The following is a 57671-nucleotide window of genomic DNA, read 5'->3' as shown; positions in this document are numbered from 1 at the left end:
TCTCTGAATAAACGACGTATGGACGGTCTTTCCCTTCACGCAGTCGCGGTCCTCCAGAAAATCGACAATCGAGAAGATGTCCGCGTTCGGGAAGCACTCGATGATATTTTTCAACACCTTCTCCGCGCCGCCCGAGACCACCAACCAATCGTGAACAATAGCGACTTTCACTTCGACCTCCTGTGAGAGAGCAACCGGGACCTACGTATGCGAGGTCCCGCTTCATTCATCCTTCGCGGCGCCTGCCTGAGGCCGAAAGCCGCACGCCATTCGAACCATGCCGAGCGCCCGTTCGGCGCCTGGCAACAGATTGATCAACTCCAGGCGGATCATGATGCTCATCAGCATCACCGCCAGCGCTGCTTCGCCGATCACCCGGGCAGACGCCATACCCACCGCACCGTATCGAGAAGCAAGAAAAAGGGCCGCCACGAGATTGATCAACCCCGACGCCACACCCGTCACGGCAAGCAGCCTGTCTTTCCTTCGTGGCACGAATACATAGAACGCGATGAATTGGTTAACAGCGGCGAAGGGGAACATCCATGCGAAGATCTGCAATACGTGCGCACTCGGTCCAAACGCAGGCCCCAGGATCAGCGGCAGCACAAATGGCGAAAGCGTGAGTGCGCCACAAAACATCAGTAGTCCATAGCCGATCAACAAGGTGGCGCCCCACCGGGTCGTGACCTGCGCGCCGTCTTTGTCGCCGAGCGCGAGTTGCCGCGATATCGTGGGAATGAACACCTGCGACGCCGGCCCCATCAGACTGAGCCCGATCGTCGCGAAGCGTTCGGCCGCGCCGAAGTAGCCCACCTGAGCGGGCGTGGACAGCAGCGTCAACAGATAAGTCGACGACGCCGTGAGCACGACCGAGCCCGACGAGTAGCAGAACAGCATGGTCGAGCCTCGCACAAGAGGCACGACGCCCGCGAACCTGAGACGCGGCAAGCCCAGTTGCCAGGTCGTCAGGCCGTACGAAATGATCGAAGACGCCACGCCTGCGATCAGCAGGCTCGCCAGCACCCACACGGCGTCACCGGGCCCATTGACGAGATTCAGAACCAGCAAGAGGCTCAGCGCGAAACCGAACACCTCGATCATGATCGGGGTTCGAAAATGCTGACGCCCTTGAAACAGCCAGCCGAGATTCATCGCCGACACGACACCCAGCAGCGTGGCGAGCAGACCAATCACCGGCCGCTCTGACAGGACGGGCGAGCTCATCGTGGCGACGACGCCGATAACACCACCCAGCAAACCCATCAGAACGCGTGCGCTCACATGCAACGAGTAGATGGAGTTGCACTCCGCCGCCGATTGCGCCTTCGACACCTCGCGCATGCCGACGAACGTGAATCCATAGCTGGCGAGCATCCATATCACGTTCATCAGCGACATCGACGCCAATACCCGGCCGTACTCGGTGACGCCAAGAATCCTGCCGTAGAACGGCACGACGATGATGAGATAGACGTATCTCATCAAATACCCGCCGTAGACAAACGCAATAACGTTGGCGCCCGCTCGTCTATCCATATCGCCCCCTTTCTCGCGCGTTCCGGACTTCAGCGCCCAACCGCGCGACGGCGGGCAAGCGGGTTGGAGATATAACGCACGACGAAATCGGACAGCGGTGAGTAAGGCACGAGACACAAACTCGACAGCACGAGCGTGCCGAGTTTCTTCTTCACCCCCCAGAACGGGTTCGCGATGATCGTATGCAAATAGGTGCGGGAGTCTCGCGTCATCCAGCGCCAGCGTGTTGGAAAGGTCGCATGATAGACGCTCGAACAGAACGTGGCCCTTTCGTGAGAAAAGTCGTAAAAGACCGGCGGAAGTTCTATCTGCAAGCGGTTGCGCGCGATATTCCTCAGTATCGCCCAGCGCAAGTTGAAGGTTCTCGGCGCTTTGTTGAGTTGCTCCGAATTGGCGAACGAGATCGTTTCGCCGTGGGCGTTATGCACACGATAGCCGCCGAGCGACTTCGGCACGGTGGCAATAGGTCCCGTCAATGCCGCGCCGTAGATCGCGTAGAAGTCTGCGCCGTAGCGGTTAATACCCTCCTCCGGTATGGGAAAGAAGCGCCTCAGGGCGCTCACACGATAGGCATTGCCCGAGGCCGGCGGAGAGGGGTAAAGCCAGCCGCTGCGCAGCAGCTTTCCGCAGTCGTGCGGTGGTTCGCTGTGGGGTACATGGGTGCCCGTTAGCACGCTGGCGCTGTCCATCACGTCGAGGCGGAATTGCACCTTCGCCCAGTTTCCCCCCGAGAAAAGGCGCATCACTTCGGAGACCGCGCTCGGATAAAGAATGTCGTCGGAATCGAGGAAGATCACATAGTCCGTTTCAAGCACGCCGATCGCATGGTTATACGCGGAGACCTGGCCGCCGTTCGTCTTGAAGATGGATGAAATACGCGTGCCGTACTGTTCAATGATCGCTCGCGAGCCGTCGGTCGAACCGTCGTCGATGACGAGCACCTCCGTTGCCGGATAGTCCTGAGCAAGCGCCGAGTCGATCGCCTCGGCCAGATAGCGCTCGTAGTTGTAATTGCAAATCGCGACAGTAACGTGGTTCATGATTTCTCAACGGTATCCAAAAGTTCGATCAACCGGAGTGCGATGACCGTAAAACTGACGACACACGCGGCAAACACAACACTTCAACTGGATCGGGCGTGCCCTTGCCCGATCGCATGGCTATGCGGCACGACGCACAACGACATACGCGAGGTGCTTCGGCGGATTGTTGCCAGCGCCGTTGACTCGACCCGGCACCTTGAATCGAACCTTCAGCATCTGGTCGTCCCACGTCAGCGCAACGTCGTCGCGGGAGCTCGCCTCGCCGGTTAGTGCGTCGATAAACTCGACCCGGGTAATGCGCGGCGACGACTGCGGCCCAAACCCAGGGAGGCCGACCGTCTGCCAACCCGGCTCAGCCCTGACCTGCATCACGATGTCGCTGCCGGAAAGCAACGCGGCTCCAGCGGCGCCTGGACCGAACTGCAACGGCCTCGACAAGCCGGCAAGCGGTCCATTGACGGTTTGACGCAGCACGACCAGGCTTTGACCGGATACGTTGTAAGTCCGCTCGGGCGGGCCCCGATGCGTCAGACGGTATGGCTCATAGCCATCCCAGTGATAGATCATGGACAGGTACTTGTCCTGGTCGTTCCAGTTCCTGTCCAATGCCCACACGGCGAAGTCGAAGAAATAGCGCGGCAGGTAGTGCGGATCTTTCATGTACTCGTTACCTATTTCCGTTTGCCAGATACCGCGTGCAGGACCGTTCCTCACGTACTGTTCATACAGAGGATCCAGATCGGCGACGGGAAGGTAATGCGTGTCGAGGTAATCGACCCAGTCCAGCATGCGTTCATTCAACACCGGGCTCCTGTACTCCAGCCATCGCTTGAAGTTGGAGAGCCCGCCCTGATCCGGCCAGCCGCCGTACACGACATACGCGCGGTAACCGCGGATAATTCGAGCCGCCGGAATATGAATCCGCTCGACGTAATCCTGCATCGCCCGCTCATAAGGCTTCGCACGCTTCTGGTCCCGACTGAATTCCGGGCCGTGCCAGAACGTCGCCTGCTGCAAGCCGCCGGACAACTTGCCGGCCGCCTCGTTCCAGATCTGGAAATAGCGCAGGTTAAACGGCGGTGTCGAATACTTGCGAACCACCGCGTCGACGTAGCGCGTCCAAGCCTTCTCGTCGACAGGCGCCGAGTTGGAGTCCCCCGGCACGCTCGCATTCCACTTCGGCGTGTACCCGAGCAGCAGCAACGAGCCGATTCCGTTGCGATCGTTTCGAATCAGGACCGACGGCAGATCGCTATCGAATGCGGAGCCGGTCTTGTCGATTCGCATCGCGTCTTCCGGCCCGTGCGACTGGCCAGGTCCCACGGAATCGCGTCCCCAACTGATACCCATCGCACGCCACATCTGAATGTCACCGGCCGATCCGGGCCAGCCATTCGAACCGATCAGGTCGGTAATCCTGCGAGCGGTAGCACGTTGTTTCCGCGCATCGGACACCACCGCGAGCGCGCTCTGCGTTCGCAGCAGAGGTATCGTCGCGCCTGCGAGCGCCGCGAGTATGCGCAGTGCTCGCCGTCTGCCGGCACCGTTTTCGACGCGGTACATTTGCCTGCCCAGAAACATGCGTCAACTCACCGACGCGCGCGGCATCAGGTCCGGCAAGCGGTCGCCGCTGTGTCCGTAGAGAATCTCAAGCACTTTCTGCGCCGAATACTCCCAGCGAAACTCGCGGGCGTGAAGCAAGCCCTTCGTTCGGTGACGCTCCCTGAGTTCCGCGTCGCCCATCATTTGTGAAATCTTTGCGGCGATGTCGTCAGCCGACATCGCGTCGCAATACATCGCAGCATCGCCGCACGCTTCGGGGATCGACGTACGCGACGAGGCAATCACAGGGCAGCCGCAGTACATCGCTTCGAGCGGCGGCAGTCCGAATCCTTCATACAACGACGGGAAAATCAGGCAACCCGCGTTCTCATACAAGGACTTCAACTCGCCATCCGACACGAAACCGGCCCACAGTACCTGCTTCGATAAAGCCGGCTGCCCGTCATCGGCGCTATTGAAGATGCGCGGATTTCTGCCGCCCACAATGACAAACTTGATTTCGGTGAGATGTCCGAGTTTGCCGATCGCCTCCAGCGCGCGCTGCAGATTCTTGCGCGGATCGAGACTGCCGACAATCACACAGTAAGTGTCTTTCGCAAGTCCCAGACGGCTCAATACCGCCGGATTCGACGTGATCCGGTCGAGATGATCCGCGCCAGGCGCCACGACCGTCACGCGCGATTCATCGATTTTCAGGTGATGGCAAATGCGCATCTTCGAGAATGCCGAGACCGTCAGGATCATCGGCCGGGTTCGTGGGAGGCATGCAAAGCAAACCCGGTACCAGAGTCTGAATTTTCTCGAGAAGCCTTGCGGGACATCGTAGATCGCCATGTCATGAACCATCACGACCTGTCCGCGCTTGAACAGCGGATTGGTATTGCACAGACTCAGGAGCGTCATACCCCGCGCGGCAATCGGCAGCGTGATCTGCTCCCAGAGCGTGCCGCGCAGCCACGGAAAACGCCGCTGCGGTGCGAGCAGCGCACCCGGTTCGATCGCGTTTTGCGGCATGAAGACTTCCAGTTCGTCGACAGGCAGAGCGCGCATCTGCATCGCTCTCGTGAGTTCATAGGCGACCCGTTGAACACCGGTGACGGGCTGGGAAGTGAACTTTCCGTTGATTGCAAAGGTCATCGGGTTCTCCGTTTAACGCCGTCACGACACGACGCTGGCTGCCATTTGCTTGAGCCCCGGGGGAGATCAGTGCACTACTTCCGGGTCGCCGGCATCACTGGCGTAATTCGTCGCGTAGCCGTAATTGCGCGTACTTCGCCGCAGCGGGATGCCGTTGAAGACCGCGCCCGCGATGCGTCCCTCGGCGCGCTCCATCTTCTTGACCGTGTCGGCAATCTCCTCCTCGCTCTGCATTCCAGAACGCAAGACGAGCAAGGACGCACCCGCTTCACTCGCAATGATGGAAGCGTCCGTGACCGCGAGAAACGGTGGCGTATCGATGATCACCAGATCGAACTGGCCCGCGAGCCGCTCCAGGACATCCTTGAAGCGCGGTTTCATCAGCAATGCGGCGGGATTCTCCGGGCGCAAGCCGCAGGACAGGAATGTCAGGCCCTCGACACTCGTCTGCCGCAACGCGCTGCGCAAAGGCATTCGTTCCGCGAGCACCTCCGAGAGCCCGCCGCGATTGCTGCCATTGAACAACGACGCGAGATGTCCGCGCCGCATATCAGCGTCGATCAGCACGACGCGTGAGCCGATTTCCGCGTGCAGGATCGCGAGGTTCGCGGCAACAAAGCTCTTTCCCGCGGAAGGCGTCGGCCCGATGACCATCAGGACGTTATTGCGCGCGTGGGCAAGATCGCGCGTCACCGCAGTACGCACGTTGCGAAGCGCCTCGACCGACGTATCGTGCGGAAAACGTGACGCCAGAGCCCGGCTGATGTCGCCGTCCAACAAGGCCGCCGCTCCATGAAACTGGATATCGGGCGCGGCTTTCTGGAATGGCAGGTTGCTTCGCCCTCCCAGACCCGGTAGTGATTTTCGGCCGAAGCCGGCGGACATGCGATCGAGCAATAACTGCTGCTGACTGAACAGGATCTCCCCGAATACGGGCACGCTCATGCGGCGCTCGACGTACTTGGGGTCGGTCACGCCGGTCATCACGTGGCGGCGCATGAAGACCAGCGTGACGCCGGACACGAGCCCAAGTATCAAGGCCCCTGAAAGCACCACGGCGGGCTGGGGTTTGACCGGACGATGGGGCCTGATTGCCCGGTCGACGATATGCGCGCCGCCCGTCGTACTGGCGCGCCGAACCTGCAATTGTTCGGCTTTCTGAACCATCCCTAGATAGATCGTTTCCGCCACCTTCTGCGCGCGGAGCAGATCGACGCTCTCACGCTCGGACGACGGCATGCCGTTGAAATGACCGTTGAATTTCTCTTTCGCATCCTTCAATTGCGCCAGTTGCGTGTCGATGCTCTGTATCCAGCGGCTGCCAACGGTATAACGGTCGAGGAGTTGAGTACGCTGCAGTTGCAGGGTTGCAATCTGCCTGTCGAGGTCGAGGCCGCCCTGGAGATACGCTTGCGCCTCGGCGGTCGGTTGCATCGACTGTGCGGACGAACGGAAGTGCTTGAGATTGTCCTCGGCCTTCTTGAGGTCCACGAGCAGGCGCGGAAGTTCTCCGTTAATGAAGGCGAGCGTGGTCGTGTCATTGAGTTGCCGGCTGGCAACGGCAGAGGCAAGGTATTGCTGGCCCAAAGCATTGGCGACTTCAGTGGCCTTATCGGCGTTTTTATCCGCATACTCTATCTGAAGAAGGCCCGAGTCTTTCACCTTGTCGCTAACCTTGATCAGATCGTCAAACCGCTTGATCGCGTCGAGTTCGTTCCAGCGAATCACCTCGAACTTCGTGCCCGGCCGCGCATCCAGCGTCTTCACGAGCATCGACACGCCATTGTCCATGGCCTGCGTGCCCACAATGCCTTTAACGAGCAACTGATCGGACGGTCCACGCAACTCGTACGCGCCGTCTTCGAGGGCGATCAACGTGAGCTTTTCTTCCTCGAGTTCTCGCGGTACATCCAGCGCGCCAATCTGAACACGCTCTCCGCCCCACGCAAAGGACTTCAATCCAAGCCACGGCGCCGCCGGCCGGCCCGGAGTCGCAAACTTCTCGGCGATGTCGCCCAGAAGCGGGATCTTGTGCGGCTTCACCGAGACGTCGAAGCGGAACCGGTCGATCACTGGATCGAGCACCGAGCGGCTACGCATGACGGCCATTTCAGTCACCGGGGCCGGCGCAGGCGCAGGAAGCATCTCCTGATTCTGCAAGGCCAGACCGAGCGCATTCGGCTCCGGTGGGTCCACGCGCAGGAGGACATCGGCCGAGTAGATCGGTGTCGCGATGAGCAGATATGCCACGGCAAGCGTCAGAACGACCACCGTCGTGACCACGATTTCCCAAATGTGATCGCGCATCAACGTGAGCATCCCACTCACGCTGAGTTGGCCACGTTCGTTGCTGGCACCCGGAGAGAGCGAATTCTGAGGGTAGTAATCCACCGGTTTGATCCTTCCATGTTCGATGGGCAGAGTAATGATTCGATACTGCTCTGCTGCACCACCAGTTCGCGATCTGAATCCGCCGCCGGACGACGTGGGTATTGCATTGCCCGGCAGCACCTCGACGTGACGTACCTCGTTAGATTGGGTCGGAGAGCCGCCTTCCGGCGCGCACGAGCGACGGATGACGGTACTGCGTGATGCATATCATCGGCGTCCTTACTACATAACCTGCAACGCCGCTTCTCCCACCACGATCTCAACGAATTAAAATCCTCAAGATATTCGTGCTACGAAAAGCTATTCTGTAATGAACCCTGAAAAACTGATGTATTGAGACTGTTATAGTCATTGCCCGCCTCTACTTCATAAAACAGGAATAGGGGCTCGCGGCATCGACGATGCCAACCTCCAACTGCACAGGTAGTTCGAGAGGATGCCTTGCGATCCAATGGCTCACGTCTGGCGTGATGGCCTCTTCGCCAATCAGACGCTCGCCCGGCAAGGTCGATCTTCATGTATGAGAACGCCGGATGATCCAACCATATGCCACGATCGCCGCGAGCGCCAGATGCGGCACGATCAACGCAAGCACCGCGCCCTTCCGGGCACGGTGGTACATGATCGCGCGCTACTCCTCTCGCGCAATGCATTCGACCCGACACAAATCCAGCGGTCCAGAGAGGACGGTAATTGGACATATCCTCGCCAAAGCACGGCGATGGCACGTTAAAGCAGGTACTCATATTGCGGAGTCGGAAATCGGCTCATTAGGCCAACAATTTCTCTCTCGATGTTGCGGTGAAGCATAGCCTGCGTAAAAAGCAGCAATTCGCCGTCGGCATAAATTCGGGTGTTAATGGCCGATTATGCAGAGGGGATTACAAATGCAGCGGCACTCCAGAAAGCCTTGTTGCTATCTGCAATTAATGTAACAGAGTTATACGGGCCAGTGCAGATGCGGTGAGGGAACCCTCTCCGCAATTCATGTACGCAAATTGCCCATTCGAGTGCACATACCAGTCGGCAGCCCTTGCCCCATCGCGTGAGAGCACGCTCAGACGAAGGCGCTATTCACAAGATCCTTGCGTATTAGTTACGGAAAATGTTTCCCGCGGAAATAGATATTAGAACGCTTTTTCTTCGATTGCGAGGTAAGAATTTCCCCCGTCATGACTATTACGCCAAAACACCCGCGAATGCCAGCCAAGTTCGTCCTGAAAATTTCGATGCGTTAATCTCGATACCTGGGTGATTAGCCTGTGCGGATAACTCAGCCTGATGACTTCCACCGATTGTCTTACGTCGGACGTGAATAAGCGTCGGAATGGACTGAATGCGATGAAACACATTGGCCTTCTGGTTTTTCAGCACTGCTCGATGGCAACCACCGGAGCTATCGGCGACGTATTTCGTCTTGCCAACGAGTTCGAGAAAGCCGCGGGCAGGGAACCACCATATCGACTCTCCGTGTTGTCGGATGCGGGGGGCCTGGTGACCAGTTCATCCAGCATCTCGATCTGGACGCAAAGCCTGCAGCGTTACAGCCTCGCCGATTTCCACGCGTTCTTTGTAGCGTGTCGGGACGCGGCAGAGACCGCGGAATCCAATGACCGCTTTCTCTCGTGGATCTCGCTCCAAGGGTCCATTGCATCGTTTCGTGTGCAGCAAGGCGCGAATCTGGCAGTTGTCTGCAGGAACCCGTTGCAATCGACTGTGCCCATATTCCTCTTTGATGACAGCGGTGGCACCGCTCAGGGCGGCAGCAGTGTGACACCCACCGACCTGGCACTTTCCCAGATCGAGCGCGACCTGAGCTCCGACACCGCGCGAAAGATCGGCCGCATTCTGCAAACAGGATACACGGGGCAGAACAAGTCGGAGTTGGACGATGCAAGCGTCACCACGACCACCGAGAAAGTCCGCGAGTCGGCACGCTGGATCAAGGAGAACTATAGTAAAGCGATCTCGGTCGCTCAGGCAGCTGAGACCGCGGCCATGAGCAAGCGCAATTTTCAACGCCGCTTCAAATGCGAATTCGGCATGACGCCACTCGAGTACCTGTTGCGTACGCGCTTCGAGATCGTATCGGCCATGCTGAGAAACACCGATTTGCCTGTCGACAAGATTGCACGGCGCTGTGGCATGGGTGACGGCAATCGTTTGGGGCGGCTGTTCAAGGAACGGTACGGGATGTCACCCACGCAATTTCGCGCCCGGCAACATTTCGAATCCGAAGAGCGCTATCAGGCGCCGGAGGAAAGCTGGAACGCCGCCGCTGAGATAGTGCGAGAAGCCCCTTAAGACTTTCAATACCGCTTGGCGGTGCCGCCAGTTACGGATGAAACCATGACGACGATAAAATCCGCTCAGTTCGATGGGGAAGCCGCAACCCCGCTTGCAAGGCATAAGGGAGTCGTGCTGTCTGAAGAAATTGTCTCCGTCGACGTGCCGCCAGCATGGGTCGATCCGTATCGATTGCCTGAACACCCCGTCTCTACGGTCAGAAGACTCAAGGAAGCGGCGAAGTCTTTTCTGCCGGCCTCTCTTTTCCTGAGTCTGTTGCATCATAAATGTATTGGCCGCTATCCCAATCTGCGCCGCCCTGTCACTTTCAATGAGAAGATCCTGCAACGCAATCTCAGGCCGGATCCTCGCTACATCGGTTTGACCGACAAGCTACTGGTTCGCGAATACATCGCCGGCAAGATAGGCGCGAAGCATCTGATACCGTTGGTCGCGACACCAGACGTGTTCACGCGCGAAGTATTCGATGCCCTTCCCAGTGCTTTCGTGATGAAGGCGAATCATGGCAGCAGCTTCGTCGAAGTGGTGAGAAACAAGTCGGAAACATCGTTCGAAGAGCTGCAGCGTCGTGCCGAACAGTGGCTGGCAATCGACTTTTACAGCATTGCGCGAGAGCGGCACTATCGCACCATCAAACCGCGTATCTTCTTCGAGCATCTGCTTCTCGATGCGCACGGCCAGATACCGGCGGATTTCAAGTTGCACTGTTTTGGTGGTCGGTCGGGACCGCCGATCATCTACATACTGGTGATATCGGACAGATTTGGAAACGCGACGCATGGCGACGTGTACGACGTCGACTGGAATCACCTCGACGTCGCGATCGGCTACTACAAGCGGAGCCCCGCGCCGGCTCCTCGCCCGGCAAACCTCGAAGCGGTGCTGGACACCGCGATCGCCCTCTCTGAAGACTTCGACTACGTCCGCGTGGATCTGTACGCGCCCGACAACGAGGTCTACTTCGGTGAACTGACGTTCACGCCCGGCGCGGGCGTATTGCCCTTTACACCGGACAGGATCGATTACGAGTGGGGAAAACTGCTTGCGTGAGTGCGCGGCAGAAAGAGATCACGAGTGCGGTTACGCGTCCTTTCGAGCGCACCATAGCAACTGGTCTTCCCTTTGCGTCGCAAGGGGAAGACCAGTTTTATCGCCCGGGAAACGCCCTTCGGCTTAGTTGTCCGGATGGCTCGCCGTGAAACTCTTGAATGCGCTGTAAGGCGGATCCAACGCGACATTGTTGTTCATGATGCCGTAGGTGTTGTTGCCGCTGTCGAGCACGTAGTACATCACGGACTGGATGTTGTGAGTCTTTCGTGCCTGATAGAACTCGCCCAGCTGCGCGGTGATGTAATTGGCGCGATAGGCTTGAGTCTGCTCAGGGCCCGTATTCCACTCGGTGATGATGAACGGCACACCGTATCGGGCTTTGCAATAGGTCGGCAGATCGAAGCCGGGACCCGCGCCGTCGGTGCCGATGTTGAAAATATCGCCGTAGACTGCGTAATTGTGCCAGGTGGTGATGTCCCAGCGCACCTTCGGATAGCCGCCGCTGCCGTCGGGTTGCATACCGTCCCACAATGCGTCGGCCGCGCCGATATCCGCCACGCAGAAATTGATGCCGCACTTCGCGGAAGCCTGAACCGACTTCACACCGTCGATCATCCCGCGCATCACGCCTCGCATGATCGGCCAGTTCGCATTGTTGAAATCGACCGCCTTCGTGCCGGCGTTCGTGAAGTCCAGCACCGTGGCGTTCTGGCGGGTCAACTCATTGCCGCATTCGTAAATCGTCACGCCATACGGTTGCAGTGCGGCGGCTACCGTCTTGCCGACCGTGAAGCCGCGGCTATACGCAGCCGATTCACTGCTAAAGAGCGTGCTGCCAGATTGATACACGCCTTGATTGACCAGCACTAGCAACTTGAGGCCGGCCGACTGGAAAGCCTGCGCCAGATTGATCACCGCATTCAACTGGTTCGGGTCATCCGTGCAGCCGACCCGATAGCTCGTGCAACCCAACCCCTTCAGAATCGAAACGAGTTGTGCGGGCGTATACGTGTAGTCATAGTGACCGTTGATACCGTAGAACATACCCGCGCTCGCAGCAACGGCGTTGCGCGGATCGCTGCAAGGCAGCCATTGGGTCGCCACACCCGCGTTGACGTAGAACTGCCCGCCAGTGCCGCAATGCCAGACCTTTCCGCCGTACCAGAGGACGAGCGACACGTTATACGTATTGCCGACGGCGGCGCCGTTCCTGAGAATGACGCCGTTGACGAGCGTCCAGATTGCGCCGGTCTTGTCGACAATGTACGGCGACGCAGGAAGCGTCGTGCCGTCGGCAGACGTGCCGCCCAGGCGCGGATCGTTACAGGCCGCCCAGTTGGAACCGTTCCACGCATAGAACTGGCCACCCGTGCCTTCATGGTAAATGCTGCCGGCGTACCACAGCACTAACGTCACGTTGTAGGTGTTGCCCGCTTTTGCCCCGTTCTTATAGACCGAACCCTGCGCGAGAGTCCACGCGTTGCCCGCGCTATCCGTGATGGAGGCCGCCGGCGGGATGGCCGTGCCGCTCGCGGAGGCGGCGCTCGCATGCGCGGTGGCCTGCGTGTCGGCGGATTTGGAAGTACTGCCGCTATTACTGTCTTCCGAGCCTCCACCACATGCGCTCAAAAGATAACTTCCACCGAGTGCTGTCAGGCAACCAATAAATCGACGTCGTTTTACCATGGCAAATTATTTCCGCTGTCGAGAAAATTCTCGATAAAAAATCCAAATATTATTTTTGAGCTTCAAACGGGTCATTGAATGAAAAGACCCTCTCCAATTCGCTGCACCGGCAAATAAGGATCCTTCCAGTGCAAGTCGAGCCTGGCTTTTGAGCCGATTAAAACTTCCGAACACGGGGTTCGAATAAACGTGACAATCCAGCGGGACGCGCGTGATTCACCATCAACGAGGAGCCACGCGTGCGTCGCTCGCGTTTGACAACGAGGAAAACGTTCCGGGCAAGGTGCCTACTGCTGACCGCCAAACTTGCGGTCGGGGTGCCGCGCAAACGTTTTACCGAGCGGGCGCGCACCTTGCTACCGCTTGGCAAATTTTTCCCTCAAACGCCTTGACCGGGGTAAATCGTACGCGGAATGGCGGGCCGGGCACAGTAGAAATGGTAGTTTTGACAGAAATAGTAAGAATATTTCTAATAAAATATTACTTCGCAAAAAATCTAACTTTCTGATGATGATCAGAGGATTGGATGCGCGCGAACTTTGCGACTTCGACCCTATAAATGAAAGCGCTTCCAGCGCGGTCGTTTGAAACGTGGGTTTGCTCGCGAAGCGCCATGCACCATTGGGGCGCATTATCAATGGCGAGATGGGGCGAGGCGAATGAAGGAGACCGCGGCCGCGATAGAAATCATCGCAGCAAGATTCGAGCGAGCGTCTTCACTCGCTCATGGCTTGAGCCTTTCGATGTCTTTTTTATAGCCCATGACGTGGCTAATTATTTTATGAACCGGTTATAAACCACATTGATAAAAATGCGATTATGACCGGTGTGTTTATGAGAATACGCGACGCAATCCCGCTGATACTGGAGAATAAAGATAGATCCACGTCGCGTCGGTCAGCGAAAGCTGATCATGGCAATTAGCGGCCCGCCCCGCGCCGCCCCTTCATCATCGGAATGAAGCGTTAAAGCGTCAGCGCAGCCGACACTAATGCGATCAAACGGGCTCCATCCCGTTCCCCGACTTGGCGCCCTGGGCTTCGCGCGACGTCAGAAACGCCAGCAGCGCCTGCGCGGCCTCGCGCTGGCGCGTCGCGGTGCAGATCGCGGCCGCAAAGACGGTGATGGATTGTGCCTCGGTCGGTAATGCACCGACCACGTCGATGCCCGGCAAGTGGATCAATTCACTCAGCTGCTGAAAACCCAGCGCGACCTCGCCCCGAGCGACCAATGCCCCCACCGGGACACCGGGCGGCGCCCGCACGATGCGTGGAGCGATCGTTTCCGCTATGCCCCAGCGCTCGAACAAGTGCCTCAGATGGGCCCCGCTAGGACCCGTCGAGTAGCCGATGCTGGGTGCGCTCAGGATAGCGTCGCGCAGCGCCGCTTCGGTACTGACGTCCGGCCGCGCTTGCCCCGTTGCCACCGCAACGGCGATGCCCGAGCGAGCGAGCGCAACCCGGCTCGCCGCATCGACGCGGCCGGCCGCCGCTAACCGGTCGAGCGCGTCCGCAGCCAGCACAACGATATCGAATGCTTCGCCATCCTGAACACGTTTCGCCGCATCGACACCGCCGACCGACTCAAACGCAATCGGCTGCCCCGACAAATGCTCGTAGGTGGCGGCGAGTTCGGCCAGCACCTGCCGCGTGGCCATCGACGAGATGCCGGTGATCGGCTTGCGCACGGTTTGACCGCTGACCATCTTTTGACGCCCTCTTCAGTCTTTGTAACGCAATCCGGCCTGTTCCAGCGGTCCGCGCATGTTGTACATGTCCAGACCCAGCACGCCAGCGGCCAGCTTCGCGCGTTTTTCGCCTTCGTTCGCTTCGCGTGCGGCCGCTTTTTCGAGCACCGTTTGCGCGAACGCCGCGGGCACCACCACGACGCCGTCGTCATCCGCGACGACGACGTCGCCCGGTGTGACCAGCGCACCCGCGCACACCACGGGGATGTTCACCGAACCAAGCGTCGCCTTGACCGTGCCTTTCGCGGAAATCGCCTTGCTCCAGACCGGGAAGTTCATCTCCGTCAGCACGCTCACGTCGCGCACGCCGGCGTCGATGATCAATGCGTGAGCGCCGCGCGCCTTGAAGCTCGTCGCCAGCAGATCGCCGAAATAGCCATCGGTGCAATCCGCGGTCACTGCGGCCACGACGACATCGCCCGGCCGGATCTGCTCGGCCGCGACGTGCAGCATCCAGTTGTCGCCGGGTTGCAGCAACACGGTGACCGCGGTGCCGCTCGCGCGCGCACCGACATAGATCGGCCGCATGTACGGTTTCAGCAGACCCGTGCGTCCCATTGCCTCGTGCACGGTCGCCGAGCCGAGCGCACCGAGTTTCGCGGCGGCATCAGCGTCCGCGCGCGCGATGTTGCGATAGACGACTCCAAGTTCGTACATGATTACTGTCCCTTCGATTTAAGCAATGCATCCAGACGCGGATAGACGCGCCGCGCATTTCCTTCGTAGATCTTGTGACGCTCTTCTGCATCGACATGCGCCGCTTCGATATAGCGCTTCGTGTCGTCGAAATAGTGGCCCGTCTCGGGATCGATGCCACGCACCGCGCCAATCATTTCGCTCGCGAACAGAATGTTGTCGACCGGGATCACGCGCGTGAGCAGATCGATACCCGGCTGATGATAGACGCAGGTGTCGAAGAAGATATTGTTGAGCAGATGGTCCTTCAGCAACGGCTTTTTCAGCTCCTGCGCGAGTCCGCGGAAACGTCCCCAGTGATATGGCACCGCGCCGCCGCCGTGCGGAATCACAAAACGCAGCGTCGGAAAATCGCGGAACAGGTCCGACGTCAGGCACTGCATGAAGGCCGTCGTATCCGCGTTCAGGTAGTGCGAGCCGGTGGTGTGAAAACACGCGTTGCAGCTCGTGCTCACGTGAACCATCGCCGGGATGTCGTACTCGACCATCTTCTCGTAGATCGGATACCAGTAGCGATCGGACAGCGGCGGGCTGGTCCAGTGACCGCCCGACGGATCGGGATTCAGATTGATCGCCACGTTGCCGTACTGCTCGACGCACTTGACCAGTTCCGGAATACAGGTGGCAGTGTCGACACCCGGGCTTTGCGGCAGCATCGCCGCCGGCACGAAGTGCTCGGGAAAGAGTTGGCTCACCCGATAGCACAACTCGTTGCAGATGGCCGCCCACGTGCTGGAGATCTGCGCATCGCCGATGTGATGCGCCATGAAGCTCGCGCGCGGGCTGAAGATCGTCAGATCGAGGCCGCGCTCGCGCATCAGCTTCAACTGGTTGCTTTCGATCGATTCGCGCAGCTCGTCGTCGCTGATCTGCAATTCCGACGCCTTCGGCATGCCGGACGGGTCCTTGATGCCCGCGATCTGTCGGTTGCGCCACAACTCCAACGCTTTCGGCGCGGTAGTGTAGTGGCCGTGAATGTCGATAATCACGGTCTCTCCTCAGAAAATTGATTCGACCAGCGACGCGCCACGACAAAACTCGCGCGCGCCGGCGTTTCCTTGCTCTGTCATTCAGTGAGCGGCATTCGGGCTTGCCGTCGTCTCGCCGGCGCTCACGCGCTGACTCACGAGAATAGCGATCGCGGCCAGTGTAGCGGGGATCGCGAGCATCGCGAGAATCGCGCCGAACTGCCAGCCGAAGCCGAGCAGCGCACCGCCGATCGCCGAGCCGAAGATGCTGCCGAAGCGGCCCATGCCGAGCATCCAGCTCACGCCGGTTGCACGCGCGACGGTCGGATAGCGGCCTGGCGCATACGCGTTCAGACCGGTTTGCGCGCCGCTCATGCAGAAGCCCGCGGCAAACACCAGCAACGCCAGCGATGAAGACAATGCGCCGATATAGCCCAACCCGAGCACGCACAGACCACCGCCCAGGTAAGCCGCGCTGATCACCGGCGCGGGCCGGACCTTGTCCATCACCCAGCCGACCAGAACCGCGCCGACCGTTCCGCCGATCTGGAACATCGCCGTAATGTTGGCCGCCGCGGTGACGGTGAGACCCGCGTCTTTCATCAGCGTGGGCAGCCAGCCTGTCAGCAGATAGATCACGAGCAGGCCCATGAAATACGTGACCCACAGCGCAAGCGTCATCGAACCGTAGCCTTGCGAAAACAGCACGCCGATCGGCTTGCGCGTCGGCAGCGGCGGTTCGCTCGAAACGAATACTTCGTCGCCTGCAAAGCGCGCGCCGCACACGCGGCCGAGCACCGCGCCGATACGCTTGGGCGATGCGCCGCGCACGGCCAGCAAGCGGGCCGATTCCGGCAGCAGCCAGATCTGGAACGGGATCAACAGCAACGGCAACGCGCCCCCGAAAATCAGCACCGAGCGCCAGCCATGAATCGGAATCAGCCAGCCGGCAGCGAAGCCGATCAGCGCCGAACCGAGGTTGAAGCCCGTGAACATGATCGTGATGAGCAATGCGCGCTTGCGTTGCGGCGCGTACTCGGACAGCAGCGTCGTCGAGTTAGGCATCGCGGCGCCAAGACCGATACCGGTCAGCAGCCGCAACAGCGCCATCGCGGTCGGTGTTTGTGTGAACGCGGTAGCGATCGTGAAGACGCCGAATAGAAACACCGACGTGATCAACACCCACTTGCGCCCAATGCGATCCGATGCCGGTCCCGCTGTCAGTGCGCCGATCACCAGACCGATCGGCGCCGCGCTCATCACGAGGCCGAATGCGGGGCGCGAAATGCCCCAGTCGTGAATGATGGAAGGCGCGACGAATCCCATGATGGCGACGTCCATGCCGTCGGCCGTCACGATCAGAAAGCACAGCGCGACCAGTAGCCACTGGTAGGCCGAGATCGACCGTTCGTCGATGAACGCCTTGATATCAATTCTCTTACCGCTCGTCATTGCGCTTGTCATCAGATTTCTCCTGTCTCCTTTACTGGTTTTATCGCGCGGCCGAAGCTCGTGGCTTCGCGCTCTCGTTGATCCCGCTTCCCGTCATGTCGATGCCTTGCATACCTTCCCCAAATGATCCGGTCTGAAGGTAGCGGTTCGGGCTCCGGCTCCAAAAGGGCGGGTTAACCAGATGTGTGAGTGGAGTATCCGGGTTTTGGCTGTTCCGCATAGTGCCGCCGGAATCCGCGAAACGCCCTCACAAGCCCTTTGAATAAGGCTCGATCGCAATCCGGCAGCCCTTGGAGACGGCCTCGTCCGGCGCCCTTGAAAGCGCACCTCGATAAATAGATCAGATGACTCGGGAACGAAGTCGCATAGAACGGCGGAGCGAGCCGACGCTTTTCGCCGTCCTCCCCTGTTCCTCGTATCGCGATGAGGCGAGGCCGGTCCATATCGGTCCACTGGCGCGTTCGCGCGGCAAGCAAATCGATGGGGATGACGAAGCTCGCACCACGCCATCTTTTTCAATCTCTTTCGATCTCTTTCCCCATCTAAAAAAATTATTGCGTGTCGTCGTGCAGAACGCTCGCGCTAGCGCGATCCGGATTCCGGCGCGAGACGCGAATGCTTGTGCCGTGGGGCTGCTGACGTACATCGAACGAAGTGAAAGCGGTCGAGTTGGCGCGCCGCCGGCTCGCCGCCCGCGTATGGTTCTGGTTAACCCCCGATTTCACCCCACTTCCCGCCCCGCTAACGTCGCGTCAAAACTCAGTGAGCGCGCACACCCGCCACGACATCATGAATAGAGACAGGACGATGTGCATCGAGCATCCAGGCCAAGCACGCGTCAGCGGCATCAGAAGGTTTTGCCCGACTGCTTTGGAAGCGGCAACCCAAAAACAAGTTAGGCGTATTGAATAACGCGGAGCGCGGATGACATGAGCTGTCCTGCAGGCACGCCCGATTCGCTATCGGCCGCCGTCGCGCGTAGGGCCGCGTCATGCCACGCGAATGATTGAAGAACAACAAACAGGTCGGCGATCTGGAGACGTCTTTGCGAACCGAAGTATTAAAAGAGGAGATGTGAATTGATGAAGACAAACAGGCAATACGCCAATCGCGGATGCGTCGTGCAATCAGAAAGCATGTGGGCGGTTCTGGTGCTCGAGGAAGAAAACCCATCAAGGAGGCAAGCATGAGAACTCGGCAATCCCTCGGGCTGCTCGCGCGCGTTCATGCGCGCACGGCCTCGCTGCTGACCCTGGCTGTTGTCTGCGTGAGCGCCACGATCGTCGCCGCGTGCGGCGGCGGTGGTGGCGGTCTCAGCCCCACGCCGCTTTCCGTCGTCAACCCGGTCGTCGATTGTTCGAAGCTCGCTTCGGTCGACATCACCGACATCGGCGGCGCAGGCAGTTCGATCACGTCGGCTACCGTTACCGCTGCCACCGTCAATGGCGCCACCGTCAACTTCTGTACGGTGAAAGGCACGCTCGCACCGTCGAACACGTTCGAGGTCGCGTTGCCGGTCAGCTCCTGGACGCAACGCTTCGCGGAACTCGGTTGCGGCGGCCTGTGCGGCAACCTGAGCGATCCGACCAAGCAAAGCTCGTTCAGCTTCAGCTACACCTGCCCGCTGGTGCAACAAGGCGGCTTCGTGACGGCCGCGACCGACATGGGCCATACGGGTCAGGACACGAGCTGGTCTTCGGATACGCAGAAGCAGGCCGACTTTGCCTATCGCGGTCAGCACATCACGACGCTCACGGCGAAGAAGCTGATCAAGGCCTACTACGGGCAGGCGCAGAAGTACTCGTACTTCATTGGCTGCTCGGACGGCGGCCGCGAAGCGCTGATGGCAGCGCAGCGCTACCCGACCGATTACAACGGCATCGTCGCCGGCGCACCGGCTGCTCACTTCCAGATCCAGAACTCGCTGTATCACGGCTGGAGCGTGGAATCGAACAGCACCACCGGCAATAGCCTCGGCAACGCCGTGCTTTACGCCGACAAGGCGCAAGTGCTGCACAAGGCCGTCGTGGCCGCATGCGGCGGCGCAAGCGGTGCGGCCGACGGCCTGCTGGCCGATCCGCGCACCTGCCACTTCGATCCGGCAACGATCCAGTGCGCGAATGGCGCGACCAGCACCGCCAACTGCCTGACCGCGGCCGAAGTCGCCACCGCCACGAAGATCTACAGCGGCCCAACGGATGCCACGACCGGTGAGCGCATGCTGGCCGGTTCGCCGCAGTACGGTTCGGAAGCCAACTGGGTCGGCGTCGAAGTGCCGACGACGAACTCGACAGATGCCCCCGTGAAGACCACGGGTCTGTTCAGCTACAACATCGTGACCGGCGCATACAATCTGATCTTCACGGGTTCGCCGAGCATGCCTAACATCGACACGTTCGGCTATCACGACGCGAGCTTCTACACGAGCTTCCTGCAGGCCAACCACCCGCTCAACGATGCGACCAATCCGGACCTGTCGGCATTCAGGAGCGCCGGCGGCAAGCTGATCCTGTGGCACGGCTGGGCCGACCAGCACATCTCGCCGCTCTTCACGATCGCTTACTACGAGGCGATGCAAAGCACGATGGGTGAGTCGAGCGTGAGCGATTTCGCACGACTGTACGTGGTGCCGGGCGTCGCCCATTGCGGCGGCGGCGAGGGCTTCCCGAACATCGATCTGGTCTCGCAGGTGACCGGCTGGGTCGAGCAGGCGAAGGCGCCGAATTCGGTCATGACGTATCAGACCGATTCGAACAACGTCGTGACCGCGTCGCGCCCCGTGTACCCGTATCCGGCGGTGGCCACATTCACGGGTTCCGGCGACTGGCACAGCGGCGCCAACTACGCGCAAGGCGCACCGCTGTATACCGCGAAGACGCTTGCGTGGGCCGGCTCCAGCTTCTACAAGCCCTATACGCCGCAGACGCAAGGTGTCGCGGCGCCGTAAGCAGCTTGCCGTGTAGCCACTCAGGCGGCCGGCCCTGCGGGGCGGGCCGCTCGTCGGGCGGAGCAAGCCCCGGCGCACAACCCTTCGCCTAAAAGCGTTCGCGATCGAACTCCGGCAGCGCACGCGTGCCTTCAATAGCGACCGACTGCAGCAGTTCGGGTTTCAGATCGAGCATACGCATGATAGTCGGCGCAACCTGCGTGGTCAGTACACGCTCGTCGTTGGTCTGTCCGGCGTGATGGGCATGAGGCACGTAGATCACTAGACCGAGATGGCTGTCGTCGGGCGCGTTGCCGCCGTGCTCTTCGTCCTTGGCCGTACTCGATGTATAGATGACCCCCAGGTTCGGCTGGACGACGATGTCAGGCGTGCGGCCGCGCGCCGGATCGCCGAACCGGCTGGTCAATTGCGGGCCGTACAGAATGTACGCCTGCGGGCCGTCCGCGCAAATGCCAGGTGCGTTGCAGCTCAGGTTGTCTTTCAGGGTCTTCACGACAGCGGGCACTTGGCTTTGATCGCGCAACCAGATCAGGCCGACGTCATCGCTTTGCACCAGGCCCGTACCGACGAGACCCGTGCCGTCATTGAGGTTGCCGCTCTTCGTACTGTTCTGTCCGAAGTTGCCGTTCGGATCCAGGTAGTTGTTTGCTTCCAGCAGTTTCGAGAGCGTGTCGCCGTTCTTCACCAACTTCGAATGATCGGACGGCGACTGCCCATGCTTCGCCGTAACGATGATCGCCGTCGACGCATAAAGATTGCGCTGCTTGAGCTCGGACACGATGCGACCCAGCGCATTGTCCAGATAAGCAATCGCGCCGGCGACCTGCGGACCCGGCGTGAAGCTGGCGTCCAGATAGCCGCCACCGGTCGCGACCGTCGCCTTCTGGGCGACGCTCAAGGTCTGGAAGTTGGCACCAAACACCGTGGGCACGTCGGCGCCCGATCGGCCTGTCGAATCCTTGCCGTCAATTTCATTGATCAACGACTGCACGTGGAAGTTGTCGAACTGCTCCGTGTGCTGGTAGAGGTCCGTGTAGTTCGTCCCCGTCGCCGGATCGATCGAATTGATCTCGGTGCGCGACAGATCGTCGACGCCTGCGCCAGACGGCCCATTGAGCCAGTCGTAGCCCCACGCATGTTTGTCCGCCCAGGCGGTGCGAGCGCCTTTCACGTTGTGTTTGACCACTTCGAAGATCGTGTTGGTCTTCACATAGTTATGCGGATAGACGGGCGTACAGACACCATTGACCAAAGCATGCGGAATGGCCTGCGGATTGAACGCGCCACCACCGTCGAGATGGGTCAGTGCGCCGCCGTTCTCGCCATCGATGCCGGTGGTTTCGTCGAATACGACATTCCAGCCCTGCTTGCCGGTGCAATTGTTGTCGGACGGCGCGTAGAGCGTGCGGTCATAAGATACGTCGTAAAACAGGCCCGCGGATTTCGGCGAGCCACCCGTGACGAGCGCCGCGAGGCCCGGGAATGAATCCGAGAGGCCGGGCGTGTACGCGTTGGTATAGGTCGTCCCCGACCTGGCCAGCAACGCGAGGTTCGGGCATGCATTCGAACCGATGCAACGCGCGACATCCTGCTCATGCAATCCGTCGAAGCTGATCAGCAGCACATGCTTCACTGACGCTTGCTCATGTTCGTGTTCATGGTCACGTGCGTGATCGTCGCCCGCCACGGCGCCTACTGCGTACAGACCCGCAAGCAAGGCAACGCCAACGCAAATGGCGCCTTGTGTGCGCTTCCATGTCCTGATCGTCTTCATGTCCCGTCCTTTTTTGGTTGCGAAGAAATATTTGGTAAGACGGGGTGAATTTGCAGTGGATTTGAGTCAGCCGGATGAACCGACGCTTTCGATTTCATAACTCATTGATGATTTGCGAAAATGACCTCGATATACGTAACAATATGTATTGCTTAACGTTCTCTTAAGGTTTGATGGCTCCAAAAAAAGGCGGCCCTTCAGGCCGCCTTCGCATCAACAAACAAACCGGTTAGTTCGCCACCACTTTCGCCCGCACCTTGGCGACCTGGGCGCGATTGCACGCTTTCTGGGCATTACGCGGCGGGTCGCACGCATGCGCAAGCATGGGCTCGCGGTTAGCGCCGAGGGAGAGTGGAAGTTCGGGGGGGAAAGGTACGGCCGCTGGGGCGAGTGCGCGAACAGGCGTCGGCGCGCGGCGGCATCAGGTATAGAGAGCTTGCGAGCCGGATATCAGTTGCCGCTTCAGAAACACATTGAGAAGCAAAAAGGGCTTCGATGGCGTGTTACCCATCGAAGCCCCAATCCGTTCTTACCGCTTACATCTTCACCACGTCGACCAGCGTCTTCTTGCCGTCCTTGTAGTCATACAGCGAGATCACGCCGTGCTGCAGGTCGCCCTTCGCATCGAACGTCGTCTGACCGGTGACGCCCTTATAGTCGGTGCCCGCGATCTTCGCAAGAACCTTCGACGGGTCGGTCGAGTTCGCGCGCTTCATTGCGTCGACCACGATATACACCGCGTCGTACGTGAACGGTGCGTCGAATTCGATCGGATGGCCGAAGCGCTTCGTGTATTTCGCCGCGAATTGCGCGCCGCCGTCCATGCGCTCGACGGCCATGCCTGCCTGCGAGCACACGACATTGCCGGCTGCCGCGCCGGCCAGCTGCGCGAGGCTTTCGGTGCAGACGCCGTCGCCCGACAGCACCTTCGCGCGCACGCCCAGTTGCCGCGCCTGCTTCGCGAACGGACCGCCGGTGGCGTCCATGCCGCCGTACATGATTGCGTCCGGATTCTCGCCCTTGATCTTCGTGAGAATCGCGCGGAAGTCGACGGCCTTGTCGTTGGTCGCGTCGTGCGACATGACCTTCAGGCCGAGCGCCTTGGCGGTCTTCTCGAATTCGTTCGCGAGACCCTGACCGTATGCCGTCGAATCATCGACAACCGCCACGGTCTTCACGTTCAGGCTTTTCGCCGCGTAGTTCGCGAGCGCCGGACCTTGCTGCGCGTCGGTCGCAACGACGCGGTACGTCGTCTTGAAGCCCTGCTGCGTGTACGCAGGATTCGTCGACGACGGCGAGATCTGCACGATGCCCGCATCGCTATAGATCTTCGATGCCGGAATCGATGCGCCCGAGTTCAGGTGGCCGACCACCGCGACGACTTTGTCGTCCACCAGCTTTTGCGCAACCTGCGTAGCCTGGCGCGGGTCGGCCGCGTCGTCCTGCGCGTCGAGCACCAGCGTGACCTTCTGAGCGTTGATCGTCAGGCCCTTCGCGTTGATTTCCTCGATCGCGAGACGCGCGCCGTTTTCATTGTCTTTGCCGAGGTGAGCCGAGCCCCCCGTCAGCGGACCGACGTGACCGATCTTGACGGTTTGATCGGCGGATGCCGTGGTGGTCATTGCGGCGAATGCTACGACTGCGGCGCTGATCGGCAGCAGTTTGTGAAACTTGAACGACATTCAAAAATCTCCTCTTTGTTTTCCAGATCAATTGGTTATGGGACTGTCAAGGCTGCTGGTTCCATTCCGGCGACTTTGGCGCGAACGCGGCCGCGTCGTCGAATTTCAGGTGCAGGACAATAACGTAAAACCGGCAATCGTAAAAGGTTTCGCAAGCATGCGCACGTGCAGGAAGGTCCGGTAAATCCCTTTGGAAAGTAGCACGCATCGGACAGACGAACGGACAAGATTTGTTAGAGCCGCTTTATCCCGATCAATAAATCTTCTTTTAATTGACGCGAATAAACGAGGAATACCCATGAAAAAAGGGTGTTTACCGAAAAACCCTGGTAAAAGGTCCGTCAGCGAAACACCCTCGCACAAAGCCGCCGCAACACAACGATTGCGCTCACCTCACAGCCGATACACCCTCTGCGCGTTGTCATGAAACAGCGCCGCGCGCTCCGCCGGCGAAAACGCCCGCGTGATCTCCTTGAACGCGTCGAACACCGCGTCATAGGTGCTGAACAGCTTGTCCACCGGAAAGTTGCTCGCGAACATGCAGCGGTTCACGCCGAACGCGTCGATCGCATGCAGGACGAACGGGCGGATGCTGTCCACGGTCCAGTGCCAGTCGCCCATGCCGAGCCCGGAGATCTTGCAGAACACCTTGTCCGCCGACGCCAGCAGCGTCATGCTCCTCTTCCACGCGTCGATCTCTTCGGGCGCGCGGTCGACCGGCATGCCGGTATGGTTGAGCACCATCGGCGTGTCGGGAAAATCGCGGGCGAGCGCGAGCGCCTCTTCCATCTGCGTGTAGTAGAGCTGCAAGTCGAATGACAAGTCATGACGTTTGAGCAACGCATAGCCGCGCCGCCATTGCGGATCGCTCATCAGATGCGGGCTGTCGATGAACGTCTTCACCGGATCGCGATGGAAATTCAGACACTGGCGAATGCCGCGCACATTCGGGTACTGGCAGTGCTCTTCGATCACGGCCTGCACGTTCGGCGCGGCCAGATCCGCGAAGCCGACGATCCCATGCGGATAGCCATGCACATCGGCGACGCCTTGCAGCCAGCGCGTTTCCGCCACCGGATCGTTATGGTCGTACTCGACTTGCAAATGAACGGTCTTGACGACATTCTGATTCCTGATGTCCGCGAGAAAGTCGTCGATCAGATAGTCCTTGCGAATCGCCGAGTAATCGCCGAACACACGCTCGAGCATCGGTCCTTGCAGCCACGGGTAGTTGCCGGTCTCCAGATCGAACAGATGATGATGCGGATCGATGATAGGCAGATTGTCCACATTGCCTCCTTATAAGATGAGCCGGCGCGCGGCACCGGTCACGCTGGACCGACGCGCGCTCAGCCGCTTTCAGTATTTGCCCGCGGACGGCGGATACACCCGCTTGACGGTCGCCTGCGCATCCGGATGATCGATCGTGTCCTTCGTCACGAGCGGCTCCTTGAGCGCCAGCTCCTGCGTGGTCGGCTTGTGGTTCAGCGCATTGAACACCTGGCTCGTCGCGTCGATCCCCTGCCCCACCGCCTCCTGCAGGAAGATGCCCTGGATCGCGCCGTCGCGCAGCAGCTTGATCGTCGTGGGGCTACCGTCGGCCGTCACGACCGCCACCTTGCCAACCATGCCGCGCGTTTGCAATGCCTTGGCCGCGCCGGTCGCCGCTTCGTCGTACATGCCGTAGATCGCCTTGACGTCGGGGTGCGCGGTCAGCACGTCGTTGGCCTGCTGCACCGCCTCGTTGACGGTGAGGCCGTGCGTCTCCAGCACCTGCACAAGATCACAGCCATCGGCCTGGAACGACTCCTTCGCACCCTTCATGTACTTCTGCGCGTTCTCGCGATCCTGCGGCAACGACAGCATCGCCACCTTGTTGCTGCCGCGCTCCTTCGCCAGCTTGCACACGTAAGTGCCTTGCGCCTTGCCGGTGTCGTAATTGTTCGCGGTCACCGCCGACGTGTAGTCGGTCTGTCCGGCCTGCGGCCCGATGCCGGTGAAGGCGACCGGCACAGACTTCGACTTGAGCAGGCGCAACACCGGTGGCGTGCTGGTCGAGCTGACCGGCCCGATCACGATCGCATCGACCCCGCGTGTCATGGCCGTGCGCACGTTGTCCATCTGCTTGGCCGGCGAGTTTTCGGAAGTGAACTCCACGTAGTCCATGCCGAGTTCCTGCGCCCGCTGCTTGACGCCGTACGCGACCCACTGCCAGTACGAAATATCCAGCGACGGCGCGATATAAGCGACCGTGTGCCTGTCCGCCGCGAATGGCGCCTGCGACGCGAGCGCTGCGGCGAGCGCCACTATTGACGCCGCGGCAATCCGTGCGGCCGAACGGCCCGTGAATCCGCTTGCTGATTTTGACGTGTGCTTGTCCATCATATGTCTCCTGGCTGCCTGCTTTAGCGACCCGTGCTCAAGGCCGGGCTTTGGTAACGCGGTCCACGAGGACCGCGATGAGAATGACGACGCCGGTAACGGTTCCTTGCCAGAAACTGTTCACGCCGATGAGGTTCGCGCCGTTCTGGATGATCGTGATCATCAATGCGCCGAGCAGTGCGCCGATCGCCGAGCCGGTGCCGCCGAACAGACTCGCTCCGCCGATCACCACCGCCGCGATCGCCTGCAACATCAAGCTCGATCCGGCAGTGGCTTCCGCATTGCTGATGTACGACACGCTGACGATGCTCGCGAACGAAGCCAGCAGTCCCGACAGCAGATACGCGCCGAGCCGCACGCGATTGACCGGAATGCCGATCACGCGCGCCGACGTACTGCTGCTGCCGATCGCATACAGCCAGCGTCCCGCGACCACCTTGCGCAGACAAAACTCGATGGCGACGAGCAGCAGCACGCACCACAGAACATAATTCGGGATCCCTGGAATCAGCGTGCCCGAATCGAGCATCCAGTAGTCGGGATTGGAGATCGGCAGCGAATGGCCATCCGTGACGATGAACGACAGACTGCCCGCGATCGCATACGTGCTCAGCGTGACGACAAACGGTGCGAGCCCGACGAAAGTGACGAGCGCGCCGTTGAGCGCGCCGATCACGACGCCGACCGACAATCCTGCAAGACTGCTGGCGACCGCTCCGTAGCCGTGCGCCATCGCGAGGCCGGTGACCATGCCGGTCAACGAGAACACCGAGCCGACCGACAGATCGATGCCACCGGTGATGATCACGAGCAGCACGCCGAACGCCATGATCACGAGCGGCGCGGCCGCCTGCGTGACGTTCGAGATATTGCCGCCGGACAGCGCCGCCGGCACGATCATGCCGACCGCGAGTTCGATCACGATGATCGCGATGGCGATCGCAATCTCGGTGCGATACGCCGACAGCAGACGGCGCCCCGCGCCGCCGCGTGGTGCGCGGCCGTCCGCGATCGTATGAATGGCTGTTTTCATGAGTGTCTCCGGGTGAATGCGGTGCTTGTGCAAACGTGGCCTACGCCGCCATGCCGGTGGCGGCGGCCAGTTGTGTCTCGTTGACGTCGGCATGACGCAGGACTTCGGTCGGCTTGCCGTCCAGATCGAATGCGAGCACGGTGTCGCACAACTCGACCAGTTCGATGTATTCGGTCGACCACCAGACGATCGTCGTGCCCTGTTGCGCCATCTTGCGAATCAGCGCGTAGATTTCGCGCTTGGTGCGAATGTCCACGCCGCGCGTCGGCTCTTCGAGCACCAGTAGCTTCGGCCGCAGCAGCAGCCATCGCGCGATCAGCAGCTTCTGCTGGGTGCCACCGCTCAAGGTTGCGGGCAGATCCCAGAGCGAGCCCGCACGAATCTTCAGCGCGTCGAGCAGCGCGCCGCTCTGCTCGACCTCCTCGCGCCTCACGATACTGCGCCGCTTGACGACACGCGCCGCCGCCACGAGGTTGTCGACGATCGGCAAGGTGGCGAGCACGCCCTTGCTCGAGCGGTCGCCCGATACGAAGCCAACGCCGTCACGCGCGCCCGCTGACGGATGCGGGTAGCTCACGCGCACGCCGTCGCGTGTGATCGCCCAGGAGCCTGCGGGCGCGATGCCGGTGAGCGCATCGATCAGCGACGATGGTCCGACCGGCGCGCCCGCCAGGCCGACGATCGCGCCCGCCGGCACCTCAATCGCCACGCCATCGCGTTCGATACGCAGTGCGCCACCCTGCACGAGCGGCTGCGTGGCGCGTGTGGCGCGTGTGGTACGTTCGCCGTCGCCGCTGTCGGCCTGTCCCAGTTCCGCCGACTGCGCGACGCTCGCCGCCGCCTCGTCGACCACCACGCTCTGTCCCATGCATTCGACAATCTCGCGATCCGTGATCGCATCGAGCGCGACGCGGTCGACCGCTGTTTTGCCGTCGCGGATGATCGTGCAGACGTCCGCGATCTGGCGAATCTCGCGCATCCGGTGCGAGACGAACAGAACCGCGAGGCCAGTATCGGCGATCAACCGGCGAATCACCGTGAAAAGCCGGATGGTTTCCGCCGCGGTCAGATTGGCGGTCGGCTCGTCGAGCAGCAACAGCTTCGCGCCCGAGCCGAGCGCGCGGGCGATCTCGACCAGTTGCCGCTCGTGCAGCGTCAAGCCGCCGACCAGCCGCCCCGACGATTCACGCGCGAACTGCGGATCGATCAGCGACAGCGCGTCGATCGCGATCTTCATCGAGGCGCGTTCGCTATATGTGGCCGTGCCGCGCCGCAGCCGCGGCATCGCAATGTTCTCGGCGACCGACAGATGCGGCAGTAGCGCGAGTTCCTGATTGACGACCGCAATGGTGCCGGCCGCAGCGTGCCCGCCAACCGATGCGCCGATCTCCTGCCCATCGAATTCGAGCGTGCCGCCATCGCGTTCGAACTGGCCGGAGATGATCTTGATGAGCGTCGACTTGCCGGCGCCATTGCCACCGAGAAACGCGTGCACTTCACCCGGCGCGATCGACAGATCGAAGCCCTTCAACACGCTCGTCGGTCCAAAGCTCTTGACGATCGAACGCGCGGTCAACAGTTGGCGCTGCTCTGTCATGTCCCGTCTCCTTCGACGCTTTCCCTACGATTTCGATGCGGCACCGCGCATTTGTTTGGCGATGCCAACGAATGTTGTCTGCGCAGTTCGCCTACGCGACCAGCGAGGTCCGCGCGAGAAACCGGAGAAGAACAGAACGGGGAGCGTGCGCTCGCGCATCGACGGATCGCGCGCTCAAGCGGAAAGTTGGATAATTCATTGCTGTCTCCGGCGCAGTTGTTGCACTGCGCAACTTGTGTTTTGTGGTCGGCCGAGTGAATGCGGCATTGAAACTGCCGCATCGGTATCGAGAGGATTTCCTGCCCCCCAGGATTGCACGGCGTGTCGACAGAATGGCAGCGCGAATGGCGTGCGAACAAGGCGGTTTCATTCAACTGCAGTTGAAAAAAATTTCACTATGCGCATTCCACCGGTGAAGGCCATCATCGCTTTCGAGAGCGTGGCCAGAACGAAGAGCGTCAACCGGGCGTCCGAGGAACTCGGATTGACCGCCTCGGCAGTCAGCCATCAGATCAGCAATCTCGAGTCGGTCATCGGCCAGCCGCTCTTTTACCGCTCAGGCCGCGGCCTCGTGCTCACGCCGACCGGCGAGCGTTATCTGTCCGACGTAACAGGGTCGTTGGCCGATTTGAGCCGCGCCACCGAGCGAGCGTCGAGCCGCGCCGACGTCGATATCCTGCGCGTGCATTCAAGCCCGAGCTTCGGGCTTATGTGGCTGCTGCCACGGCTCGCGTCGTTTCAGGAAGCCAATGACGATATCCAGTTGAACCTCGCGTGCTCGTATGAAGACGTCTCGTTTACTAGCGGCTATTACGACGTCGACCTGCGTCACGGTTATGCGAACTGGCGCGACCTGGAAGTGAGGACGCTGCGCGGCGAATTCATCACGCCGCTCGCCTCCCCGAAATATCTGGAAAACCATCCGGTAACAACGCCCGAAGACCTGCTGCGGCATCGGCTGATTTACTCGGAAACGCCGCTCGTGCAATGGAAGCAGTGGTTCGGCCGCACCGGTGTGTCCGCCGCTCACAAGACCTTCGACTTTTCGTTCGACCGTTCGTACATGTCGCTGGAGACGGCCGCGCTCGGTCTCGGCATCGCGCTCGAAAGCGCGATGCTCGCTTCGGTGCGAATAAAGGAAGGTGTGCTCGTACCGGTCTTCGACGACTCGCACGCGGTCGAGGTCGGCGCGCACCATCTCGTGTATCCGCCGCAGAATGCCGAGCTTCCGAGGGTTGCACGCTTCATTGCGTGGATCGAGCGCGAGGTAGGTGGGATGGCTCGCAAGACTTGAGCGTCGCGCGAGCGGGATCTTCGCCAGGGTTTTCCAGCACGTCGCCGGGCATGCGTGCGGCGCACGCCAATGCGGCGTCGCACCATGCAAGCGGTAAGCATCGTGCAGCACGTCACCTGAAAATTTCTCAAACATAGTTGAGCCGTACGTCGTTGATGCGACCGCACGCGCAGTGGACACTTGCGCCATCACATCAACACTCAGGAGACAACAATGCTGCTCGAGAACAAGGTCGTCATCGTCACCGGCGCCGCTTCGCCACGAGGCATCGGAAAGGCAACCGCCAAAGCGCTGGCCGCACAGGGCGCGCGCATCGTGATCCTCGATCTGCGCGAAGAAGACGCGAAGCGCGCCGCCGCCGATCTCGGCGACGCGCATCTGGGTCTCGCCTGCGACGTCACCGACAAAGCCGCGTGCGAGTCGGCCGCCAGGGCGACGCTCGAGCGCTACGGCCGCATCGACGGCCTGATCAACAACGCGGGCATCACGCAACCGGTACGCACGCTGGACATCACCGCCGAGGGCTTCGACGCGATCGTCGACGTCAATCTGCGCGGTACGCTCTATATGTCGCAAGCGGTGCTGCCCGCCATGAAAGAGCGCAAGAGCGGCAGCATCGTCTGCATGTCGTCGGTATCGGCACAGCGTGGCGGCGGCATTTTCGGCGGCCCCCACTACAGCGCGGCAAAAGCCGGCGTCCTCGGCCTCTCGCGGGCGATGGCGCGCGAGTTCGGCGCCGACAGCATTCGTGTGAACTCGATCACACCCGGCCTGATCCAGACCGACATCACCGGCGACAAGCTCACTGCTGACATGCGCGTGGACATCATCAAAGGCATTCCGCTCGGCAGGCTCGGCGAGGCAAGCGATGTCGCGAACGCGTGCCTGTTCCTCGTCAGTGACCTGTCGACCTATCTCACGGGCATTACGCTCGACGTGAATGGCGGCATGCTCATTCATTGAGCCTCGTTCATTGACCTCATTGACTGGCACACAGCCACGCGTCAGCCGTGGCCGCGTGCAAGGCGCACCCGGGACAACCCGGGGCATGGAAGGAGACAAACATGAAGTCGAAGTCCAACGCTTTACCCATTCCCGCCGATCTGGCGCCCTCCGCGAACCCGGCCGGCTTCGAGTCGAGAACCTACGCGAAAGTCAGCCGTCGACTGATCCCGTTCCTGATGCTGTGCTATCTCGGCGCGTATCTGGACCGCGTCAACGTCGGCTTCGCGAAACTGCAGATGCTCAGCGACCTGCGCTTTAGTGAAACCGTCTACGGCATGGGCGCGGGCATTTTCTTTCTCGGCTACTTTCTCTTCGAGGTGCCAAGCAACCTGATTCTTCATCGCGTTGGCGCGCGCCGATGGCTCGCGCGCATCATGTTGACCTGGGCCGTGATTTCCGCGAGCTTCGTTTTCGTGAAATCGCCAACCGCCTTTTACGTGCTGCGCTTTCTGCTCGGCGTCGCGGAAGCGGGCTTTGCGCCCGGCGTGATTCTCTACCTGACGTACTGGTTTCCGGCTGCGCGCCGCGCCAAGGCACTGTCGCTCTTCTTCATGGCGATTCCGCTGGCCGGCATGGTCGGGGGACCGCTTTCCGGCTGGATCATGCACTCGCTGCACCGCACGATGGATCTGGCGGGCTGGAAGTGGCTGTTCATGCTCGAAGCGCTGCCGTCGCTCGTGCTCGGTATCGCGATTCTGCTCTACCTCGACGACGGCATTGCCAAAGCGAAGTGGCTGACAGAATCCGAAAAGAATCTGCTCGCCCGTAACGTCGCCAACGACAACGCGCACAAGATCGCGCACGTCTCGATCAAGTCGTTCATCGGCGACCGCCGCTTGTGGCTGATGGCCGCGATCTATTTTTGCGTCGTGCTCGGCCAGTATGGTCTGACGTTCTGGCTGCCGACCATCATTCGCAAGTCGGGCGTCGCCGACCCGCTGTGGATCGGCGTGTTCACCGCGATTCCCTATCTATGCGCGATCATCGCGCTGCCGTTGATTGGCATGAGCGCGGACCGTCGCCGCGAGCGCCGGCTGCATCTGGCGATTCCGATGCTGATCGCGGCGGCGGGTTTCATCGTGCTGCCCACGCTCGGCAGCGTGCCGGCCTCGATCATCTGTCTGAGCGTCGCCGCCGCCGGCATCCTCGCGTCCTCCTCGCAGTTCTGGTCGCTGCCGACCGCGCTGCTCGGCGGCATGTCCGCCGCGGCCGGCATCGCGGCGGTGAATTGCGTCGCCAATCTCGCCGGCTTCTTTTCCCCGGCGATCGTCGGCTGGCTGAACGATCTGACCGGCAAATCGACCGCTGGACTGGTCTTCATCTCGCTGGCCGTCACGCTCGGTGCCTCACTCGTCTTTCTGGTGCCGGCGAAGTCGGTCAACCGCTGAACCCCTCTTTTACTTCCGATCATAGGAGACGACATGAACCATCCATCCACGGCGACACTCGCCGATCACGCATACCGAATCCGCAAGAACGCCCTGCTGATGGGCGAGGTCCAGGGCCAGGGCTATATCGGGCAAGCGCTCGACATCGCGGACGTGCTCGCCGTCGCCTACTTCGGCGCGATGAACTATCGCCCGGAAGATCCGGAATGGGAGGAGCGCGACCGCTTCCTGCTCTCCAACGGACACTACGCGATTGCACTGTACGCGGCGCTGTTCGAAGCCGGCATTCTGCCGGCCGAAGAACTCGAAACCTACGGCAGCGACGACAGCCGTCTGCCGATGTCCGGCATGGCGAGTTACACGCCCGGCATGGAGATGTCGGGCGGCTCGCTCGGTCAGGGCTTGACGATCGCGGTCGGCCGCTGCCTCGGTCTGAAGCGCAAAGGTTCGAAGTCCTTCGTGTACACGCTGTTCTCCGACGGTGAACTCGACGAAGGCGCGATCTGGGAAGGCCTCATGTCCGCGAGCCACTGGAAACTCGACAACCTGATCGCGATCGTCGATGTGAACAATCAGCAGGCCGACGGCCCGTCGACGCAAATCATGGCGTTCGAGCCGCTCGTCGAGAAGCTGGAGGCGTTCGGCTGGTTCACGCAACGCGTGGACGGCAACGACATCGCCGCGGTAGCCGCGGCATTCGATGCGGCCCGCCAGCATCCGGGCGCACAACCGCGCATGATCGTCGCCGACACACGCATGGGTCGCGGTGTGCCGTTCCTCGAACAGCGCGAGAAAAATCACTTTATCCGCGTCGATGCCCATGAGTGGCAACTGGCGCTGCAAGCACTCGAAGCCGGGAGACAAGCATGAGCAATACGACCATGAGGAAACCGCGCCTGAAGACCTCGGCAATGATCGCATCGATCGCGAGCGAAGGACAGGTCACACGTTCCGCGCCTTTCGGTCACGCGCTGACCGAACTCGCGCGGCAGAAGCAGAACGTGATCGGCATGAGCGCCGACCTCAGCAAATATACGGATCTGCACATATTCGCGAAGGCGTTCCCCGAACGCTTCTACCAGATGGGGATGGCCGAGCAATTGCTGATGGGCGCGGCCTCGGGATTCGCGCACGAAGGCGCGCAGCCGTTCGTCACGACGTATGCCGTGTTCGCGACGCGCCGCGCGTACGACTTCATGCATCAGACGATCGCCGAAGACAACCTCGACGTGAAGATCGTCTGCGCGTTACCGGGCCTGACGACCGGCTACGGTCCCAGCCACCAGGCCGCCGAAGATCTCGCACTGATGCGTGCGATGCCGAACATGACCGTAATCGATCCTTGCGACGCGCTCGATATCGAGCAGATGGTGCCCGCTATCGCCGCACACAAAGGTCCGGTCTATGCCCGCCTTCTGCGCGGCAACGTGCCGGCGGTACTCGACGAATACGACTATCAATTCGAACTCGGCAAGGCGAAGCTGCTGCGCGACGGCGCAGAAGTACTGGTCATTTCGTCGGGCATCATGACAATGCGCGCGCTCGAAGTGGCGAAAACATTGGAAAAGGACCGCATCGGCGTAGCCGTGCTGCACGTGCCGACGATCAAGCCACTCGACACGCAGACGATCGTGCGCGAAGCGAAGCGCTCGGGCCGGCTCGTGGTGGTGGCGGAGAACCATACGGTGATCGGCGGATTGGGCGAAGCGGTCGCAGCGGAGCTGATGCGCGAGGGCGTGGCGTGCCGCTTCAGGCAGGTGGGGCTTCCCGACGCGTTTCTCGACGCCGGGGCGCTTCCGACACTGCACGACCGGTATGGCATTTCGACCCCCACGATGTCGGAGACGATCAAGGGCTGGCTGACTTGAGTGACTGCGCCGGGTGAATCGCGGGCATGCGGGCGCCGCACGTGGGCGCCCGCAACTGCGCGGACTGAACCGTTGCGCTAGCGCTTGCGCGTTTTGCAAGAGAAACCGCCACATTCAGGCCACGTCACTGGTGAGCACTATCTGCGCCGCTTTCGCTTCTGTTCGCGTCGCGCATCCGCATCTTCGCGGATCATATCGATCAGCGCACGCAAGCCGGCCGGCACGTGCCGACGCCCCGGATAGTACAGACAGAGCCGCTCCAGCGGCGGCGTCCAGTCTTCCAGCACGCGCACCAGCGTGCCGGCTAGCAGGTCCGCCGCCACATTCCATTCGGTCAGGTAAGTGAGCCCCAATCCGGCACGCGCGGCGGCCAACATCAGGCCAGGTCCATCGAGCGTCAGCGCTCCCTTGCCGTCGAACCGCACGATCTCGCCGTGCCGTTCGAATTCCCATTGATAGATCGCACCGCTCGGCATGCGCGTGCGGATACAGCGGTGCGCATTCAACTCAGCGGGCGTGCGCGGCCGTTTGTTTTGCGCGAAATACGCCGGACTGCCGACCACGGCAAAACGCTGCACCTCGCCGAGCGGCACCGCGATCATGTCTTGCGGCACAGTGTTCGCCAGCCGGATGCCCGCATCGAATCCGCCGACGACGATATCGATCAGACGCCCTTCGGTGACGAGGTCGAGCTTCATCTCCGGATACCGTTGCAGGAACGCGATAAAGAGCGGCATCACCTGGTTCGCGGCGCCCGTTGACGTGTTGATGCGCAACGTCCCCGACGGCGTGTCGCGATAGCTTCCGGCCTGTTCGAGTGCGTCGCGGATCGTCGAGAGCGCGGGCGCGACGCTCGCGACGAACTGCTCGCCGGGCTCGGACAAGGACACGCTGCGTGTAGTGCGATTGAATAGCCGCACGCCGATCCGCGCTTCGAGCGCGGCCACCGCATGACTGAGCGCGGACGTCGACACGCCCAGTTCGATTGCCGCCGCCCGAAAGCTTCGACGGCGCGACACCGCGAGGACCGCTTCCAGCTCACCCAGACCCGATGTTTTCATTATCCCCAATCGTTCAATACGACGTGCGCAATTGTACGGCTAGTCGGCACAATAGGATGCCGCTATCTTGTGCGTTAAACCCGATTCCGGAGAAACGCAATGCAGATCATCGACACGATTTATATCGACGGCAGGTTCGTCTCGCCGCATGGCGACGAAATGTTCGACCTGTTCAATCCCGCGACCGAACAGGTGATCGGCCGCGTGCGTCTCGCCGACGCGCACGATGCGCGCGCCGCAATCGCCGCCGCCAAGAGCGCGTTTCCCGCGTTTTCACAGACCGGCAAGCGCGAACGCATCGAGATTCTGATGCGCATGCACGCCGCCGTGCTCGCCCGCGAAGACGCGTTGTACGAAGCGATCACCGTCGAATACGGTGCGCCCGTGTCACGCGGACGATGGATGGCGCGCCACGCGAGCGACGTGCTGCTCGCCACGGCGCAAATCCTGCAGGACTATCCGTTCACACGCCGCGCGGGCATGGCCGAAGTGACCATGCAGCCGCTCGGCGTGGCCGGTTTGATTACGCCGTGGAACAGCGACGCGGGGTTCATCTGCGGCAAGCTCTCGGCGGCGCTCGCAGCCGGTTGCACCGCAGTCGTCAAGCCGAGCGAGATGAGCGCGATGCAGACGCGCATCGTCACCGAAGCGCTGCACGATGCCGGCTTGCCGCCGGGCGTCTTCAACATCGTCACCGGCCGGGGCGAAACGGTCGGCGCGGAAATCAGCGCGCATCCGGACGTCGCCAAGCTGTCGTTTACCGGCTCCACGGCCGTCGGCAAAACGATCCTGCGCACCGGTGCCGAAACGCTCAAACGCGTGACGCTCGAACTCGGCGGCAAGTCGCCGGTGATCGTGCTCGACGACGCGGACTTCGATCAGGCCGTGCCGCTCGCGCTGCAAGCCGGCTTCATGAACAGCGGGCAAGCCTGCATCGCGGGAACGCGGGTCCTCGTGCCGCGCGCGCGGCTGGCGGAGTTCGAAGCGCGGGTGCAGCGGGAACTCGAACAGGTCAAGGCGGGCGATCCGCGCGACCCGCAAACGACCGTCGGCCCCATGGTCAGCCGCAAGCAATGGGACCGTGTGCAGCGTTATATCCGCATCGGCATCGACGAGGGCGCGCGCCTGATCGCCGGCGGCGAGGGGCGCCCGGAGGGCATCGACACGGGCTGGTTCGTCCGTCCGACCATTTTCAGCGGCGTCACGAACGAGATGACCATCGCGCGCGAAGAAATTTTCGGCCCGGTGCTGTCGATCATCGCGTATCACGACACCGAAGAATCGATCAGGATCGCCAACGACACGCCGTACGGCTTGCAAGCGTATGTTCTGTCACGCGACAATAAACTCGCGCACGCTGTCGCCTCGCGGATCGAAGCGGGACGCGTGCTTGTCAACACGCTTGCGCATGAGCCCGCGGCGCCGTTCGGCGGCTTCAAGCAATCCGGTATCGGACGCGAGTACGGCACGTTCGGGCTGGAGGCGTTTCTCGAACCCAAGTCGGTATTGGGTGTGCTGTGATCGGCCGTAGTGCCGGGCGAGAGCGCCCCGGCACTACGGCGAAGCGTCAAGCCGCGCGTTATTTGAACAGAGACTCCGCCTCGTCAATCGCTATATTTCGCCGCCTCCACCGCTCTTCGGCTTGCGCAATTTTCTTGCGGTTATGAAAGTGCGGATTCATCCACCACGGAGCCGCGATTCCCTTGTGTTTGTCGCCCTCGGCGCCTATCACGGCGATCTCGTGGAGCGGCACATGAGGACGCGCCGCGGTGCGCTCGTCGCCGAGCACACCGATCGACGCCACCCGCATGATCTTCGGAATCACCGAATTGTGAAACGCGAGCTCGCACTCCGAGCAGCTGGCCCACGCGGCCGGCCGGTATTTCGCCGGCCACGAATTCAGGATCATGTGCTTCAGATCTCCGCCTACGTGCGGCGCCCCGTCGTCGATCACGGTTTGTGTTTTGCCGCTCCTGAGCCTTTCCTGCACCGGTCTCCAGTATTTGAACGCATAGCTTCCGGCGAAAAAGCAGTGAACGTCCTGCATCAACGTCAGTTGCACAACGCGGCGAAAATCGTTGCCGTGCGTGCCGGCCCTGCCTTTGTTCTCCAGGGTGAAGAAGCTGTAGTCGTCCTCGACGTGGCCGCCGACCATCTGCCGGGTCACCCAATCGGCTTCACGTGTGACATGGAGAAGCCGCGTGCCCTTCGTCAATACGCCAACCGGCACGTGACGAATGAAGTCGTTCACGTTCCGGCGCTGCAGCGGCTCACTGTCAGCGACCACGCCATCTCGCCTGAGCATGGCCTTTTTCCAGTCGCCGGCGGTGAGCGCGCCATTCACGAGGGCGAAACCGCCGGGTGTCGCGTCCGTTAAGTCACTGCCGGCAAATGCGCAATGCGTGCAACTGGCGCACTGTTCACCCAGTGTTTTCGTACTGAGCTTTTCAGAAGACACAATCCACGATTTATTCATTCGCTTAGTATTTCTGGAGGTTGAGAACGTCCGGCCGCATTGCGCCGCTTAGGGCGCTATCTGGCGGATCTGCTCACGTACAACACCTGGTCACGCAGTCTTATTCCTTTTCTCCCGGCAAGTGGACGCGCGGACCACGCCACTCACGACCGGCACCGCACACGCGAAAGTACGCGCCGTCACGAAAACATCAAAGTGACTATAATTTCTGCCGAATTACTCAATACTGCTCACCGTGTCAGACGCTCCGCAACGACCATTAGCGACAGACAGCCATGCGCATCGAGACGCCGCGTCACGACGAACGAAACCGTGGTTTGGCTATGCGCTCATCGTCGTCGCAGTCGGCGTGCTGGGCGGTGTCTTCGCCTATGTGGCCGGCTGGTTTCCGCGCACCACCTATGGCGCTCAACCTCGCGCGCAATGGATCGTCGACGCCTTCGAAGCGACGACGCGTCCGCATCCGGGATTCCGTCGCAATCACGCGAAGGGCATTTGCGTAACCGGCCATTTCGACAGCAATGGCAACGGCGCGGCGCTTTCCACAGCCAGCGTATTCGAAGCCGGTACATACCCCGTTATCGGGCGATTCTCTGCGCCGGGCAGCAATCCCTCACAAGCCGACGCGGAATCCAGCGTGCGCAGCTTCGCGTTGCTATTCAGCTTGCCCGGCGACGAACAGTGGCGCACCGGCATGAATTCGGCGCCCATCTTCGCGGTCGGAACACCACAAGCGGTGTTCGAACAACTCTCCGCGCGTGCGCTCGACGCGACAGGCCACCAGAATCCAGCGCACATGGCGGCCTTTTTGCACAAACACCCCGAGGCGCAGGCATTCGACGCATGGGTCGCCGCGCATCCGCCGTCGTCGGCATTTTTCAATGCCGCCTACTTCAGTGTCGACGCGTTTCGCTTCGTCGATCACGAGCGCCGCGCCCAGTATGTTCGCTGGCGCGTGGTGCCCGAAACGCCTTATCAGCAGCTCGGCGAAGACGCCGAAGGCGATCCGGACTTCCTCGCGCACGGCCTCGTCAAGCGGCTGGAACAAGGTCCGTTGCGCTGGCGTTTGATGATCTCCGTAGCGAAGCCGGGCGATCCTGTCGACGACGCTACCCGGCAATGGCCCGCGCAACGCGATCGCGACAGCATCGACGCGGGAACGCTCGTGATCGATCGCGCGCAGTCGCAAATCGACGGCCCGTGCCGCGACATCAATTTCGACCCGCTAATATTGCCGCAAGGCATCGAAGCGTCGAACGATCCTCTGCTAGCCGCGCGGTCGTCCGCGTATGCCGTGTCGTTCGCGCGTCGTACGAAGGAAGAAGCGCGCTTTAGCGCGGCGCGCAATTGACGCGCTCGCTGCCGCGCGACGCAGTCCGCACGGCAGCGCCGGGACAGGCGCGGAGGTGCCAGGCAGAAACCCGCGATCGCGGATAAACTGGCTGCTTTTCGGGCCGCGCCGACACGTTGCGACACGCACGCTGTCATCCGTCTCGAGACATCACCGACCAGCTACGCGACTCATCAAGGAACGAATGTCGATGACTGGAGCAGAATTAGCCAGCATGCTTCCAGGCATGCTGCCGCGACTTTGGGCATTCGCTCTGCGCATTTCGGGCGACCGGCACGACGCGGAAGATCTCGTTCAGCGCGCCTGCGTGCGCGCGCTGGAACGCGCGCATCAATTGCAGCCCGGCACCGCGCCGCTGAGCTGGATGTTCTCGATCGTTCAGTCGACGTGGATCAACGAATTACGCGCGCGCAACGTTCGCAGCCGCTCGGGCATGGATTGGGACGACGACTTTCTCGAGACCGTGCCGGACCCCAATGGGCGCACACCGGAGCAGCACGCGATGGACGGCCAGATCATCAGCGCCGTGCAGCGGTTGCCTGAGGCGCAGCGAGTCGTTATGCTTCTCGTAGGCGTAGAAGGGCTCAGCTACAACGAAGCGGCCGAAGCACTGGACGTGCCGATCGGTACGATCATGAGCCGGCTTTCGCGGGCGCGCCAGGCCATCGGCGCACTGTTCGGCGGTCAGAACGAAAAGCGTCAAAGAGCTGCATCGAATATTAAGGACCCGGGGTGATGAAAATAGACGACATCCTGCTCTTGGCATATGTCGATGGCGAACTGACGCCGGGCGAGCGGCTGGAAGTCGAGAAAGCAATCGAGGCATCGGCTGATATCGCCGAGCGCGTCGAGCTGCTCGAAGCGTCCAGGCTGCCTTATCAGCAGGCGTACGCGCGCCAGAAACTGCCGCCGGTTCCCGACAGCCTCACACAGAAAATCGCCGAACTCACGCGAGCCTATTCGGCGCCGGAAGGCGTCGCTATACATGCCGCCGCCACCGCGGCCGGCGCCAACGATCCCATTGCCGCCCTGGCGGAAACATCCGCATCGCGTTCCGCACCGGTGCGCTCCAGAATGCGTGTCGCCGCGCCCTGGCTCGCGGTTGCTTTCGTCGCCGGCGCATTTTGCACGGGCATCGTATTGCGTGTCGCACCAAGCGCGATGCCGGGCACGGCCGGGCCTGCCGGTGCGCAGCAGGTCGCGGCCAGCGGCGTGTCCGCATGGGTGCGCGCCGCCGCCGGCTATCAGCAGCTGTATTCGCGCGACACCGTCGCGCTAGGCGCGCCCGCCGCCGATGTATCGGCGCGCATCGTCGCGGACATCCGCACTCAGGACGGACTCGAACTGCGTGTGCCCGATCTGAGCACAATGGGACTCACGTTCAAGCGCGTGCAGCGTCTGCGCTTTAACGACAAGCCGCTGGTCCAGATCGTCTATTTGCCGAAAGAAGGGCCGCCGGTCGCACTGTGCGTGATGAAGGACGCCAAACCCGACGCCGGCCTCGCCCAACAGCGCGTCGACCGGATGGATGTCGTGACCTGGCGGCAGGCCGAGCTCAGCTATGCGCTGATCGCCGAACCGGGCGCGGCGGACCTGCATGCGATCGGCAAACAGATTACCGGAAGCGGTGTGGGCGCGATGTTCAGCCAGAGCAGCGCGGTGTTGCAGCCCATCACCTGATGCGTTTGCCATCGATGGAATAAAAAAGAAGCGCTGGATGTTGTGTCGAAGGTGCGGCGTCATAGCCGCGATCTTCGATCGGCAAACCGGCGCATGAGTTCAGCCCCTTCCGTCTCTCACCGACAATCCGCACTTTCGCGGCTCGCCGCATGCGGCGCCCTGCTGGCGGCGCTGATTCCGCTCGACGCGCGCGCCGGCTGGATCGTCACCGAAGCCGACGGGCCGTATCGCGTGATCCACGCGACCAGCGTCGATACGGCGAGCGGCGCGGGAAATCGGCTGGCAGACGGCGACATCGTCGAGACCGCGCCGCAGCGCGCGCTACAGATGCAGGACGACGCCGGCAACATCCTCGCGCTCGGCCCTGACACGCGAGCCCTTCTCGGCCCGGCTGAACGCGTTTCGCTGCTCGACGGCTGGATCAAGCTCTCGCACCTCTGCGCGACATCGTCGTGCCCGCAACCGGTGCTGGAAACCACGCACGTCGGCGCGTCGCCGGACAACGGTTCGGCGATCGTCGTCACTGCGTCGAACGCCCGCGCGGGCGACGCGGCCGTATTCGTCGAAACCGGTGGAACGGCGCTCACGGTGCGCATCGACGGCAAGCATGCGCCGCTTCGCTCGCGGTTGTCCGGTGGCCAGTTCGCCTCGTTGAGCGCTGCCGCGCCGCCGGTCGTCACCACGCGCCTGCCGGCCGATTTTCTCGCCGGCATGCCGGTATCCTTCCGCGAAGCGCTGCGCCCGCTTGAGGTCAAACTCGACACTCACGCGGTGCGGCCCGACACGCCGCACGCCACGCCCGTCAGCTACGACGACATAGCGGCATGGCTCACCAGCGCGCTGCCCGCCCGCTACCGGCCCGACACGCGCTTTGCAACCCGCTTTCGCACGCGGCTCGCCGACCCGGCGTTCCGTCACGCCATCGACAGCCACCTTGGCGTGCTGCCCGACTGGCGCACGCTGCTTTATCCGCCGCCGTCCCCTGCCCGCAACCGGCCACGCGCCGCACTCCGATTCCCATGAAACTCTCCCTCGCTCTGAAGTTCAACCTGGTGTTCGTCGGCATCTTCACCGTCGGGCTGATCGCGGCCGGCGTGATCGCGGAGCGCGTGCTGCAGCGTGAAGCGCTCGAACAGACGCTTCATGACGCAAACGTGATGATCAGCGCGGCGGGATCGATGCAGCATTACACCGCCGCACACATCACACCGCTGCTCGCCACGCAGATCAAATACAGCTTCGTACCGGAGTCGATCCCCGCCTTTTCCGCGATCGAAATGCTAAACCAGTTGCAAAAGGAATTTCCGAATTTCTCGTACAAGTCGACGATGCTGAACCCGACCAATCCGCGCGACCGGCCGACCGATTGGGAGACCGACGTCATCCGCCATCTGCATGACCGGCCGGCACTGAAGGAGCTGACCGGACAACGCGACGGCGCCGACGGCCGCACGCTGTTTCTCGCGCGCCCCACCCGCATTACCGACGCGTCGTGCATGGCGTGCCACAGCACGCCGTCCGCCGCGCCGCGCACGGTGCTGGACAAGTACGGCCCGGCGAACGGCTTCGGCTGGACCATGAACGAGGTGATCGGCGCGGAGTTCGTGTCGGTGCCGATGGCCCAGCCGATCGGGCGAGCCCGCGTGTTGTGGCGCACCTTCATGGGATCGCTGGCCGCGGTCTTCGCGGCGGTGCTGGTCGTGATGAACGTGATGGTTCATCTGCTGGTCACGCGGCGGATTGCGACGCTGTCGCGCGCCGCCGACGCGATCAGTCTCGGCAAGCTCGACGATGCCACCGCGCTGCCGACCGGCTCGGACGAAATCGCGTCGCTGGCGGTGTCGTTCGGACGCATGCGAACGAGCCTCACCGAAGCGTTCAGAATTCTCGACGAAGCGTAGCGCGCGATGCGCGATGCCCCCCCGAACCACGGCGCACACGCCGCGACGCTCCCCGCCTGCATCGGCCGATACCGGATCGAGCGCGTGCTGGGCCGTGGCGCGATGGGCGTGGTCTATCTTGCGTTCGATCCGAAGATCGAGCGCAAGGTCGCGCTGAAAACGATCCGCCACGACCTGCTGCACGGCGCGAGCGGCGAACGCCCGACCGACGATCCGCGCCAGCGCTTTCTGAACGAAGCGCGCGCAGCGGGACGTCTGATTCATCCGCACATCGTGCAGGTGTACGACTTCGACGAACCCCGCGACGAAACCGGCGACGCCGCGTTCTTCACGATGGAATACGTCGCCGGCGAAAGTCTCGCCGCACGGCTCGCCGCCATCCGGCCGACGCAACGCATGCCGCCCGCGCGCGCGCTCGGCTGGTTCGTGCAACTGCTCGACGCGCTGGATTACGCGCACGGCGCGGGCGTCGTGCACCGCGACATCAAGCCCGCCAATCTGCTGATTACGGAGCGCGGCGCATGCAAGGTCACCGACTTCGGCATCGCGCGAATCGGCACATCGGATCTGACGCAGGCGGGCATGCTGATCGGCACGCCCGGTTACATGTCGCCCGAGCAATTCACCGGCGAGCCGCTCGACGCGCGCGCCGATCTCTTTTCGGCTGCCGTCGTGCTCTACGAAATGCTGACCGGCGTTTGCCCGTTCAACGGCCCGCCGAGTGTCGTCATGCAGCAGATTCTCACCGTGACGCCGGCCGCGCCGTCGACGCTTGCGCCTGACCTGCCCGCGTCGCTCGATACGATACTGGCCAAAGCGTTGGCGAAACGTCCCGCCGAGCGCTTTCAGTCCGCTGCCGAGTGGCGCGCGAGCCTGCTCGCGACATTGGGCGCGATGGGGGCATCGGGCACACCCGGCGTGGAAGATCCGGCCAGCGACGACAGTCTCGCCGAGCGCACCGTGATCGCGTGCGCGATTCAACCGGCCGTGCTCGAACCGCCCGCGACGGATTCGACACCGAGATTCGCGCCGCACGCCATCGCACAACTGGAAAGCCGGCTCGCGAGCCAGGTCGGCCCGGTGGCGACGCTGCTGATGCGGCGCGCGACAGCCGATGCGCCCGACGTCGCGACACTGCGCGAGCGTTTGTCGCGTCACTTTGCGGACGATGCGGCGCGGCGCGACTTCGACGCGCTGCTCACGCAGCTAGGGCCGCTGCGCCACGCTGACCGGCCGGCGCCCGAGCTCATCCCCGACCAGGGCCTCGATGCGGCGTTGCTGCAAGAGGCGACGCACAAGCTCGCGGCTTATCTCGGGCCGATCGCGAAGATCATCGTGGCGCGCGCCGCAGCCGGCGTCATCGACGCGCCGACGTTCCACGCGAGACTCGTCGAGGCCATCCCGGATGCGGCGCAGCGCGACGCGCTGCGCCGCGATCTCGGTCTTTGACGCACGATGGCGCGGCTAGTAAGCCGCGTGGCTGTCGAGAAGCCGCAGGAATAACGCGGTATCGAGCGGACCGTCGTGACGATGTCGAACCAGCGCGCCGCGCTCGCCCGCCGCAGTGCGATGCCACCACACGCTATCGGCGTCGTCCGCCGACGGCAGACTCGCCGTCGCCGCGTGCGCTTCCTGCGTCGGTAAGACGGCAAGCGCGGCCTCGAACGCCGTCAGCGAAAAGCCCGTTTTCAGCGACGACAGCGCAAGCCGCGCAGCCGCTTCGTGCCACGCCGCACCCGGCGCGCCGTCGTCACGAGGCGGCTCATCCGCGTCCGTCATGACGCGGGCAATCGCAAACGGAAAATAGCGGCCCACTGCATCGATGCCCGGCATCATCACGCCCGCATAGCCACACCCGCCGGCGACGCCGGGCCGCATCGAAAAATGCCATAGCGGCATCGCGAGATAGCTGTCGAGCCATGCGTCGCCGAAGCGTTCACGCGTTTTCAGCATCCCGGCTTGCAGCCACCGGTCCCATCGCGCGACGAATTCCGGTGCGAGCCCCTGGCCGACAAAATCGCCGTGCGTGCGGACCTTGCCGTAGAAGCCCGTCTCGCGAATGCGGCGCGGCCTCATAGTTGCGCCGGACAGCGAAAGCGGTCCAGGAGTCCTGCGCGGAACGGGTTGTTCACGCTGCTCGCGGCCACGGCCAACGTCGCGCGGCCCGCATCGAACGACACCTTGAAACGATCCGCCTGACCGTCCTGCGCGATACGTGCGCCGTCGAGCAAACGGAACAGCGCCCACGCTCCGTCGGCGTGCAAGGGCGGCGTTTGCGGCGGGTCGAATTCGACGTGCGCCTGGCCCGTGCCTTTGCCGCTCGGCCACTGGAACGCCGCGGCGGCCCCGGGCGACTCGCGCGTCGCCATCAGCTGTTGGCCGTCGATGTCGAGCACGAAACGCTTCACCGCGGGATCGAGGCTCGCCACCTTCGCGCTGAAGCGGACCGATACGTCGCGGCCGCCATCGCGGAACAACGCGTCGCGAATCGCGGCGGCGTTCTGGAACTGCGCGAGCACGTCGTCGCCGATGCCGAGCGAGCGCGCCTCGGGACGCCAGCGCCAGGTCGCGCCCGACATATCGACGCGGCTTTGCAGGTTCTTCTGGAAAAAATCGTCGATCAGACCGCCGGGCGCGAGAATCCGGCTGAAGTCATCGGGCGCGGCATCGCGAGTGGAGCTCCGCACGAGCGGATAGCGGCCGTCGAGCGCCTGCCGGCACGCCGGCGCGACACTCGCCGCCCACAGCGCGCGAAGCTGCGCACGCTGGCTTTGCACCTGCACGGTATCGGCGTTGGCGGCCACGCCCTGCAACACCGACGCAAGCGGCGCGGGCGCGCCTTGCGACAACAGCTTCAACCGATCCAGCGGCGCGGTGGACGGCAACGGCAACGACTGCCGGCGCGCGGAATCTTCCGCCTGCAAGGTCGCGGCGGCGTCCTTGAGCGCGGCGATCGATTCGTCGATCGGCGCAGCGCCCGGCTTGCCCGCGAGGTCGTGCAAGGGCTGGAAATGCGTGTCCATCGACGTGGCCTTGCCTGCTTCGGGCACCGCAAACGTGGTTTCGCGCGCCGCCGCCTGCACTAGCGCGCGCAATGGCGAATTCGGCGAGCCCAGCAGATTGGCGACGCGCGCGCCCGCTTCCGGCGCGTTGAACGGCACCACGTTCACATCGTCGAGCAAGGCGTCCCATTGGCGGATGCCTTCGTCGTAGTACAGACGCGTGAGCGCCGTGCGCAATGCGTCGACGCCGCCCGCATCCAGCTTCGCGTCGCTGCGCCCGAGGACCCAGTCGTCTTTCGACAGATTCGCGAGCGCCACTTCGCGCAGCCGCTGAAACGCCGCGAAGCCGGCTCGCGTATATGCACCGTCGACACCTTGCGTGAGCGGCGCGCCGCTCCTGCGCACGAACACCAGCAAGCCACTCGGGCCGGCCGCTTTGGCCACCGAAAAATCGGCGAGGCGCAACTGCGCAAGCTGCTGCCGGATGCGGCCGTCCAGGCGCTGCGCCAGCGGAACGCGCGCGAGCGCCGCGCGGCTTTGCGCAATCAGGTTCTGATCCAGCGGCAAACCGGAATCGAACTGCCCGGGCTGAAACAGCGCGTCGAGATGCTGTTCGATCGCGGCGCGCTGCGCGTCGGTGGCATTGCGCAGCGAGCCGTGCTGCCAGTCGCGCATAGCCCACGTGACGATCGCGCCGGCATCGAAATGCGACGGATCGCCGAGCATCAGATACGCGCGCAGCACTTCGTACTGCCCCACGGCATTGCTCGCGTCGCCGCGGCGCAGCGCTTCCTCCATCCGCTGCACGACGATCGGCAGCAGCGTCTGGCGCAACAGACGTTGATAGACGCGCTCCGCTTCGAGACTGAGCTTCTCGCGCTGATCGAGGCGCAGCGTCGACCACCACGGCGCGCCATGCGCGGCGCGCTCGGCCGCGCCGCCCGGCAACGCGCGCGCCGCATCGAGAACGGGCAGCACGGCGAGCGGGTCGTCGCCGGGCGCGATCTGCCGAACCTGCGCTTGCAGCGCGGCGATCTGCTCGCGGCTCGCGTCGACGAAGCGGCGATTCGCGCGGTCGCCGATGAAGAGCGCCGCGAGGCCGGCGCTCAGCAGCGCGATCACGAGGCCGATCGCCACGCGCTGAAAACGCGCGCGCCAACGCTCGACGCGCAGATTGCTGCCCGCGATGCCCGCTTCCGCGAAGATCACGTCGTGCAGCAGACGCTTGACGAAATACGCCCGCCCGCTCGACGAATCCGCGAGCAGGACCTCGCGGCGCAGGCCGAGCGCCGCCGCCATCGAACTCATCATCCGGTCGAGCGGACGGCCGCTCTGCGTGCCGCTCGTGAAGTAAACGCCGCGCAGTAGCGGCGCGCGTGCGAAGCGCGACGCGCCGAACACGTCGCCGAGAAAACGCTGCAACGAGGTTTCGATGCCGGCGAACTGCTGCGGAAACGCGTAGATCAATGCACGGCGCCGCACGTCGGTCTCCTGCTGCATGCGCTGCACGACGCGCGCCTGGAGTTGCCGATGCAGCAGCCGGAACTCGTCGGGGAAACGTTGCAGTGGCGCGGCATCGGCGGCATCGTGCGAGGCGTCGTCAGCGAGCGGCGCATACGGGAACGTCATGCCCCAGACCTGTTCGCGCTCGTCGCGACCGAGGTCGTCGAAGAATTCGGAGAATCCCGACAGCAGATCGCTTTTGGTCACCACGACGTACACCGGAAAGCGCATGCCCAACTGCCGGTCGAGTTCGGCCAGCCGCTCGCGCACGGCGGCCGCTTGCGTGGCGCGCTGAGCGTCCGTCTGCTGCAGCAGATCGGCGGCGGAGACGACCACCATCACGCCGTTCAACGGCCGGCGCGGCCGGGACTTGCGCAACAGCGCGAGGAACCCGAGCCATGCGCCGCGATCGGCGTCGCGATGACTGTCCTGCGTCGTGAAGCGGCCGGCGGTGTCGAGCAGCACCGCGTCGTCGGTGAACCACCAGTCGCAATGACGCGTGCCGCCCACCCCGCCGATCGCTTCGGCGCCGAGCCGTTCGGCGAGCGGAAAGCGCAGCCCCGAATGGGTCAGCGCGGTCGTCTTGCCGGCGCCCGGCGCGCCGACGAACAGGTACCAGGGCAAGTCGTACAACACGTGACGGCGCGCGCCGATCCAGGACGTCAAACGCGCTTTCATGCCGCCGCCCTTCGTGCCGCCCGTGCCGTTCGTCCCGCGCGCGCCGTTCGCGTGATGGCGCAACGTCGATAGCGCGGCCTCGAAGCGTTCGCGCAGCACGGCGAGGTCGGCGTCGGCGGCTTTCTGCGCGTCGCTGCGCTCGCGATGCGCGGGGTCCGCGGCATTGGCGATCAGATTGCGCACGAAGTTCGACTGCGCGATCCGCACCTTCGCAGCGCGCACGCCCCAATAGATCGTCCAGGCCGCGATCAGCAGCCCGATGGCGACCCGGCGGCTCATCGCGCTGCCGAGCGGCACATGTCCGCCCACCGCGACCAGCGGCCCCTCGAACCACAGCACGACAGAAAGCGCGAGCACGCCGGCCAGCGATATGACGACAGGTTTCCGTAACAACGCTAACCACTTCATGACGCGGCTCCCGGCGCAAGAATCACAATCGCGACGCGGCGGTTTTTCGCGCGGTCCGCCGCGGTGTCGTTAGAAGCAAGCGGCTCGGTGTCGCCGCGCCCTTCCGCGCTCAGACGCTCAGGCGAGCCCAGCCGCTGTGCGATCAATTCACGCACCGTATCGGCGCGCGCCTGCGACAGCGCCACATTGGAAGGAAAGCGTGCCGACAGAATTCGTTGGTTATCCGTATGACCGACCACGACGACGTTGCCCGGCTTGTCGCGCAACGCGTCGCCGATTCGCTGCATGAGCGGCACGAAATGCGGATCGAGATCCGCGCTGCCGGAAGCGAACAGTTGCGTGCCGCCCGCCGTGTTGTCGATCGTGACCGTGGTTCGGTCCGCCGACTCGCTCACCGACACGAGCCCCTGAGCGATCTCGGGCGCGAGGAATCCGGACAGCGACGCGGCGAGACCCGGCTGTGCATGCACCTTGTTCGCGAGCACCGGCGCGGGCGCTACACGAATCGAGCGCATCGATGCAAAGACCGGGTCGGAGAAATCGTTGATGCGCAGGTTCAGGATCAGACTGGTTGCGACCAGCACGAGTGCGGCCAACGCGCCGGCCACCCACAGCGGCACGAGCTGGAACAGACGCTTGCCAGCCTGCGCGGCCGGCTGCCAATGCGGCGACAGGCCGCGTTCGACGGGCGGCCTTTGCGCGCGGATCAATTCCGCGAGCCTTTCCCGGATCGCGTCGAGCTGCGACTTGCCGTTCTCGACCAGCCGGTAGCGTCCGTCGAAACCGAGCGCCAGCATCACGTAGATCAGTTCGAGCAGATCGAGATCGGCGGCGGGTGTCTGCGCGACGCGCTGCAGGATCGCGAAGAGCCGCTCGCCGCCCGACGCTTCGTTGTGAAACGTGACCAGCAGACTGCGCTGTCCCCACACGCCCGCGCCCCATGGCGTCGCGGCGATCGCCTCGTCGATGAAGGTGCACAGGCAGTAACGCCCAGGGCCGAGTTGCGCATCGGGCACGCCGAACGCGCGGCCGTTCGTCTCGAACGTGCGCATCATGTCGATCAACTGCGTGCGCAGCGCGTCGAGATCCGCATGGCTGGTCAGGCGCCGCAACGGCAGCGCCAACTCCAGCAGCGGATTGGCGGCGCGCAGCAGGGGATTGAGGCCCGGCACCGCGGCATCGAGCGGCGCGAGCGGCGGTGCCGTAGCCGACGCCGCCGACGGCTGCGCGCGGCGCTCGCGCTCCGTGTCGAGCCGGCGGCCTGGCGTCGGCATCATGATCGTGCACGCGGCGTCGAGAAAGTCCGGAGCGTCGGACGCCGGGTTGGTGTCGTGGGTCATCGCCTGAGTCCTGATATGGGTCGTGACGTGCGTGCGGGCTTCATCGACGGATCGCCCAGCATTCCATCGTCAGAGCGGGGAAATCGCCGGCGACGTACAGCGCCAGTCCCGCCGACGAAGCCAGCGTCTGCCATGCGTCGTTCGAGTCGTCGAGTTCGAAGTAGCTGAAGCCCGCATGAAACGGCAGCTGGCGCGGCGCGACCGGCAGCGCGCGCAAGCCGATCCCCGGCAGTTGCAGATTCACGAGGTCGCGGATATGTTCGATTGCGCCGATCTTCAACTGTGCCGGAAAGCTCGCCTGCAGCGCATCGGCGGGCATTTGCGCGCGCACCGCGAGCACGAAGGTGGCCGACGCGAACAGCGCGCGGTCGGCGACGCGCGCCACCCGCAGACCGTAACGGCGTTCGTCGAGCGGCACCGCCACGACTTGCGGATCGGCGACGCGGCTCAGGGCGAGCCGCAACGCGTCGATCACCGGCGTGAAGGTTTCCGCGAGCCGGTCGTGACGGTAAGCGGGAAACACGGGTGGACGCCGCTCGTGCTGGCCGAATGTCGCGAGTTCTCCGGCAAGCTGCACGGTCTCCTGAAACAGCGACTCGGGATGCAGTCCGCTCATCGACATGAAATGGCCGATCAGCGGTTGTGCGCGATTGATGGCCTGCAGCAGCAGAAAGTCCGCGATTTCTGCCGCCCCGGCGGCTTGCGGTTGCGCGAGGCGCGCGGCGAGCGTTTCGCCGCGTTGCTGCAACAGACCGTTCAGCTCGGTGGTGAAGCGCGCGAGGCGGTCGGCGACGCGCAAGTCGAGACAGGGCGCGCAGTACGCGTCATCGAGCAGTACGCGCGAATCGGCAACGCGCTCGACGATCTTCGCCACGCCGAGACACGCGTGGGCATTCGCGACGTCCGGTTCGAACGCGAGACGCAAACGCAGCTTGCCGACCTGCATCAGCGTGGTGACGGCGTCCCGGTCGTTGCTGTCGTGTACGTCGAACTCGTCGATCCGGTAGCGCGCCGGATTGTCGGGCCGCTCGGCGCCGCCCGATTCGGCCGCGCCCGGACGGCGGACCGGCAGCGCCAGCACGACCAGCAGGTTCGCCGTGCCGTCGGGAATCTCGAGCGGTTCGGGAAGCGCATCGTCGGCGGGCAGGTTGAACGGCGTGCCGTCGGGCAGCACGCCCGCCGCCGAACGCAGCGACAGCTTGCCGAGCTTGAGCAGCGCGTCGTCGATTTCAAGCGACGTGAAGCCCCAGCCATACGCACGCAACGGCGCGGCGCGCCCTTCGAGCTGAGCCTGCAGATGCCGGTCATGCTGCTGCAGATGCTGCGGCTGCAGGAACATGCCTTCGGACCAGATCACCTTGTTGTTCCAGGACATCGCGTTACTCCCGGTCCGCGCGGAGCGCATCGAGCTGCGCCTGATAGGCGCGGCTGAAAGGCTCGCCGAAGGTTCGGTGGAAATCGTCGCCGGCGTCGCGCGCGACATGCTCCCAGGTGTCGACGTAGCGTTGCCACAGACGCGCGCGCCGGTTGCCCAGCAGTGCATCGATGCCGCTCGCGGCATCGAGTGACTTCTCGATCGCGGCGGGCTCGATGCGGGCCATCGCGTGCGCGAGCGCGGCGCGCATGCCCGCGACGACGGCCAGCTCGTGCGCCTGAATGTCGTGGAATGCGGCGCGCAAAGCGTCAAGCGGGGCGAGGTAGCCTGCGCCGCGAGACGCGAGCATTTGCGTTAATGCCGCGTCCACGTCGGGGAAAAACTTCAGTGGGTTGTTGTCGCGCTCTTCGATCAAGGTCATGGCGATGCGGGTCTCGCGTTTTGCCATCGAGCGTGAACGTAGCGCGCTCATCGCGCCTTGCGTCGCTTCGCGCAGCATCGCGCCGGCCAGGCGCGCGAGTTCGGGCGCAGGGATGTGGCGCACGGCGTTGGGGTCGATGGCGAGGCCTTCGAGTAAGGCGGCGGTGGCGGCGTCGGGAGTGAGGTTGGGACTCGCCTCGGGATTCGCGTCCGCGGCCGGGTGCAACGGCTCGGCTGCGCGCTTTGCGATTGGCGCCGCATTCGCGATCGGGCTTGCGCTCGCGTTCACACTGAACGTCGAGGGCCAGCGCATCGAAGGCAACGCTCCGTCTTGCGCGTTCGAGCGCAGCGGGTCAACGCCCGCTTCGCCGCCGAGCGGTTCGCGCTGCTGCGCTGCTGCAGGCAACGGCGTCGCAGCCAACGTCGGCACCTTCAACACCACCTGCTCCGGCGAGACATGCTCGAACGTACGCGACGGCGTCGCTTCGACGCGGCGCGCTGAATCGGACAACGAAGCACGCAAGGGATCCGCCGGCGTCAACGCGTCCAGCAAAGCCTGATTCGCATTGCCGACAAGCCGCGCAGGTTCGCGCAACAACGGCGCAGCGGCGAGCGGATCGGGAAAGAACGGCGTGCCGGGTAGCTTGCTCTCGCGTACGGGCGGCTCGTCCTTCGGGCAATCCCAATCGTCGGGAATCAGCGGAGCCGTTCGCTTCCCATCCCAATGCGCCTGCTCCGGCCACACCGGGGGCGCGGTCGCTGCCGGCGCGGCCCGCGTCATCAGCGTGTCGGGAGCCTCGAACGCCGTCTGCGTATGCGGCTCCGATACCGCTGCCGCATCGATCGACACTTCCAGCACATAAGCGCCGATGCGCAGCCTGTCGCCGTCATGCAGCACGGCCTCACGGCTGCCGTCGAGCACGCGTTCGTTCAACACGGTCGGGTTGCCGCCGCAATCGATCAGCAAGAAGCCCGCCTCGCGCCAGTCGATTCGCGCATGCAGCCGCGACACGTTGCGCTGCGGATCGGCGAGCACGATCGTGCAGTCCGGCGCGCGGCCGATGGTGCCGCCTTCGTGATCGAGCCGGACACTGTGCGGCGCGGCGGAAGCGTCGCCGCCATGCACGGTCAGCGTCAGTGACGCAGAGTGGTTCGGTGACACGTGAACTCCTTATTTGACGAGCTTACGGGTGCCGTCGTCGGCATCGCGCGGCGGTGTGGGGGACGGCGGCGGAACGTTGAGCGCGACGGGCGGCACGCCCGGACCGAGTGGAATCGGAAAGCTCGACATCTCGATCGTTTCGGGGCCGATCAGGATGTAGGACGCCCCGGCGCGCAACGCGATCGTGGCGCTCGCCTCGATCTCGACCGCCGCGCCCGCCGTGATCCGCACGGCCGCGCCCGCGCCGAGCGAATACGCGCCGCCCGCGAACTGCTCGTGCGAGCCGAGCGTCGCGGCCGACACGCTGCCGTCCACGCGCGAGCGGCTGCTGCCGTGAATCGTGTCGTGCCGCGCGCCGCCCGTTTCGCGATACTCGTTGCCGTCGACGCGCCGATGCGAATCGTGCGCGACGTTCATCAGCGCGTCGTGCGCGACCCACGTTTCGTGATCGCGGGCCGCGTGGAAAAACAGTTGCTCGCCGCCCTTGCGGTCGTCGAAACGCAACTCGTTGTAGCCGTTGCCACCTTGCGTCGAATGGCTTTTCAACGTCGACAGCGCGGCATTCGCGGGCAATTCGTACGGCGGCATGCTGGTCGAGTTGTAAAGCGCACCGGTCACCACCGGCCGGTCCGGATCGCCCTCGATGAACTCGACCAGCACTTCCTGGCCGATGCGCGGCAGCATCATCGCGCCCCAACGCCGGTTCGCCCAGCCTTGCGACACGCGCATCCAGCCGCGTTCGAGCCGTTGCGCGCCGCCGCCCTGCGCAAGCTGTTCCCAGTGAAACTGCACTTTCACGCGGCCATAAGCATCGGTCAGAAAGTCATCGCCGTCCGGCCCCACGACGACCGCCGTCTGCGGGCCCGCAACCGACGGCACCGGCGTGATCCGTTCGGGGCGAAACGTCGTGTCGGCGCGAATCGCGGTGAAGCGGCAATCGAACAGCGGCATGCTCGGGTCGTCGCTGGATACGTAGGCATCCGATGCAATGTCGGCCTCGATGCCCGTGACGAGGAACTGCCGTTCCTGCGCGCCGTCCGGATGATCGCGCAGGCGAAACAGGCCACCTGCCGCGATGCCGCGCGACGTGCAACGCGCTTCGATGGATTGGTTCAGCGTCTCGTGAATCTCGGCATTGACGCGCGCGACACGCTCGCCGTCGGCGGCGCTGCGGTGCCCCGTCAAGTGTTCCTGCTTCACGTAGCGGGCCGGATCGAACGGCGCGCCGCGTGTCGCGCGCGCCATCAAGCCCTGACTGTTGCTGACGGACGCCTTTTCGAAATCGTAGTCGTTGACTTCGTAGCGGCCGGTCTGCAACGTCGCGCCCGACACCCAGCGGTAGATGCACTCCTCGTCCTGATCCGGTGTTTCCCACGCCTGATACGGAATCGTTTCGTAGTGCCCGATGGGCCGGTGCGCGCTGTTCGAATCGGTCAGCACCAGCGTGCTCTTGCCGCTCGCGTGCTCGAAAAAATAGTGGATGCCTTCGCGCTCCAGTAGCCGGCTGATGAAATCGAAGTCGGTCTCGCGATACTGCATGCAGTGCTCGAGCGCCGGATACGCCGCGCTGCACGTATTGCGCAAATCGACGCCGAACGATTCGAGCACGCTCGTCACGATTTGCGGCACCGTGCGCTGATAAAAGAAACGCCGATGCGACGCGCGCGTCAACAGCCAGAGCCGCGGATGCACGAGCGCTTCGTAACGCGCCATGCGGTTATGCGTGGTGTCGCCGGGCGTCAACAGCCGCAGTGTGGTCACGATGCCGTTGAACTGGCGCTCGCCGCCCGCCGGAAAGTCGAGCGTCACGGACAGCTCCTCGCCGAGCACCGCCCCCGCATCGAGATCGTTGTGCGGACTCAGAAACGTCAGCTCGAATACGCTCAGCCGGCCGAGCGCCTCGCGCGCCGACATCCGCAAAAACACCGCCGTGTCGCCGAGCGCCGCGCACTGCATGCGAACGTGCCGCGTGCTACTCGAAGTCATAAGTCAACTCCCCGTCCTGTTCGCCGACATGCACGCGCGCCAGCGCCCTGCCGTCGATCACGCGCGACAGCACCTCCGCGCTGATACGCGGCAGCACGCTATGCGTGAGGATCGCGTCGATCATCCGGCCGCCGCTGTCCATGCGCGTGCAGCGTGCGGCGATCTGCGCGATCACGCCATCGTCGTAGGTAAACGGCACCTGGTGCGCGCGCCGCACTCGCTGCGCCACCCGTTCGAGCTGCAAAACGACGATCCGGCGCAGCATCTCGTCGCTCAGCGGGTAATACGGAATCGTCACCATGCGGCCGAGCAGCGCGGCCGGAAAGGTGCGCAGCAGTTCCGTATGCAGATGGCGCTCGATTGCGTCGGCCTCAGGCAGACGTTGCGGGTCGGCACACAACTGCGCGATGCAATCGGCGCCCGCGTTGGTGGTCAGCAGGATCAGCGTGTTGCGGAAATCGATCGAGCGGCCTTCGCTGTCTTCCATGCGGCCTTTGTCGAATACCTGAAAGAACAGTTCGTGCACATCGGCATGCGCCTTCTCCACTTCGTCCAGCAACACCACGCTGTGCGGCCTGCGGCGCACGGCTTCGGTCAGCACGCCGCCCTCGCCGAAACCGACGTAGCCCGGCGGCGCCCCCTTGAGCAGCGACACTGTGTGCGGCTCCTGGTACTCGCTCATGTTGATCGTGATGAGGTTCTGCTCGCCGCCGTACAGCAATTCAGCGAGCGCCAATGCCGTCTCCGTCTTGCCGACGCCCGAGGTTCCCGCGAGCAGGAACACGCCAACCGGTTTGTCCGGATTGTCGAGGCCGGCTCGCGACGTGCGGATTCGCCTCGCGATCGACTCCGCCGCATGACGCTGGCCGATGACCCGCCGGCCCAGATGATCTTCGAGATGCAGGATGGTGTCGGTTTCCTCCTTCACCATCCGCAGCACGGGAATGCCCGTCCAGTCCTGCACGACCGACGCGACCGCGTGTGCATCGACGGCCGCCATGATCAGCGGCGCGTCGCCCTGCTGCACGGCGAGCGCATCCTGCTGCGCGCGCAACGCGGCCAGATCGGCGCCTGGCGCGTTCTGCGCCAGTTGCGCGCGCTGCGCGAGAAGGCCCGCCACCAGCTCGCGCTCGACGGACCAGCGGCTTTCGAGTTCCGCAAGGCGCCGCGTGTGCCGGTCGAGCGCATCGGACGCCTGCGTGTGCCGCGCGGCGGTGTCGATGCCGATCGCGCTCTCTCGTTGCAATACCGCGAGTTCGGTCTTCAGCGCGGCGATCCGCTGACGCGCGTCGTCGACGGCGGCGGGCGTCGCGTGCTGGCTGACGGCGACGCGCGCACACGCGGTATCCAGCAGATTCACCGACTTGTCGGGCAACTGCCGCGCCGGAATGTAGCGATGCGACAGCCGCACGGCCGCTTCGACGGCTTCGTCGAGAATGTGTACGCCGTGATGCTGTTCGAGCGCGGCACTGACGCCGCGCGTCATCAGGATCGCGCGCGCTTCGTCGGGCTCGCGCACCTGCACGACCTGGAAGCGCCGCGTCAATGCGGGATCTTTTTCGATGTACCGCCGGTACTCCGACCATGTCGTCGCGGCGATCGTGCGGACCGTGCCGCGCGCGAGCGCCGGCTTGAGCAGGTTCGCGGCGTCGCCGGTGCCGGCGGCTCCCCCTGCGCCGATCAGCGTATGCGCCTCGTCGATGAACAGGATGACGGGCTGTTGCGCCGACTGCACTTCGTCGAGCACCTGGCGCAGCCGCGTCTCGAACTCGCCCTTCACGCTCGCGCCCGCCTGCAGCAACGCGACGTCGAGACTGCGCAGCACGACGCCGCGCAACGCGGGCGGCACGTCGCCCGTGGCGATCCGTTGCGCGAGTCCTTCGACCACCGCCGTCTTGCCGACGCCCGCCTCGCCAGTCAGCAGCGGATTGTTCTGGCGGCGGCGCATCAGGATATCGACCAGCTGGCGAATCTCGTCGTCGCGTCCGACGATCGGATCGAGCGCACCCGTACGGGCTTGCGCGGTGAGGTCGACGGTGAAGCGCAGCAACGCGTCCTGGGTGTGGCCCAGCGTGTTGGCGGCGGCCGGCGCCTGAGGCTCGGTCTGCGCTTGCGTTTGTGTCTGTGTCTGCTCCGGCGAGCCGTCGAGCACCACCGCGAAACGCTCGATCAGATCGTCGAGCCTGACCCTGTCGAACTCGCGCGAGATGCCGCGCATCGCGTTGCGCAGCGCGGGCGTCTTGAGCGCGCCGACCAGCAGGTGCGCACTGCGCACCCGCGCCGCGCCGAACATCAACGAGCCGTAGACCCAGCCACGCTCGACCGCTTCTTCGAGCTGCGACGAGATATCCGTAATCGATGTCGAGCCGCGCGGCAAACGGTCGAGCGCTTCGACCAGATCGCGTGCGAACGCAGCGGGCTCGATATCGAAGTGCCTGACGATTCGATGCAGATCCGAATCCGGCAGTTGCAGCACCTGATGCAGCCAGTGCGCGACTTCGACATACGGATTGCCGCGCAGCCGGCAAAACGCGGTTGCGCTTTCCATCGCGCGGAAGGCGAGCGCGTCGAGTTTGCCGAACATTGCGGCGCGGCTGATATCTGCCATGGTTTATCCCTGTGCGTGAGACGGCGCGCGTGCACTCGACGCGCGCATGTTGATGACGAGTTGCCCCCCATCCGCCTGCGCGGGACGCGCCAGCAACCAGGTCGTATAGCCCAGCCGCTGATGACGGCCCAGTGCAAGACGCGGGACGTCCGCGCGTCGCAAGCACAGGTT

42 protein-coding genes (2 of these 42 only partly in view) are annotated in these 57671 nt (G+C 63.1%); 15 read left to right on the top strand and 27 right to left on the bottom strand.

Features of this window, described 5'->3' with window-relative positions; genetic code table 11:
* The 6 genes from PQQ53_RS24630 to PQQ53_RS24605 all read right to left on the bottom strand — a co-directional run.
* Nucleotides 1–171, bottom strand: the start of a protein-coding gene (locus PQQ53_RS24630; protein ID WP_408326849.1) for a glycosyltransferase family 4 protein. The gene continues 1020 nt to the left of window position 1, outside the view; 171 of the gene's 1191 nt are visible here — the first part of the coding sequence; it begins with the start codon at nucleotides 169–171; the stop codon falls past the left edge of the window.
* Nucleotides 172–222: 51 nt separating this feature from the next.
* Nucleotides 223–1539: a lipopolysaccharide biosynthesis protein gene (locus PQQ53_RS24625; protein WP_408326846.1), complete on the bottom strand. Its 1317-nt coding sequence runs from the start codon at nucleotides 1537–1539 to the stop codon at nucleotides 223–225.
* A 29-nt stretch (nucleotides 1540–1568) separates the two neighbouring features.
* The gene (locus PQQ53_RS24620) at nucleotides 1569–2579 is read right to left on the bottom strand and encodes a glycosyltransferase family 2 protein (protein ID WP_408145458.1); all 1011 of its coding nucleotides are present in this window, start codon (nucleotides 2577–2579) and stop codon (nucleotides 1569–1571) included.
* Nucleotides 2580–2699: 120 nt separating this feature from the next.
* Nucleotides 2700–4145 (bottom strand): hypothetical protein, encoded by a 1446-nt coding sequence (locus PQQ53_RS24615; RefSeq protein WP_408326845.1) that lies wholly within the window; start codon nucleotides 4143–4145, stop codon nucleotides 2700–2702.
* A 21-nt stretch (nucleotides 4146–4166) separates the two neighbouring features.
* On the bottom strand, nucleotides 4167–5282 hold the full coding sequence (locus PQQ53_RS24610; RefSeq protein ID WP_408326842.1) for a glycosyltransferase family 4 protein: 1116 nt from the start codon (nucleotides 5280–5282) through the stop codon (nucleotides 4167–4169).
* Between the two features lie 66 nt (nucleotides 5283–5348).
* Nucleotides 5349–7673: a polysaccharide biosynthesis tyrosine autokinase gene (locus PQQ53_RS24605; protein ID WP_408326839.1), complete on the bottom strand. Its 2325-nt coding sequence runs from the start codon at nucleotides 7671–7673 to the stop codon at nucleotides 5349–5351.
* A gap of 1341 nt (nucleotides 7674–9014) precedes the next feature.
* On the opposite strand from PQQ53_RS24605, the gene PQQ53_RS24600 reads away from it, so the two are divergent.
* Complete coding sequence (locus PQQ53_RS24600; protein WP_408145451.1) at nucleotides 9015–9977, top strand: helix-turn-helix domain-containing protein; 963 nt, start codon at nucleotides 9015–9017, stop codon at nucleotides 9975–9977.
* A gap of 45 nt (nucleotides 9978–10022) precedes the next feature.
* Nucleotides 10023–11030 (top strand): ATP-grasp fold amidoligase family protein, encoded by a 1008-nt coding sequence (locus PQQ53_RS24595; RefSeq protein ID WP_408326836.1) that lies wholly within the window; start codon nucleotides 10023–10025, stop codon nucleotides 11028–11030.
* 123 nt (nucleotides 11031–11153) lie between these two features.
* On the opposite strand, the gene PQQ53_RS24590 is transcribed toward PQQ53_RS24595, so the two are convergent.
* The 5 genes from PQQ53_RS24590 to PQQ53_RS24570 all read right to left on the bottom strand — a co-directional run bounded on the left by PQQ53_RS24590 (nucleotide 11154) and on the right by PQQ53_RS24570 (nucleotide 17579).
* Nucleotides 11154–12716: a hypothetical protein gene (locus PQQ53_RS24590; RefSeq protein ID WP_408145447.1), complete on the bottom strand. Its 1563-nt coding sequence runs from the start codon at nucleotides 12714–12716 to the stop codon at nucleotides 11154–11156.
* 997 nt (nucleotides 12717–13713) lie between these two features.
* Nucleotides 13714–14421 carry a substrate-binding domain-containing protein gene (locus PQQ53_RS24585; protein WP_408326834.1) on the bottom strand — a complete coding sequence of 236 codons (708 nt, stop codon included), beginning with the start codon at nucleotides 14419–14421 and terminating at the stop codon, nucleotides 13714–13716.
* A 15-nt stretch (nucleotides 14422–14436) separates the two neighbouring features.
* The gene (ligK, locus tag PQQ53_RS24580; RefSeq protein ID WP_408155364.1) at nucleotides 14437–15120 is read right to left on the bottom strand and encodes a 4-carboxy-4-hydroxy-2-oxoadipate aldolase/oxaloacetate decarboxylase; all 684 of its coding nucleotides are present in this window, start codon (nucleotides 15118–15120) and stop codon (nucleotides 14437–14439) included.
* Nucleotides 15121–15122: 2 nt separating this feature from the next.
* A complete protein-coding gene (locus tag PQQ53_RS24575; RefSeq protein WP_408145442.1) occupies nucleotides 15123–16148 on the bottom strand; it encodes an amidohydrolase family protein in 1026 nt (341 codons plus the stop codon).
* A gap of 81 nt (nucleotides 16149–16229) precedes the next feature.
* Complete coding sequence (locus PQQ53_RS24570) at nucleotides 16230–17579, bottom strand: MFS transporter (protein WP_408145522.1); 1350 nt, start codon at nucleotides 17577–17579, stop codon at nucleotides 16230–16232.
* Nucleotides 17580–18765: 1186 nt separating this feature from the next.
* Between PQQ53_RS24570 and PQQ53_RS24565 the strand changes: the two genes are divergently transcribed.
* Nucleotides 18766–20526 (top strand): tannase/feruloyl esterase family alpha/beta hydrolase, encoded by a 1761-nt coding sequence (locus tag PQQ53_RS24565; protein ID WP_408326832.1) that lies wholly within the window; start codon nucleotides 18766–18768, stop codon nucleotides 20524–20526.
* An 88-nt stretch (nucleotides 20527–20614) separates the two neighbouring features.
* On the opposite strand, the gene PQQ53_RS24560 is transcribed toward PQQ53_RS24565, so the two are convergent.
* The 6 genes from PQQ53_RS24560 to PQQ53_RS24535 form a co-directional block, all read right to left on the bottom strand.
* Complete coding sequence (locus tag PQQ53_RS24560; protein ID WP_408326829.1) at nucleotides 20615–22300, bottom strand: alkaline phosphatase family protein; 1686 nt, start codon at nucleotides 22298–22300, stop codon at nucleotides 20615–20617.
* A gap of 536 nt (nucleotides 22301–22836) precedes the next feature.
* Entirely contained in the window at nucleotides 22837–23982 is a 1146-nt protein-coding gene (locus tag PQQ53_RS24555; protein WP_408145437.1) for a branched-chain amino acid ABC transporter substrate-binding protein, read from the bottom strand.
* Nucleotides 23983–24375: 393 nt separating this feature from the next.
* Nucleotides 24376–25263: an amidohydrolase family protein gene (locus PQQ53_RS24550; protein ID WP_408326877.1), complete on the bottom strand. Its 888-nt coding sequence runs from the start codon at nucleotides 25261–25263 to the stop codon at nucleotides 24376–24378.
* A gap of 78 nt (nucleotides 25264–25341) precedes the next feature.
* Nucleotides 25342–26367, bottom strand: a complete 1026-nt coding sequence (locus tag PQQ53_RS24545) for a substrate-binding domain-containing protein (RefSeq protein WP_408326826.1) — start codon at nucleotides 26365–26367, stop codon at nucleotides 25342–25344.
* Between the two features lie 34 nt (nucleotides 26368–26401).
* Nucleotides 26402–27397 carry an ABC transporter permease gene (locus PQQ53_RS24540; protein WP_408326824.1) on the bottom strand — a complete coding sequence of 332 codons (996 nt, stop codon included), beginning with the start codon at nucleotides 27395–27397 and terminating at the stop codon, nucleotides 26402–26404.
* Between the two features lie 40 nt (nucleotides 27398–27437).
* Complete coding sequence (locus PQQ53_RS24535) at nucleotides 27438–28994, bottom strand: ATP-binding cassette domain-containing protein (protein WP_408326821.1); 1557 nt, start codon at nucleotides 28992–28994, stop codon at nucleotides 27438–27440.
* A gap of 397 nt (nucleotides 28995–29391) precedes the next feature.
* Between PQQ53_RS24535 and PQQ53_RS24530 the strand changes: the two genes are divergently transcribed.
* The 5 genes from PQQ53_RS24530 to PQQ53_RS24510 all read left to right on the top strand — a co-directional run bounded on the left by PQQ53_RS24530 (nucleotide 29392) and on the right by PQQ53_RS24510 (nucleotide 34549).
* On the top strand, nucleotides 29392–30288 hold the full coding sequence (locus PQQ53_RS24530) for a LysR substrate-binding domain-containing protein (RefSeq protein WP_408326819.1): 897 nt from the start codon (nucleotides 29392–29394) through the stop codon (nucleotides 30286–30288).
* 213 nt (nucleotides 30289–30501) lie between these two features.
* Nucleotides 30502–31251: an SDR family NAD(P)-dependent oxidoreductase gene (locus PQQ53_RS24525; protein ID WP_408326816.1), complete on the top strand. Its 750-nt coding sequence runs from the start codon at nucleotides 30502–30504 to the stop codon at nucleotides 31249–31251.
* 101 nt (nucleotides 31252–31352) lie between these two features.
* Nucleotides 31353–32681: an MFS transporter gene (locus PQQ53_RS24520; protein ID WP_408326812.1), complete on the top strand. Its 1329-nt coding sequence runs from the start codon at nucleotides 31353–31355 to the stop codon at nucleotides 32679–32681.
* A 33-nt stretch (nucleotides 32682–32714) separates the two neighbouring features.
* A complete protein-coding gene (locus PQQ53_RS24515) occupies nucleotides 32715–33551 on the top strand; it encodes a transketolase (protein ID WP_408326809.1) in 837 nt (278 codons plus the stop codon).
* Complete coding sequence (locus PQQ53_RS24510) at nucleotides 33548–34549, top strand: transketolase family protein (RefSeq protein WP_408326806.1); 1002 nt, start codon at nucleotides 33548–33550, stop codon at nucleotides 34547–34549. The genes PQQ53_RS24515 and PQQ53_RS24510 overlap by 4 nt, the downstream gene beginning before the upstream one ends.
* Before the next feature lie 137 nt (nucleotides 34550–34686).
* Here the strand turns inward: PQQ53_RS24510 and PQQ53_RS24505 are convergent, their stop codons facing one another.
* A complete protein-coding gene (locus tag PQQ53_RS24505; RefSeq protein WP_408326802.1) occupies nucleotides 34687–35610 on the bottom strand; it encodes a LysR family transcriptional regulator in 924 nt (307 codons plus the stop codon).
* A 99-nt stretch (nucleotides 35611–35709) separates the two neighbouring features.
* Here PQQ53_RS24505 and PQQ53_RS24500 point away from each other — a divergent pair, with 99 nt between their 5' ends.
* Nucleotides 35710–37131, top strand: a complete 1422-nt coding sequence (locus PQQ53_RS24500; protein ID WP_408326799.1) for an aldehyde dehydrogenase family protein — start codon at nucleotides 35710–35712, stop codon at nucleotides 37129–37131.
* A 58-nt stretch (nucleotides 37132–37189) separates the two neighbouring features.
* On the opposite strand, the gene PQQ53_RS24495 is transcribed toward PQQ53_RS24500, so the two are convergent.
* Nucleotides 37190–38086 (bottom strand): hypothetical protein, encoded by an 897-nt coding sequence (locus PQQ53_RS24495; protein WP_408145431.1) that lies wholly within the window; start codon nucleotides 38084–38086, stop codon nucleotides 37190–37192.
* Between the two features lie 349 nt (nucleotides 38087–38435).
* Between PQQ53_RS24495 and PQQ53_RS24490 the strand changes: the two genes are divergently transcribed.
* The 6 genes from PQQ53_RS24490 (at nucleotide 38436) to PQQ53_RS24465 (ending at nucleotide 44467) form a co-directional block, all read left to right on the top strand.
* Complete coding sequence (locus PQQ53_RS24490) at nucleotides 38436–39437, top strand: catalase family peroxidase (protein ID WP_408326796.1); 1002 nt, start codon at nucleotides 38436–38438, stop codon at nucleotides 39435–39437.
* Between the two features lie 190 nt (nucleotides 39438–39627).
* Nucleotides 39628–40173, top strand: coding sequence for an RNA polymerase sigma factor (locus tag PQQ53_RS24485; protein ID WP_408145427.1), 546 nt, complete (start codon nucleotides 39628–39630; stop codon nucleotides 40171–40173).
* A complete protein-coding gene (locus PQQ53_RS24480) occupies nucleotides 40173–41117 on the top strand; it encodes an anti-sigma factor (RefSeq protein ID WP_408326794.1) in 945 nt (314 codons plus the stop codon). The genes PQQ53_RS24485 and PQQ53_RS24480 overlap by 1 nt, the downstream gene beginning before the upstream one ends.
* A gap of 93 nt (nucleotides 41118–41210) precedes the next feature.
* On the top strand, nucleotides 41211–42140 hold the full coding sequence (locus tag PQQ53_RS24475; protein ID WP_408145424.1) for a hypothetical protein: 930 nt from the start codon (nucleotides 41211–41213) through the stop codon (nucleotides 42138–42140).
* Nucleotides 42137–43018 (top strand): c-type heme family protein, encoded by an 882-nt coding sequence (locus tag PQQ53_RS24470; protein WP_408145422.1) that lies wholly within the window; start codon nucleotides 42137–42139, stop codon nucleotides 43016–43018. Before PQQ53_RS24475 ends, PQQ53_RS24470 begins: the two co-directional genes overlap by 4 nt.
* 6 nt (nucleotides 43019–43024) lie before the next feature.
* The gene (locus PQQ53_RS24465; protein WP_408326791.1) at nucleotides 43025–44467 is read left to right on the top strand and encodes a serine/threonine-protein kinase; all 1443 of its coding nucleotides are present in this window, start codon (nucleotides 43025–43027) and stop codon (nucleotides 44465–44467) included.
* A gap of 15 nt (nucleotides 44468–44482) precedes the next feature.
* Here the strand turns inward: PQQ53_RS24465 and tagF are convergent, their stop codons facing one another.
* The 8 genes in view from tagF to tssG are tightly spaced (at most 40 nt apart) and all read right to left on the bottom strand, a layout consistent with a single transcriptional unit that may run on beyond the window.
* A complete protein-coding gene (gene tagF, locus PQQ53_RS24460) occupies nucleotides 44483–45094 on the bottom strand; it encodes a type VI secretion system-associated protein TagF (RefSeq protein WP_408145418.1) in 612 nt (203 codons plus the stop codon).
* Nucleotides 45091–48609, bottom strand: a complete 3519-nt coding sequence (tssM, locus tag PQQ53_RS24455) for a type VI secretion system membrane subunit TssM (protein ID WP_408326787.1) — start codon at nucleotides 48607–48609, stop codon at nucleotides 45091–45093. The genes tagF and tssM overlap by 4 nt, the downstream gene beginning before the upstream one ends.
* Nucleotides 48606–49949, bottom strand: coding sequence for a type VI secretion system protein TssL, long form (gene tssL, locus PQQ53_RS24450; protein ID WP_408326784.1), 1344 nt, complete (start codon nucleotides 49947–49949; stop codon nucleotides 48606–48608). Before tssL ends, tssM begins: the two co-directional genes overlap by 4 nt.
* A gap of 40 nt (nucleotides 49950–49989) precedes the next feature.
* Nucleotides 49990–51324, bottom strand: coding sequence for a type VI secretion system baseplate subunit TssK (gene tssK, locus PQQ53_RS24445; protein ID WP_408326781.1), 1335 nt, complete (start codon nucleotides 51322–51324; stop codon nucleotides 49990–49992).
* Nucleotides 51325–51328: 4 nt separating this feature from the next.
* Nucleotides 51329–52906 (bottom strand): type VI secretion system-associated FHA domain protein TagH, encoded by a 1578-nt coding sequence (tagH, locus tag PQQ53_RS24440; RefSeq protein WP_408326779.1) that lies wholly within the window; start codon nucleotides 52904–52906, stop codon nucleotides 51329–51331.
* A gap of 9 nt (nucleotides 52907–52915) precedes the next feature.
* Complete coding sequence (locus tag PQQ53_RS24435; RefSeq protein ID WP_408326777.1) at nucleotides 52916–54892, bottom strand: type VI secretion system Vgr family protein; 1977 nt, start codon at nucleotides 54890–54892, stop codon at nucleotides 52916–52918.
* Entirely contained in the window at nucleotides 54879–57500 is a 2622-nt protein-coding gene (gene tssH, locus PQQ53_RS24430) for a type VI secretion system ATPase TssH (RefSeq protein WP_408326775.1), read from the bottom strand. The genes PQQ53_RS24435 and tssH overlap by 14 nt, the downstream gene beginning before the upstream one ends.
* Before the next feature lie 3 nt (nucleotides 57501–57503).
* Nucleotides 57504–57671 carry the 3' portion of a type VI secretion system baseplate subunit TssG gene (tssG, locus tag PQQ53_RS24425; RefSeq protein WP_408326773.1) on the bottom strand. It continues 858 nt past the right edge of the window, so only the last 168 of its 1026 coding nucleotides appear in the window; the start codon falls outside the window, past its right edge — the gene reads right to left on this strand; the stop codon is at nucleotides 57504–57506.

The organism is Paraburkholderia strydomiana (assembly GCF_046030495.1).
Taxonomy (GTDB): Bacteria; Pseudomonadota; Gammaproteobacteria; order Burkholderiales; family Burkholderiaceae; genus Paraburkholderia; species Paraburkholderia strydomiana_A.
This window is presented reverse-complemented; position numbering and strand designations above follow the sequence as displayed.

Excerpts from the sequence above, each read along its gene's own strand:
- PQQ53_RS24600 (WP_408145451.1), top strand. The coding sequence starts at position 9,015 with ATGAAACACATTGGCCTTCTGGTTTTTCAGCACTGCTCGATGGCAACC.
- tssK (WP_408326781.1), bottom strand. The coding sequence starts at position 51,324 with ATGTCCTGGAACAACAAGGTGATCTGGTCCGAAGGCATGTTCCTGCAG.
- PQQ53_RS24530 (WP_408326819.1), top strand. The coding sequence starts at position 29,392 with ATGCGCATTCCACCGGTGAAGGCCATCATCGCTTTCGAGAGCGTGGCC.
- PQQ53_RS24505 (WP_408326802.1), bottom strand. The coding sequence starts at position 35,610 with ATGAAAACATCGGGTCTGGGTGAGCTGGAAGCGGTCCTCGCGGTGTCG.
- PQQ53_RS24625 (WP_408326846.1), bottom strand. The coding sequence starts at position 1,539 with ATGGATAGACGAGCGGGCGCCAACGTTATTGCGTTTGTCTACGGCGGG.
- PQQ53_RS24615 (WP_408326845.1), bottom strand. The coding sequence starts at position 4,145 with ATGTACCGCGTCGAAAACGGTGCCGGCAGACGGCGAGCACTGCGCATA.
- PQQ53_RS24465 (WP_408326791.1), top strand. The coding sequence starts at position 43,025 with ATGCGCGATGCCCCCCCGAACCACGGCGCACACGCCGCGACGCTCCCC.
- PQQ53_RS24585 (WP_408326834.1), bottom strand. The coding sequence starts at position 14,421 with ATGGTCAGCGGTCAAACCGTGCGCAAGCCGATCACCGGCATCTCGTCG.
- PQQ53_RS24555 (WP_408145437.1), bottom strand. The coding sequence starts at position 23,982 with ATGTCGTTCAAGTTTCACAAACTGCTGCCGATCAGCGCCGCAGTCGTA.
- tssL (WP_408326784.1), bottom strand. The coding sequence starts at position 49,949 with ATGACCCACGACACCAACCCGGCGTCCGACGCTCCGGACTTTCTCGAC.
- PQQ53_RS24535 (WP_408326821.1), bottom strand. The coding sequence starts at position 28,994 with ATGACAGAGCAGCGCCAACTGTTGACCGCGCGTTCGATCGTCAAGAGC.
- PQQ53_RS24545 (WP_408326826.1), bottom strand. The coding sequence starts at position 26,367 with ATGATGGACAAGCACACGTCAAAATCAGCAAGCGGATTCACGGGCCGT.
- PQQ53_RS24590 (WP_408145447.1), bottom strand. The coding sequence starts at position 12,716 with ATGGTAAAACGACGTCGATTTATTGGTTGCCTGACAGCACTCGGTGGA.
- PQQ53_RS24520 (WP_408326812.1), top strand. The coding sequence starts at position 31,353 with ATGAAGTCGAAGTCCAACGCTTTACCCATTCCCGCCGATCTGGCGCCC.
- tssH (WP_408326775.1), bottom strand. The coding sequence starts at position 57,500 with ATGGCAGATATCAGCCGCGCCGCAATGTTCGGCAAACTCGACGCGCTC.
- PQQ53_RS24510 (WP_408326806.1), top strand. The coding sequence starts at position 33,548 with ATGAGCAATACGACCATGAGGAAACCGCGCCTGAAGACCTCGGCAATG.
- PQQ53_RS24540 (WP_408326824.1), bottom strand. The coding sequence starts at position 27,397 with ATGAAAACAGCCATTCATACGATCGCGGACGGCCGCGCACCACGCGGC.
- PQQ53_RS24500 (WP_408326799.1), top strand. The coding sequence starts at position 35,710 with ATGCAGATCATCGACACGATTTATATCGACGGCAGGTTCGTCTCGCCG.
- ligK (WP_408155364.1), bottom strand. The coding sequence starts at position 15,120 with ATGTACGAACTTGGAGTCGTCTATCGCAACATCGCGCGCGCGGACGCT.
- PQQ53_RS24470 (WP_408145422.1), top strand. The coding sequence starts at position 42,137 with ATGAAACTCTCCCTCGCTCTGAAGTTCAACCTGGTGTTCGTCGGCATC.
- PQQ53_RS24565 (WP_408326832.1), top strand. The coding sequence starts at position 18,766 with ATGAGAACTCGGCAATCCCTCGGGCTGCTCGCGCGCGTTCATGCGCGC.
- PQQ53_RS24480 (WP_408326794.1), top strand. The coding sequence starts at position 40,173 with ATGAAAATAGACGACATCCTGCTCTTGGCATATGTCGATGGCGAACTG.
- PQQ53_RS24560 (WP_408326829.1), bottom strand. The coding sequence starts at position 22,300 with ATGAAGACGATCAGGACATGGAAGCGCACACAAGGCGCCATTTGCGTT.
- tagF (WP_408145418.1), bottom strand. The coding sequence starts at position 45,094 with ATGAGGCCGCGCCGCATTCGCGAGACGGGCTTCTACGGCAAGGTCCGC.
- tssM (WP_408326787.1), bottom strand. The coding sequence starts at position 48,609 with ATGAAGTGGTTAGCGTTGTTACGGAAACCTGTCGTCATATCGCTGGCC.
- PQQ53_RS24435 (WP_408326777.1), bottom strand. The coding sequence starts at position 54,892 with ATGACTTCGAGTAGCACGCGGCACGTTCGCATGCAGTGCGCGGCGCTC.
- PQQ53_RS24485 (WP_408145427.1), top strand. The coding sequence starts at position 39,628 with ATGACTGGAGCAGAATTAGCCAGCATGCTTCCAGGCATGCTGCCGCGA.
- PQQ53_RS24525 (WP_408326816.1), top strand. The coding sequence starts at position 30,502 with ATGCTGCTCGAGAACAAGGTCGTCATCGTCACCGGCGCCGCTTCGCCA.
- PQQ53_RS24515 (WP_408326809.1), top strand. The coding sequence starts at position 32,715 with ATGAACCATCCATCCACGGCGACACTCGCCGATCACGCATACCGAATC.
- PQQ53_RS24610 (WP_408326842.1), bottom strand. The coding sequence starts at position 5,282 with ATGACCTTTGCAATCAACGGAAAGTTCACTTCCCAGCCCGTCACCGGT.
- PQQ53_RS24495 (WP_408145431.1), bottom strand. The coding sequence starts at position 38,086 with ATGAATAAATCGTGGATTGTGTCTTCTGAAAAGCTCAGTACGAAAACA.
- PQQ53_RS24595 (WP_408326836.1), top strand. The coding sequence starts at position 10,023 with ATGACGACGATAAAATCCGCTCAGTTCGATGGGGAAGCCGCAACCCCG.
- PQQ53_RS24620 (WP_408145458.1), bottom strand. The coding sequence starts at position 2,579 with ATGAACCACGTTACTGTCGCGATTTGCAATTACAACTACGAGCGCTAT.
- PQQ53_RS24570 (WP_408145522.1), bottom strand. The coding sequence starts at position 17,579 with ATGACGAGCGGTAAGAGAATTGATATCAAGGCGTTCATCGACGAACGG.
- PQQ53_RS24475 (WP_408145424.1), top strand. The coding sequence starts at position 41,211 with ATGAGTTCAGCCCCTTCCGTCTCTCACCGACAATCCGCACTTTCGCGG.